Annotated in this window: 48 protein-coding genes (1 of these 48 running past the window's edge); 24 read left to right on the top strand and 24 right to left on the bottom strand. The window is 49.3% G+C overall.

Going from position 1 to position 57,671, the window contains the following annotated elements; all coding sequences use genetic code 11:
- Together holA and ACG2F4_RS13745 are read right to left on the bottom strand one after the other, a co-directional pair.
- Window positions 1–67, bottom strand: partial view of a DNA polymerase III subunit delta gene (gene holA / locus ACG2F4_RS13750; RefSeq protein WP_395261455.1) — the start only. 998 nt of this gene lie to the left of the window's left edge; 67 of the gene's 1,065 nt are visible here — the first part of the coding sequence; its start codon is at window positions 65–67; its stop codon lies off the left edge, out of view.
- Window positions 68–462: 395 nt separating this feature from the next.
- A complete protein-coding gene (locus tag ACG2F4_RS13745; RefSeq protein WP_395261454.1) occupies window positions 463–1,959 on the bottom strand; it encodes an asparagine--tRNA ligase in 1,497 nt (498 codons plus the stop codon).
- 366 nt (window positions 1,960–2,325) lie between these two features.
- Here ACG2F4_RS13745 and ACG2F4_RS13740 point away from each other — a divergent pair, with 366 nt between their 5' ends.
- The 3 genes from ACG2F4_RS13740 (at window position 2,326) to ACG2F4_RS13730 (ending at window position 6,081) form a co-directional block, all read left to right on the top strand.
- Complete coding sequence (locus ACG2F4_RS13740; RefSeq protein WP_395261471.1) at window positions 2,326–3,624, top strand: pyridoxal phosphate-dependent aminotransferase; 1,299 nt, start codon at window positions 2,326–2,328, stop codon at window positions 3,622–3,624.
- 311 nt (window positions 3,625–3,935) lie between these two features.
- Entirely contained in the window at window positions 3,936–5,279 is a 1,344-nt protein-coding gene (locus ACG2F4_RS13735; protein ID WP_395261453.1) for an ammonium transporter, read from the top strand.
- A gap of 115 nt (window positions 5,280–5,394) precedes the next feature.
- Entirely contained in the window at window positions 5,395–6,081 is a 687-nt protein-coding gene (locus tag ACG2F4_RS13730; RefSeq protein WP_395261452.1) for a TorF family putative porin, read from the top strand.
- Between the two features lie 198 nt (window positions 6,082–6,279).
- On the opposite strand, the gene ACG2F4_RS13725 is transcribed toward ACG2F4_RS13730, so the two are convergent.
- From ACG2F4_RS13725 to rimP, 9 genes are all read right to left on the bottom strand, one after another.
- Complete coding sequence (locus ACG2F4_RS13725; RefSeq protein WP_395261451.1) at window positions 6,280–7,545, bottom strand: M16 family metallopeptidase; 1,266 nt, start codon at window positions 7,543–7,545, stop codon at window positions 6,280–6,282.
- A gap of 144 nt (window positions 7,546–7,689) precedes the next feature.
- A complete protein-coding gene (pnp, locus tag ACG2F4_RS13720; protein ID WP_395261450.1) occupies window positions 7,690–9,822 on the bottom strand; it encodes a polyribonucleotide nucleotidyltransferase in 2,133 nt (710 codons plus the stop codon).
- A 145-nt stretch (window positions 9,823–9,967) separates the two neighbouring features.
- On the bottom strand, window positions 9,968–10,237 hold the full coding sequence (gene rpsO, locus ACG2F4_RS13715; RefSeq protein ID WP_395261449.1) for a 30S ribosomal protein S15: 270 nt from the start codon (window positions 10,235–10,237) through the stop codon (window positions 9,968–9,970).
- A 98-nt stretch (window positions 10,238–10,335) separates the two neighbouring features.
- On the bottom strand, window positions 10,336–11,274 hold the full coding sequence (locus ACG2F4_RS13710) for a bifunctional riboflavin kinase/FAD synthetase (protein ID WP_395261448.1): 939 nt from the start codon (window positions 11,272–11,274) through the stop codon (window positions 10,336–10,338).
- Window positions 11,275–11,276: 2 nt separating this feature from the next.
- Window positions 11,277–12,008 carry a tRNA pseudouridine(55) synthase TruB gene (gene truB, locus ACG2F4_RS13705; RefSeq protein WP_395261447.1) on the bottom strand — a complete coding sequence of 244 codons (732 nt, stop codon included), beginning with the start codon at window positions 12,006–12,008 and terminating at the stop codon, window positions 11,277–11,279.
- Between the two features lie 5 nt (window positions 12,009–12,013).
- Window positions 12,014–12,388 carry a 30S ribosome-binding factor RbfA gene (gene rbfA / locus ACG2F4_RS13700; protein WP_395261446.1) on the bottom strand — a complete coding sequence of 125 codons (375 nt, stop codon included), beginning with the start codon at window positions 12,386–12,388 and terminating at the stop codon, window positions 12,014–12,016.
- A 61-nt stretch (window positions 12,389–12,449) separates the two neighbouring features.
- Entirely contained in the window at window positions 12,450–15,389 is a 2,940-nt protein-coding gene (gene infB, locus ACG2F4_RS13695; protein WP_395261445.1) for a translation initiation factor IF-2, read from the bottom strand.
- A gap of 121 nt (window positions 15,390–15,510) precedes the next feature.
- Window positions 15,511–16,767 carry a transcription termination factor NusA gene (nusA, locus tag ACG2F4_RS13690; RefSeq protein ID WP_395261444.1) on the bottom strand — a complete coding sequence of 419 codons (1,257 nt, stop codon included), beginning with the start codon at window positions 16,765–16,767 and terminating at the stop codon, window positions 15,511–15,513.
- A 24-nt stretch (window positions 16,768–16,791) separates the two neighbouring features.
- Window positions 16,792–17,253: a ribosome maturation factor RimP gene (rimP, locus tag ACG2F4_RS13685; RefSeq protein ID WP_395261443.1), complete on the bottom strand. Its 462-nt coding sequence runs from the start codon at window positions 17,251–17,253 to the stop codon at window positions 16,792–16,794.
- Window positions 17,254–18,176: 923 nt separating this feature from the next.
- Here rimP and ACG2F4_RS13680 point away from each other — a divergent pair.
- Together ACG2F4_RS13680 and ACG2F4_RS13675 are read left to right on the top strand one after the other, a co-directional pair.
- Window positions 18,177–18,641, top strand: coding sequence for a DUF192 domain-containing protein (locus ACG2F4_RS13680; RefSeq protein WP_395261442.1), 465 nt, complete (start codon window positions 18,177–18,179; stop codon window positions 18,639–18,641).
- Window positions 18,642–19,047: 406 nt separating this feature from the next.
- Window positions 19,048–19,266: a hypothetical protein gene (locus ACG2F4_RS13675; protein ID WP_395261441.1), complete on the top strand. Its 219-nt coding sequence runs from the start codon at window positions 19,048–19,050 to the stop codon at window positions 19,264–19,266.
- On the opposite strand, the gene ACG2F4_RS13670 is transcribed toward ACG2F4_RS13675, so the two are convergent.
- From ACG2F4_RS13670 to ACG2F4_RS13655, 4 genes are all read right to left on the bottom strand, one after another.
- Window positions 19,263–19,961 (bottom strand): SGNH/GDSL hydrolase family protein, encoded by a 699-nt coding sequence (locus ACG2F4_RS13670; RefSeq protein WP_395261440.1) that lies wholly within the window; start codon window positions 19,959–19,961, stop codon window positions 19,263–19,265. The genes ACG2F4_RS13675 and ACG2F4_RS13670 overlap by 4 nt on opposite strands.
- A gap of 319 nt (window positions 19,962–20,280) precedes the next feature.
- On the bottom strand, window positions 20,281–22,032 hold the full coding sequence (locus tag ACG2F4_RS13665) for a hypothetical protein (protein WP_395261439.1): 1,752 nt from the start codon (window positions 22,030–22,032) through the stop codon (window positions 20,281–20,283).
- Between the two features lie 124 nt (window positions 22,033–22,156).
- Window positions 22,157–22,705, bottom strand: a complete 549-nt coding sequence (locus ACG2F4_RS13660; RefSeq protein WP_395261438.1) for a GNAT family N-acetyltransferase — start codon at window positions 22,703–22,705, stop codon at window positions 22,157–22,159.
- Between the two features lie 21 nt (window positions 22,706–22,726).
- Window positions 22,727–24,220 (bottom strand): sodium-dependent transporter, encoded by a 1,494-nt coding sequence (locus tag ACG2F4_RS13655; RefSeq protein ID WP_395261437.1) that lies wholly within the window; start codon window positions 24,218–24,220, stop codon window positions 22,727–22,729.
- Window positions 24,221–24,538: 318 nt separating this feature from the next.
- Here ACG2F4_RS13655 and ACG2F4_RS13650 point away from each other — a divergent pair, with 318 nt between their 5' ends.
- The 6 genes from ACG2F4_RS13650 to ACG2F4_RS13625 all read left to right on the top strand — a co-directional run bounded on the left by ACG2F4_RS13650 (window position 24,539) and on the right by ACG2F4_RS13625 (window position 31,357).
- On the top strand, window positions 24,539–27,514 hold the full coding sequence (locus ACG2F4_RS13650) for a DUF2723 domain-containing protein (RefSeq protein ID WP_395261436.1): 2,976 nt from the start codon (window positions 24,539–24,541) through the stop codon (window positions 27,512–27,514).
- A gap of 66 nt (window positions 27,515–27,580) precedes the next feature.
- A complete protein-coding gene (locus ACG2F4_RS13645) occupies window positions 27,581–28,048 on the top strand; it encodes a hypothetical protein (RefSeq protein WP_395261435.1) in 468 nt (155 codons plus the stop codon).
- Between the two features lie 21 nt (window positions 28,049–28,069).
- Window positions 28,070–28,507, top strand: coding sequence for an rRNA maturation RNase YbeY (gene ybeY, locus ACG2F4_RS13640; protein WP_395261434.1), 438 nt, complete (start codon window positions 28,070–28,072; stop codon window positions 28,505–28,507).
- A gap of 123 nt (window positions 28,508–28,630) precedes the next feature.
- Window positions 28,631–29,794 (top strand): DUF445 domain-containing protein, encoded by a 1,164-nt coding sequence (locus ACG2F4_RS13635; RefSeq protein ID WP_395261433.1) that lies wholly within the window; start codon window positions 28,631–28,633, stop codon window positions 29,792–29,794.
- Window positions 29,795–29,936: 142 nt separating this feature from the next.
- Complete coding sequence (locus tag ACG2F4_RS13630; RefSeq protein WP_395261432.1) at window positions 29,937–30,608, top strand: hypothetical protein; 672 nt, start codon at window positions 29,937–29,939, stop codon at window positions 30,606–30,608.
- Window positions 30,605–31,357 (top strand): DUF3307 domain-containing protein, encoded by a 753-nt coding sequence (locus tag ACG2F4_RS13625; RefSeq protein ID WP_395261431.1) that lies wholly within the window; start codon window positions 30,605–30,607, stop codon window positions 31,355–31,357. Before ACG2F4_RS13630 ends, ACG2F4_RS13625 begins: the two co-directional genes overlap by 4 nt.
- 7 nt (window positions 31,358–31,364) lie before the next feature.
- On the opposite strand, the gene ACG2F4_RS13620 is transcribed toward ACG2F4_RS13625, so the two are convergent.
- The 3 genes from ACG2F4_RS13620 to ACG2F4_RS13610 are packed head-to-tail and all read right to left on the bottom strand — an operon-like array spanning window position 31,365 to window position 34,134.
- Window positions 31,365–31,934 (bottom strand): 5-formyltetrahydrofolate cyclo-ligase, encoded by a 570-nt coding sequence (locus ACG2F4_RS13620; RefSeq protein ID WP_395261430.1) that lies wholly within the window; start codon window positions 31,932–31,934, stop codon window positions 31,365–31,367.
- 7 nt (window positions 31,935–31,941) lie between these two features.
- Complete coding sequence (bshC, locus tag ACG2F4_RS13615; RefSeq protein WP_395261429.1) at window positions 31,942–33,558, bottom strand: bacillithiol biosynthesis cysteine-adding enzyme BshC; 1,617 nt, start codon at window positions 33,556–33,558, stop codon at window positions 31,942–31,944.
- Between the two features lie 3 nt (window positions 33,559–33,561).
- The gene (locus tag ACG2F4_RS13610; protein ID WP_395261428.1) at window positions 33,562–34,134 is read right to left on the bottom strand and encodes a bifunctional nuclease domain-containing protein; all 573 of its coding nucleotides are present in this window, start codon (window positions 34,132–34,134) and stop codon (window positions 33,562–33,564) included.
- Window positions 34,135–34,290: 156 nt separating this feature from the next.
- Here ACG2F4_RS13610 and ACG2F4_RS13605 point away from each other — a divergent pair, with 156 nt between their 5' ends.
- The 12 genes from ACG2F4_RS13605 (at window position 34,291) to dnaB (ending at window position 47,127) form a co-directional block, all read left to right on the top strand.
- Window positions 34,291–34,665 carry an Mth938-like domain-containing protein gene (locus ACG2F4_RS13605; RefSeq protein WP_395261427.1) on the top strand — a complete coding sequence of 125 codons (375 nt, stop codon included), beginning with the start codon at window positions 34,291–34,293 and terminating at the stop codon, window positions 34,663–34,665.
- Between the two features lie 188 nt (window positions 34,666–34,853).
- On the top strand, window positions 34,854–35,234 hold the full coding sequence (locus ACG2F4_RS13600) for an NADH-quinone oxidoreductase subunit A (RefSeq protein ID WP_395261426.1): 381 nt from the start codon (window positions 34,854–34,856) through the stop codon (window positions 35,232–35,234).
- Window positions 35,235–35,240: 6 nt separating this feature from the next.
- Entirely contained in the window at window positions 35,241–35,723 is a 483-nt protein-coding gene (locus tag ACG2F4_RS13595; RefSeq protein ID WP_395261425.1) for an NADH-quinone oxidoreductase subunit B, read from the top strand.
- A gap of 1 nt (window position 35,724) precedes the next feature.
- Window positions 35,725–36,237: an NADH-quinone oxidoreductase subunit C gene (locus tag ACG2F4_RS13590; RefSeq protein ID WP_395261424.1), complete on the top strand. Its 513-nt coding sequence runs from the start codon at window positions 35,725–35,727 to the stop codon at window positions 36,235–36,237.
- 2 nt (window positions 36,238–36,239) lie between these two features.
- The gene (gene nuoD / locus ACG2F4_RS13585; RefSeq protein WP_395261423.1) at window positions 36,240–37,532 is read left to right on the top strand and encodes an NADH dehydrogenase (quinone) subunit D; all 1,293 of its coding nucleotides are present in this window, start codon (window positions 36,240–36,242) and stop codon (window positions 37,530–37,532) included.
- A gap of 87 nt (window positions 37,533–37,619) precedes the next feature.
- Window positions 37,620–38,168, top strand: a complete 549-nt coding sequence (nuoE, locus tag ACG2F4_RS13580) for an NADH-quinone oxidoreductase subunit NuoE (protein WP_395261422.1) — start codon at window positions 37,620–37,622, stop codon at window positions 38,166–38,168.
- A 2-nt stretch (window positions 38,169–38,170) separates the two neighbouring features.
- Complete coding sequence (nuoF, locus tag ACG2F4_RS13575) at window positions 38,171–39,457, top strand: NADH-quinone oxidoreductase subunit NuoF (RefSeq protein ID WP_395261421.1); 1,287 nt, start codon at window positions 38,171–38,173, stop codon at window positions 39,455–39,457.
- Between the two features lie 151 nt (window positions 39,458–39,608).
- The gene (locus ACG2F4_RS13570) at window positions 39,609–41,345 is read left to right on the top strand and encodes a molybdopterin-dependent oxidoreductase (protein ID WP_395261420.1); all 1,737 of its coding nucleotides are present in this window, start codon (window positions 39,609–39,611) and stop codon (window positions 41,343–41,345) included.
- 55 nt (window positions 41,346–41,400) lie between these two features.
- Window positions 41,401–42,408, top strand: coding sequence for an NADH-quinone oxidoreductase subunit NuoH (gene nuoH / locus ACG2F4_RS13565; RefSeq protein ID WP_395261419.1), 1,008 nt, complete (start codon window positions 41,401–41,403; stop codon window positions 42,406–42,408).
- A 223-nt stretch (window positions 42,409–42,631) separates the two neighbouring features.
- The gene (mtaB, locus tag ACG2F4_RS13560; protein ID WP_395261418.1) at window positions 42,632–43,966 is read left to right on the top strand and encodes a tRNA (N(6)-L-threonylcarbamoyladenosine(37)-C(2))-methylthiotransferase MtaB; all 1,335 of its coding nucleotides are present in this window, start codon (window positions 42,632–42,634) and stop codon (window positions 43,964–43,966) included.
- Between the two features lie 6 nt (window positions 43,967–43,972).
- Entirely contained in the window at window positions 43,973–44,785 is an 813-nt protein-coding gene (locus ACG2F4_RS13555) for a uracil-DNA glycosylase (RefSeq protein ID WP_395261417.1), read from the top strand.
- 797 nt (window positions 44,786–45,582) lie between these two features.
- Window positions 45,583–47,127 carry a replicative DNA helicase gene (gene dnaB, locus ACG2F4_RS13550; protein WP_395261416.1) on the top strand — a complete coding sequence of 515 codons (1,545 nt, stop codon included), beginning with the start codon at window positions 45,583–45,585 and terminating at the stop codon, window positions 47,125–47,127.
- Between the two features lie 391 nt (window positions 47,128–47,518).
- On the opposite strand, the gene ACG2F4_RS13545 is transcribed toward dnaB, so the two are convergent.
- The 6 genes from ACG2F4_RS13545 to ACG2F4_RS13520 form a co-directional block, all read right to left on the bottom strand.
- A complete protein-coding gene (locus ACG2F4_RS13545) occupies window positions 47,519–47,701 on the bottom strand; it encodes a PID-CTERM protein-sorting domain-containing protein (RefSeq protein ID WP_395261415.1) in 183 nt (60 codons plus the stop codon).
- Between the two features lie 667 nt (window positions 47,702–48,368).
- Entirely contained in the window at window positions 48,369–49,454 is a 1,086-nt protein-coding gene (locus tag ACG2F4_RS13540) for an NAD-dependent epimerase (protein ID WP_395261414.1), read from the bottom strand.
- 252 nt (window positions 49,455–49,706) lie between these two features.
- On the bottom strand, window positions 49,707–50,144 hold the full coding sequence (locus ACG2F4_RS13535) for a hypothetical protein (protein WP_395261413.1): 438 nt from the start codon (window positions 50,142–50,144) through the stop codon (window positions 49,707–49,709).
- Between the two features lie 198 nt (window positions 50,145–50,342).
- Window positions 50,343–52,700 (bottom strand): GumC family protein, encoded by a 2,358-nt coding sequence (locus ACG2F4_RS13530; RefSeq protein ID WP_395261412.1) that lies wholly within the window; start codon window positions 52,698–52,700, stop codon window positions 50,343–50,345.
- Window positions 52,701–52,836: 136 nt separating this feature from the next.
- Entirely contained in the window at window positions 52,837–54,510 is a 1,674-nt protein-coding gene (locus ACG2F4_RS13525) for a polysaccharide biosynthesis protein (protein WP_395261411.1), read from the bottom strand.
- Window positions 54,511–55,286: 776 nt separating this feature from the next.
- Window positions 55,287–56,522 (bottom strand): DegT/DnrJ/EryC1/StrS family aminotransferase, encoded by a 1,236-nt coding sequence (locus ACG2F4_RS13520; RefSeq protein ID WP_395261410.1) that lies wholly within the window; start codon window positions 56,520–56,522, stop codon window positions 55,287–55,289.
- A gap of 278 nt (window positions 56,523–56,800) precedes the next feature.
- On the opposite strand from ACG2F4_RS13520, the gene ACG2F4_RS13515 reads away from it, so the two are divergent.
- On the top strand, window positions 56,801–57,526 hold the full coding sequence (locus ACG2F4_RS13515; protein WP_395261409.1) for an outer membrane beta-barrel protein: 726 nt from the start codon (window positions 56,801–56,803) through the stop codon (window positions 57,524–57,526).
- Window positions 57,527–57,671: the final 145 nt, after the last annotated feature.

The following is a 57,671-nucleotide window of genomic DNA, read 5'->3' as shown; positions in this document are numbered from 1 at the left end:
TGCGGTCATCGCTCTTGAGCGCCTGCAGGGCATCCCGAAATTTTTCTATGCTGGTCTTTTTAGCCATGGCTGGGAAAATCTAAATTAGTCAGTCCAAAATCCATTTTTTCGACTAAAAATGATTGAATTTGAGAGTTGTTTTCCTGCGGAAAAACAGAGTTACATGCTAAAATTCGCCACGCTTAGCTATACGACAACAAGCTTATAGCATTTGTTAACCATGTTCCAAAGGCCGAAGATCAACCCTTTTTTCGATCCGGTTTCGTTCAAAATAGAGAGGCCCACCCAGTCAATATGTTCTTTTAACGCCCGTCTTTATCTTTAGGGGCCTTTGCAGAACCTGCCATTTTGTTGGGAGGCGGTTGTTCCACCGACCTTGGCGACCTTTTAACGGGAGCACAACTCCCTCAGAACGAGGAATTGAGGGTTTGGCAAAGCCCTTTTTTAGAAAAGAGGAATGCATTAAGGGCGCAGCCGACCCAGCATCCGGGGAAATGGAATCGTCTCACGCACGTGATCGAGTCCGCAGAGCCATGCCACGGTGCGCTCCAGTCCCAATCCGAAGCCGGAGTGCGGTACGGAACCATAACGGCGTAAATCGAGGTACCAGTTGAAGAGATCTTCCGGCAGTTCGTGCTCCTCAATCCGCTTTTTCAGGGTTTCCAGGTCATCCTCGCGCTCACTGCCGCCGATGATTTCGCCGTAGCCCTCCGGTGCCAGCACGTCACAGGCCAGGGCCAAATCTACATCTTCGGGATCCCGTTTCATGTAGAACGCTTTGATTTCGGCCGGATAGCGATGCACGATAATCGGGGTTTCGTACTGCATCATAAGGATCGTCTCGTCACTGCCGCCGAAATCGGTGCCCCATTCAAAATTCAGCGCCGACTCTTTCCAAGTCGGGATATTGCGCAGATCCTCTTCAATCTGGTCCATCCGCTCGGCAATCTCCCGAATGCGTTCATCGATCTGGGCTTTGCGCCACTTTTTGGCCGAGCCCCGCTCCTTCCGGATCTCCTCTCGCTCCTTCTCCAGCTCGCCGTATTCCTGCTTTCGATCCTCCGTCATCTGTTCCAGCAGGGCAGCCGTTTCATCGCTTTTGAGGGTCTCAACAGCCTCGGAATAGGAGATGCGCGGGAACTCATTATTTACAACCGACTCGAGGGCCGCTGTATCCCGTTCTAGAATATCAAGCTCTCTGGAGCGTCGGTCGAGCACCTGCCCCACAATCGCCTTGATAAAATTCTCTGCCAGATCCATATTCATCTCCAGGTCGTAGTAGGCCATCTCCGGTTCCACCATCCAAAATTCAGTTAGATGGCGGCGCGTTTTACTCTTTTCGGCACGAAATGTGGGGCCAAACGTGTAGATGAGTCCATGTGCCATCGCCATCGCCTCCCCATACAGTTGTCCGGATTGTGTGAGATACGCCTTTTCATCGAAATATTCCGTTTCGAACAGCGTGGTGGTGCCTTCGGCGGCGTTGCCTGTAAAAATCGGGGCGTCCATCTGAACAAAATCGCGCTCCTGGAAAAACCGGTGAATTGCCCAAATAATTTCATTGCGCACCCGCATGGCGGCCCACTGCCGCTGGGAGCGCAGCCACAGGTGGCGGTTCTCCATCAAAAAATCGACCCCGTGCTCTTTGGGAGTGATCGGGTAATCCTCGGCGATCTGGTGAACCCTGATATCAGAAACGTGCATTTCGTATCCCCCGATACTGCGCTCGTCCTTGACAATCCGGCCGGTTACCTCCAGCGAGCTCTCCTGGCGCAGGGAGTCTGCCGCCTGCCAAACGTTTTCAGCCACATCCTCCCTTGAAACAACGCACTGGCAGATGCCGGTGCCGTCCCTCAGCTCCAGGAAATACAAGTTTTTGCTGCTCCTGTAGTTATAAACCCACCCTTTGAGCGTTACATCCTGATCTTCGTGATCGGCTAGATTTTTAATATAGATCATTGGCACCAAATTTAGCTGATTTTTTACAGTCGTTCATGTATGTGAAATGCCGGGTAAATTGAGGCAAAATGTATCCAAGAATAGCAGTTATTACAAATACAATCAAAGGAACAGGTAGCGGGTTTTGATGGAACCGGGGTTAACGGAGTACAACTCCCTCGGAACGAGGAATGGAGAGTTTTGCAAAGCCCTCTTAAAAGGGGCTGGAACATCGGGGTATTTTTCCTTTTAATTGACCGCAATAGTTTTTAATCTTGGAACTTATTTGTATTGTCGATATATGAATTGGAAAACGATTTAAGCAGATATTCAGCTCTAATGGCTTTCAACAAGAATATTGTCCTGGAATCTAAAGAGGACGGAAAATTGCGACGGAGTATTTTACATGACGGATCCGGTCAGCTCACCTACGAGATCCGGGAAATTGTTGCGTTCGCCAATAAAATAAAGGAGCTGGGTGTCTCTATAACGTGGGAAAATATCGGCGACCCCATCAAAAAGGGAGAAAAGCTGCCCCGGTGGATCAAGGATATAATTATTGACCTGGTGGAAGACGACAGCAGCTACAGCTACAGCACCACACAGGGCAATCCCGAAACCCGCCGTTTTCTGGCAGATTTGGTCAACGAGCGTGGAGGCTGCCAGATTACCGAAGATGAAATTATCTTCTTTAACGGACTCGGGGATGCCGTCGGCAAGATATTTGGCTACCTTAAGAGGGAAGCCCGGGTTATCGGCCCCTCTCCTGCCTACTCTACCCACTCCTCGGCTGAAGCGGCCCACTCGGGGTATAAACACCTGACCTACAAACTTGATCCCGATAACAACTGGATGCCGGATATTGAGGATCTCAGAAACAAGGTGAAATACAACGATTCGATTGCCGGTATGCTAATCATCAATCCCGACAATCCCACGGGAGCTGTATATCCCCGGGAGGTGCTGGAGGAGATGGTGGCTATTGCCCGGGAACACCGGTTATTTATGATCTGCGATGAAATATATGCCAACATTATCTACAACGGGTCGGATACCGCTTCCTTGAGCGAGGTAATCGGCGATGTACCCGGCATGGCGCTGCGCGGAATTTCCAAAGAATACCCCTGGCCGGGTGCACGCTGCGGTTGGATCGAGGTCTTCAACCAGGACAAATACCCGGCGTTCCAGACTTATATAAAAACACTGATCAATGCAAAGATGCTGGAGGTCAGCTCCACCAACCTGCCCCAGCTCTCCATTCCCCGGGTGATGGGAGATCCGCGGTACCGAGACCATCTGGAGCAGCGCAAGCAGATGTTCCGCGATCGCGCGCGGCAAGCCTACGAGATCTTTTCAACAGTGGATGGAATCCAGGTTATCAAACCGCAGGGTGCTTTTTACATGACGGTGGTATTTGACGAAGAGATCCTGGACAATACGCAGTACCTTCAGATAGATGATCCCCGTATCCGCGAACTGGTTGAATCCAACGTTCTGGAGGTAAAGCTGGACAAACGATTTGTCTATTACCTGCTCGGGGCCACCGGCATTTGCGTGGTACCTCTCAGCGGATTTGCCAGCAACAGAAACGGGTTTCGCCTTACTCTCCTGGAAAACGACCCCGATACGCGCACAAAAACCTGGAATACGATCGCCGCAAATATCGAATCCTACCTTTCCTCTTAATTTTTATTCGATTTATTTGTTGACTTCCTAATTTTTTTAGGGGATATTTGCATTCGATTTAAACGAAACAAATAAAATACATCGACGAAAAAGCAGATCTGAGCCCCGTTACAGCATTTTAGGACCGCCCTTCTCTTCTCCTAATTAATTTATGTCGTATAAAACCATTTCCTCAGTTAGTACTGACCAAAGTAAAAATTAATTTATTTTTTTAGTTGACAATTAATTTTAAGCTAAATACTTTAGGAACTGTTTTGAGAGATCAAAACAACTTTAGGTTAAAACTCAATCTCAACTAAACTAACTGGACAATGATTAAATACTGCATACTGATCCTGTCATTTTTATTGACCGGGGTAACAAGTGCATTTGCTGCAGAGTCCGCCGCCCTTCAGGACGCTGTCACGCAAACCAATATCAACTACGTTTGGACTATTCTTGCCGCAATTCTGGTCTTCTTTATGCAGGCCGGGTTTGCACTTTTGGAAGCCGGGTTCTCCCGCTCTAAAAATGCAGTCAACATCATTATGAAAAACTTCATGGATGTTGGTGCAGGCGGATTGGTCTTCTTTATTCTTGGTTTTGGCCTGATGTTCGGTACCTCCGCCGGAGGGTGGATCGGTACGGACGGGTTTTTCCTTTCCGGAATTGAAGGTCAAGATCAAACATGGACCTGGGCATTTTTCATTTTTCAGGCCGTATTTGCGGCAACCGCCGCTACAATTGTGTCAGGAGCAGTGGCTGAACGGACGAAATTCACTGGCTATCTTGTCTTTTCGATCCTGATTACAGGTGTAATTTACCCCATTTTCGGGTCTTGGGCCTGGGGTGGTCTGTTTAATGGAAGCGGGTGGTTGGAAAACCTCGGCTTTATCGACTTTGCCGGTTCTACGGTCGTACACTCGGTAGGTGGATGGGCAGCACTCGCTGGTGCCCTGGTCGTGGGACCCCGCGTCGGCAAATATGATGAGAACGGTAATCCCCAGCATATTCCCGGTCACAGTCTGCCTTTTGCCGCTCTTGGAGTGTTTATCCTCTGGTTTGGCTGGTTCGGGTTCAACGCCGGATCTACCACGGCGGGAGATACAAGCATCGCCCTTATCGCCATGAACACGTTCCTTGCAGCCGGTGCCGGTGCCACATTTGCCATGATCGTCACCTGGTTGAAAGATGGAAAGCCGGATGCCCCGATGACGATTAACGGTGTACTTGCCGGACTGGTGGGTATTACCGCTGGTTGTGCAAATCTTAGCCCGGGGTTCGCAATTATTGCCGGGGCCATTGCAGGTATCATCGTTGTGTACGCCTCCGAATGGCTTGAGAAGTTCGTTGACGATCCTGTAGGCGCCATCGCCGTTCACGGAGTTTGTGGTGCATGGGGAACGCTTGCAGCCGGACTTTTTGATACGACGGCCGGACTTTTTGGGACCCAGGGATTCGCTCCCTCTATCATAGGAATCCAGCTGTTGGGTATTGCAGCCGCCTTCTTGTGGACCTTCCCGATTAGCTACGTCCTGTTCAACATTATTAAGTCTACGGTCGGACTTCGCGTCAATGGAAAGCTTGAAGCGAGGGGACTTGACCTCCACGAACACGACAACCGTGCCTACCCTGAATTCGTTGGAAGCGACGAATTTATCGAGGGTGAAATCTAATTCTCACAAAAAAGAAGTCGACGGGAGTTTACTTGGCGGTTACTCCCGCCGGCTTCACATAAATGTTCAACCACTGTACTAACCAATGATTAAACATTCTATCACAGGAAATATTATGACTAAGAATACCAACAACAAGTTTTTTAAATATTTATTGACCGGACTTTTTGTAGTTCTTTTTAGCATACAGTTCAAACCGGTTCAGGCACAGGAACTGGACACGGGAGTGGATCTCTACAGCACCTATGTATGGCGTGGTGTTGCGTACTCGGGTCCCTCCATTCAACCATATGTTGAATTCAGTTCCGGAGGATTTGCTCTTGGTGCCTGGGGTTCCCAGGGGATCGACGGCTCGGTAGCGGACGGGACCGTTGGTTTTCAGGAAATGGACCTCTATACCGGCTACACCTTCGATTTCGGATTAAGCCTCGGGGTCACCGACTACTGGTACCCTGGAGCCACTACGCCCTTCTTTGAGGAGGACAGTCACGCCTTTGAATTAAATGGCGGATACACCGTCGGCGATCTCTCCCTCTCTGCAAATTATATTTTCGCGGGAGGTGGATCTGCCGGTGATGACGTCTATTTTGAACTGGGCTATTCTGCCGGTGGAGCCGATCTTTTTGTCGGTGGAGGTGACGGCTGGCACTCCTCGGATGGAGAATTCGATATCGTTAATGTCGGTATCGGCACTTCAAAAAATATCGAGGTTACCGAGAGCCTGACCGTTCCGCTCAGTGGATCGGTTATCCTGAATCCGGACACCGAACAGCTCTATATCGTTGTTGGAGTGTCTCTATAGACCGTTAAATAACGTTACCTGATGGGAAAATTTTATCATTTTCCCGTTCAACCACACATCCGCTTGCAGTACTTAACCGTCTGTGGGCGGATGTTTTTTATATCTCGATTATTTGCCAACCGACCCGGGATTCACAAAAACAGCATTTTTCAGAGCACCCAATCAATTGCGAATTATCCGGCTAAAAGGTATCCTCCATCAATCTGCACCTTCAGGTATTAGCAACGCTTCAGAATAGAGTTCTGTATTAAAGAAATTTTCTGCAAAAGCTTTGATCTCCCCCGCTTCCACCTGGTCGATCTCCGCGATCAGCTCATCGATTGTGATATAACGGTTATAATACAGTTCGCTTTTCGCCAACCGAGACATCCTGTTGCTCGTACTTTCCAGCGACAGCACCAGCTTTCCCTTCAACTGCGCCTTGGCTTCCTGCATCTCCTGTCCGCCGATGGTCTCCTCCTGTAATTTCCGGAGCTCTTTATCGATTAATTCGCGTACGTGATTCACATATTCCAGATCGGTTCCCACATAGATTCCAAACAACCCGGTATCCTTGTAGGACTGGTTAAACGTGTTGATTGAGTAGCAGTAGCCAAACTTTTCACGAATATTCTGGTGCAGCCGGGAGCTCATCCCCCCTCCCAGCACGGTATTGGCCAGCAGCAGCCGGTATTTGTCGCGGTGATCGAAATCCAGGCCTCTTCGCCCCACAATCAGGTGGGTTTGCTCGATAGGCTTGGTATAGGTCTGCCGCTGTGGTTCATACTCATTCAGGGGTTGCTCCTGCTCCTTTTTCTCGCGTGCCGGTAACTCCCCGAAGTACCGGCTCACCTCATCCACCACCCGTTCATGCTCCACGTTGCCGGCAACTGCCACCAGCAGATTCCACGGCTGGTACCGGTCATCCATATAATCGTACAAGTCGCTGCGGTCAAAACTTGATACGGTGTCTTCATAGCCGATCACCGGCCGCCCGAGCGGGTGATCCTTGAACACGCTTCCACTGAACTCCTCAAAGAGGTAGTCATCCGGGCTGTCGCGGTACATTTTCATCTCCTCGATGACTACTTTTTTTTCTTTTTCAATCTCCTCTTTTGGAAATGTGGGATGAAGTACCATATCGGCAAGAACATCCAGGGCGCGATCAAGCTTCGTATTCAGACATCGGGCATAGTAGCAGGTATATTCTGATGAGGTGAATGCATTCAGATACCCGCCCACCGATTCCATGCTCATCGCTATATCATACGAAGAGCGGCTTTCCGTACCTTTGAACAGCATATGCTCCAAAAAATGGGTAATCCCCGCCTGGGCGGCGGTCTCGTTTCTGCTCCCCGTTTTGACCCAGATGCCGGCAGTAACGCTTTTTACGCTTTCGATATTTTCGGTAACGATCGTCAGGCCGTTATCAAGATCTGTTTTTTCAACAAAATCAATTTCATTCACATTGCGCATTGAGGTCATAATAAATCTCTACTTATTCTCTACTCTGTTTTTTTAATGATTTACCGTCTGTGCAGTGGCATTTAATTTATAAAAAAAGCCGTTCTTTCTGAGATCAGAAAGAACGGCATCCGTTTTAGGTGTGAAATTAACTAAACAAAAAGCTTACTCTTCATCGCCGTTTTCAGGAATCAGTGCTTTCCTGGACAGTCTGAGTTTACCGCCCCGTTCTACTTTGAGCAGCTTTACGTCGAGCTCGTCACCGACAGAAAGCACATCACTTACATTTTTGACATGAGAGTGATTGATCTCAGAGACATGAAGCAGCCCATCTTTTCCAGGTACAATCTCAACAAAAGCGCCGTAATCTTTGATCGCCTTCACCGTACCGTGGTAAATAGCTCCCTCTTCGAGGTCACCGAGGATCTCCTTGATACGTTTCTGGCAGGTCTCGGCCTTCTCAAGGCTGTCGGCGGAGATGGTAATCAGTCCCTTGCCGCGCTCTTCATCTTCCTCCACGTGAATTTCCGTGTCGGTTTCGCGCTGCAGACCCTGAATCACTTTGCCTCCCGGCCCAATAACGGCCCCGATGTCATCGGCATCGATCTCCATTTTGAGCAGTTGCGGTGCAAAGCGCGAAAGCTGCTCGCGGGGTTCGCTGATGGTCTCACTCATTTTATCCAGAATATGGAGGCGTCCAACCCGCGCTTGCTCCAGTGCACGCTCGAGTACTTCAAATGAGATGCCCTGCACCTTCATATCCATTTGAGTGGCAGTAATCCCCTCGCGGGTCCCTGCCGTTTTAAAGTCCATATCGCCCATAAAGTCCTCTTCACCACGAATATCAGAGAGAACAACCGCATTATCATCATCCCCAACGATCATTCCCATGGCGATGCCGGCCACCGGCTTTTTGATAGGTACACCCGCATCCATCAGGGCCATCGAGCCGCCACAAACAGAGGCCATCGACGAGGAACCGTTGGATTCGAGAATGTCAGATATTACGCGGATGACATAGCCAAATTCATCAAACGAGGGCATCATTTTCTTTAATGCGCGCTCTGCAAGGTGACCGTGGCCGATTTCACGCCGTCCCGGTCCCCGCAGAAATGCCGTTTCACCCACGCTGAACGGGGGAAAATTGTAATGCAGGAAGAAATGTTTGGCCTCTTCGTTAAACAGCGTATCTACGGCCTGCTCATCTTTCTTGCTGCCCAGGGTTACCGAAACCAGCGACTGGGTCTCTCCCCGTGTAAAGATCGCCGAACCATGTGTTCGGGCCATATATCCCACTTCCGTCCAAATATCGCGGATATCTTCCGGGCTGCGACCGTCAATTCTGCGTTTTTCATTTAGTATCAGTCCGCGGAGTTCCTCTTTTTCAATATCCTTGCAGATATTGCGGATCGTATCTTCCTCTTCGGCCAGCTCTTCATCTTCTTCCACCAGCTTGTCAACCGTTTCATCTTTAACCGCCTTCAGCCGGTCGCTGTACTCCTCTTTTCCAAGTCCGGTGGTGACGATATCGTGAATTTCCGGCTGAGCCAGTTCGTAAACCCTGTTCTTGAGCTCTTCATCGACCTCTTCCGGCTCAAACGAACGCTTGGGTACGCCAAACTCCTCGCGCAGCTGTTCCTGGAACTCGCACAATTTTTGAATAGCTTCATGCCCGGCTTTGATCGCTTCGAGCATTTCCGCCTCGGAGATCTCCTCCATCTCCCCCTCCATCATAATAACGCTGTCGGCTGTACCGCCAACGATCATGTCGATGTCACTTTCTTCCAGTTCGGAGATCGTGGGATTGATGACAAACTCTCCGTCGATGCGGCCTACTCTCACTTCCGCCATGGGCCCGCCTTCAAACGGGATGTCGGAAATATGCAGTGCTGCCGAAGCTCCTACCGCACCAAGCACGTCACCATCATTTTCGCCATCTGAGGAGATTACCGTACAGATAATCTGGGTTTCATTGTAATACCCATTGGGAAACAGGGGGCGAATAGAGCGATCGATCAGTCGGCTGGACAGGATCTCCTTGTCTGAAGGCCGCCCCTCGCGTTTGATAAATCCACCGGGAAATCGTCCGCCGGCCGAGAAGCTCTCCCGGAGATCAACCGTTAGCGGGAAAAAGTCCTGTCCCGGTTTTGCTTCCTTGGCACTTACAGCGGTACACAAGACCATTGTGTCGCCCATACGTACTACAACTGCACCATCTGCCTGTTTGGCTAAGCGGCCTGTCTCTATTGACAGTGTCTTACCGGGTGCAAACTCAATATTTTTTACTTTTTGTTCCATAATTTTATCTGCGTCAAAAATTCAAACTAACATGTTTAAAGGCCTTTTCTAACCTGCCGCCGGGGCAAAACCATATATAGTTGCTGGCCATACCATACATAGAAAAAAGGCACGTTGAAACAACGTGCCCCGGCTTTAAAGAAAATTATTTTCTGAGTCCAAGTTCGCTGATTAGCTCACGATACTTTTCAATATCCTTCTTTTTCAGGTAGTTAAGCAGGCGACGCCGCTTTCCCACCATCTGAAGCAATCCACGTCTGGAGGCGTGATCCTGCTCATTCTCTTTCAGGTGCTCGGTCAGTTGGCTGATTCGTTCAGTGAATACGGCAATTTGCGCTTCGGTTGAGCCCGTATTCTCCTTGGAACCGCCGAACTTTTCTATAATCTCTTCTTTTCGTTCTTTCGTTATTGACATCTGCTAGTGATTCTTAATTATTCAGTCGTTAAGGATAGATACTTTTACCTCAATATTAGCCAACAAAGATAAACTATATACAGATCGTTTGCAATATTTCAGGCATTCTTTAATATGGCAATCGATTGTTCCTTGTCCTTTCCAAGCTGGGTTATTAATTCCTCCACCCCGTTGAATTTTGTTTCATTCCTGATCCGCTTTACAAACCGTATCTGGATGGTCTTGCCGTAGATCTCCTTGTCAAATTCAAAAATATTGACCTCAAGGGTTCGTTTATCCTCCCCGTTGAATGTGGGACGGGTCCCGATGTTCATCATTCCGCCATACCACGTTCCCTCCACGCGCACTTTTACGGCGTAAACCCCGTCTCTCGGAATGATCTTGTTGGGATGCTCCGGCTTTATATTCGCGGTGGGATAGCCGATCTCTTTCCCGCGCTTGTCTCCGTGGATTACGGTGCCATTCAGCATATAATAGCGTCCCAGAAGGTCCGTCGCCAGCTCTATGTCCCCATCCTCGCTGATAGCGCGCCGTATGGCCGTGCTGCTTACCGTTTTATCGCCGACCTCCTGTTTGGAGACTACATAGGCATCGAAACCGAGCCGGTTACCCAATTTTTCGATGGTCTCAATGGTTCCCTCCCGGTTGCGGCCAAAATGGTGATCATAACCGATGACGAATTCTCCTACTCCGATCTTCTTGTAGACAATATCTTCAACAAATTCTTCGGAACTCAGCAGGGAAAAATCGCGGTCAAATGGAATGACGACCATCTTGTCGATGCCCAGGTCCTCCAGTATCTCGCGGCGTTCCTGAAGCGTCGTCAAAAGCTTGATTCCCTTTTCGCCGGGACTTATGATTTCTCTCGGATGCGGGTCAAAGGTCACGATAACACTGCGGGCGTTTCTTTTTTCGGCCTTCTTCAGGACGGTCTCCATAAGAACCCGGTGGCCTTTATGCACCCCGTCAAAAGTACCCACGGTTACCACCGAATTTAGATCACGTTCCACATTTTCCAGGAATACGAGTTCTGCCATAGTTATGATAATTCCATGTTGCCAAGTTCATCAATTGTAAGTGCATCGCTATTTGAATAGTCGCCGATAGCTGTTCGTTCCAGTGCGGAAAGGTACGCCAGACTCTCCAGGTAGATGCCCAGATCGTGAGCCATTGAGCGGATGTAGGTCCCCTTTCCACACCGAATTCTCAGTTTCAGCACCGGAAGATTGAAGTCGAGGATTTCGGTTTGATGGATCGTGACCTGCCGGGCATGGCGTTTCACCTCTTTTCCCTCCCTGGCCAGCTCGTAGAGCGGCTTTCCCCCGTACTTGAGAGCCGAATACATCGGGGGGACCTGCTCGATGGTGCCTGAAAAATGAGTTTGGAGTATTTTCTCGATGCGCTGCCGGGTAATATGTTCGTACGGTGCCGTTTTTTCGATATCGGTTTCAGCATCGTAACTGGGGGTAGAGCCACCGAAAGTGATCTCAGCGGTATACACTTTTTCCAGGCGCTGCAGCTGCTGAATACTTTTGGTCGCCTTGCCACAGCACACAATCAGCAAACCCGTTGCCATCGGATCGAGGGTACCGGCGTGGCCGACCTTTTTAACATCCAGCGCTTTGCGTAGATATTTAACCACATCGAAACTGGTCCACCCTTTCGGCTTATTGACAAGAAAAGCAGCCCCGGAATTATAATGATAGGACGAGGTGGGAGGATTAGATTTTGAAAAAAAGGTGAGCTTGGAAAGCGGAATACCTCTGCCCATGACCCCTATTCCTGTTGATCATTATTACGTTGCTCGCGCTCACGTCGAATTTTTTCAAACAGATTCTCCATTTTGTTTACATAGTCGGCGGTTTCATCTTTCACAAAATTCAGTTCCGGAATTTTACGAACCTGGTGGCGAATTTTCGATGCCAGTTCCTTCCGTATGGCCGGCAGGTGTTCCTCAAGATGATGGTAGATCGCATCCTCATCCCGCCCGGGCGCATAAATACTGATAAACACTTTGGCTATCATCAGGTCTTCCGTCATACGTACGGCTGTAACCGTGATAAACGTGCCGGGTTTCTGGTACTGCCGTTGAATGATATTCCCGAGATCACGTTGTATTACCGCTCCCAGCCGTTCAGTTCGAATACTCATTGGTGAATTTATTTTTTTTAGAAAAGCTTATCCGTGGGGTAAAACCCGGACCCTGCACCGATCAGCTGCTTTTGCGGGCATCTTCCAAGGTTCGTTTCTCTTCGACAACCGCGTAGTTTTCGATGACGTCTCCGACCTTAAGATCGTTGTAGTTGACGATGCTGATACCGCACTCATAGCCGGTCTGCACCTCTTTTACATCTTCCTTAAATCGCTTAAGCGAGTCGATCTCACCGTCATAGATAACGACACCGTCACGAACAATCCGCACCGGGTTGTTTCTGACAATCTTGCCATCGGTTACGTAACAGCCTGCGATGGTTCCGACGCTGGAGACTTTAAAGATTTCCCGGACCTCAGCATTTCCGACAAGTTTTTCAGAAATTTCAGGCGACAACAGCCCTTCCATCGCATCCTTGACTTCTTCAACGGCATCATAGATAACGCTGAACAGCCTGATGTCGATCTCTTCCTGTTCGGCAACACTGCGTGCATTCGAGGTTGGCCGCACCTGGAATCCAATGATAATAGCATCGGAAGCGGAGGCGAGCAGAACATCAGATTCGGTAATAGCGCCCGCCCCGGTATGGATAATATTGATTCCCACCTCTTCGGTACTCAATTTTTGGAGGGACCCGGAGAGCGCTTCAATAGAACCGTCCACGTCAGCCTTGATAATAATGTTGAGTTCAGAAACCTCGCCAAGCGCCATTCGCCGCGACAAGTCGTCGAGCGTAAGGTGTTTGGTCTTGCGAAGCTCCTGCTCCCGCTTGATCTGCTGGCGCTGATTGGCGATCTCTTTTGCTGTTTTTTCATCCTTCGTAGCCACCAGCTTATCCCCGGCCTGCGGGATGTCATCAAAGCCCATCAACTGGATAGGGGTAGAAGGACCGGCATGCTCCACGCGCGCTCCGTGCTCATCTTCCATGGCGCGTACACGACCGAAGCAGGGCCCGGCAATGAACGGATCCCCCACATTGAGGGTGCCGTTTTGTATCAGGACGTTGGCCACTGTTCCTTTTCCTTTGTCGACCCTGGATTCCAGAACCACGCCATCAGCCCGGCGATCCGGGTTGGCTTTCAGCTCCATCAGCTCAGCTTCGATGAGTACCTTCTCCAGCAGGTCGTCGATGCCTTCGCCGGTTTTGGCTGACACCAGTGCCGCCTGGTTGGTACCGCCGTATTCCTCGACAATCACATCATGTTCTGCCAGCTGCTGCTTGATCTTATCTGGATTGGCCCCCGGTTTATCCATTTTGTTGATAGCGACAATGATGGATACACCAGCCGCTTTCGCATGGTTAATAGCCTCGATCGTCTGCGGCATCACGGCATCGTCGGCCGCAACAACAAGAATAACAATGTCGGTGGCTTGCGCCCCGCGAGATCGCATCGCGGTAAAGGCCTCGTGACCCGGCGTATCCAGGAAGGTGATCTTGCGCCCGTCATCAGTCTGAATTTCGTAGGCACCCACGTGCTGGGTAATACCGCCGGCCTCGCCTTCGGCCACCTTGGCCTTCCGGATATAATCGAGCAGCGAAGTTTTACCGTGATCGACATGCCCCATCACGGTAATAATGGGAGCCCGGGGTTCAAGATCTTCCGGGTCATCCTCTTCAAGTTCAATTTCTTCAATCATCTCATCGGCGTCGACAAACTCCACTTCCTTGTCATACTCTTCGGCGACAAGTTCAATGGTGCTGGCATCCAGGCGCTGGTTGATAGAGACCATCATGCCGAGATTCATGCAGGTGGTGATCACGTCATTTGCTTTTACTCCCAGCAGATCGGCAAGATCACTTACGGTAACAAATTCGGTAACTTCAATTGTGTCTGCTTCCAGCTCTTCAAGTTCGGCCTGCAGCTGTTCTTCCTCCTCACGCTCCTCGCGGCGTTGACGACGTCTCTTCTGCCGTTTACTGCCTACCGTTTCGGAGGATTTCATCTTCTGCATGGTCTCGCGCAGCTTCTTCTCTACATCGTCCTCATCAACGCGATCTCTGCGACGGCTTCTCTTCTTTTTACTCTTCTTATCCTTCTTCTTTTTCTTGTCCTTACGCCCTTTGGATGACTCATCGTCATCATCGTAACGGTCTTTTTTGCGCTTCCTTTTTTTCCTGCGCTTGCCAGAGCTCTTGGAACCCAGATTTACTTTTCCAACGACCCGCGTTCCTTTCAGCCGACCCGCCCGGCCTCGTATTATTCCCTCTTCGTCTTCCTCCTCGTCCTCCTCTTCTTCACTTTCATCTTCATCCTCGTCGTACTCTTCATCATACTCGTCCTCGTCCTGATCGCCGGCCTCAGCTTCCGTATCAGTTTCATCATCTTCATCGCCGGTATCTTCATCTTCGTCTTCGGCTGCTGTTATTTCAGGCTTTTGATCTTCAGCGACCGTTTTTTCAGGCTTCTCTTCTTTTTCTTCCAGTTCTTTGGCCGACACTTCTTCGGCAGGCTCGGCTTCCGTTTTATCCTCTTTCTCCTCTTCTTTTGCAGTCTCCTTGACTTCAGATTCAGCCTTACCCTCTTCCTGCTCTTTTTCATCATCGGGCAGGCCGGATCGGGCCTCGACCTTCTCCTCTTCAATATCTTCGTCTGCTTCTTCCTGAACCGCTTCAACGTCCTCCTGCTCCTCATCGTCGTCTTGAGGCTTGAGACCGGCTATCGGCTCCTCTTCAACTTCTTCATCTTCAGGTTCAAGCGGAAGGTCTTCGTCAATAGGTTCGAGAAAATCCTCGATGGAAACGCTTTCATTCCGGCTGGCCTTGATCTGCTCACGCCGGCTTTCATACGCCTCTCGCGCTTTTTCATGCTCCCTGCTGCGTTCCTTGTCGGCCCCATACACCTCTATCAACACCTCGTACATTTCAGAGGTGATTTTGAAGTTTGGCTTGTTGTCAACTTTAAAGTCCTCTTCCCTGAGCGTATCTACGATAGACTGCGTAGACACATTAAATTCCGAGGCTACTTTAAAAAGCTTTTTTGGCTTGTTGTTTTTGGTCATAAAAATATTTTATCGATATACCTGAGTAGCTCCGTAAGATATTCAGATATAAAGTGTATTTAAAGTAATTTAGAAAAAAGTATTCACCTGTTTTCAAATACCGACGAGGGAGAGTTACAGGCTATTCCTCATCTTCAAACTCATAGGCGATAATATCAATAATACGCTCAGCCTCCTGTTCATTTATTTTTCCCTCCGTGCGCCGGACAATCTCCTCCTCGTCCAGTTCAAGTACGGCACGGGCGGTATCGCATCCGATATCGTGGAGCAATTCGATCACCTGCGGACCAAAGTCGATTTCAAATTCCTGCAGATCGATGTCATCCTCCTCTTCCACTTCACGGTAGACATCAATTTCTGTGTCGGTCAGTTTGGAAGCCAGCCTTATGTTAACGCCCCCCTTGCCGATCGCCTTCGACACCTCGTCGGCCGGCACCAGAACATCAGCGTGCGAGCCGTCGGAGCTTAATTCCACACGCAGAACCTTGGCCGGCTGCAGGGCCCGCTTGATGAATTCGTGCTTGTCGTCAGTATAATTTATCACATCAATATTCTCATTTTGCAACTCGCGGACGATCGCATGGATCCGGATCCCCTTCATGCCCACGCAGGCGCCCACCGGGTCAACCCGTTCGTCGTGCGAGCGCACCGCCACTTTTGAACGGTCTCCGGGCTCGCGGGCGATCTCCACCAGCTCAATTATGCCGTCATATACTTCCGGAATCTCATTTTCAAACAGGCGCTCCAAAAACAGCGGGGATGTTCGGGAAATAATAACCGCCGGGGTTCCTCCCTGCCGACGAACCTCCTTGACCACCGCCCGGATCGTATCTCCCTTGCGGTACCGGTCTTTGTAAATCTGTTCACTTTTGGGAAGTACCAGCTCCACCCCGTTGTGATTGACCAGGATCTCCTTGTTGCGCACCTGGTATACGTCACCGAGCACAATTTCTCCGACCCGATCGCTGTACTCCTCAAAAATATTGTCCTTTTCAATCTCCCGGATCCGCTGGGCCAGCTGCTGGCGGGCCATCATTACCGCCCGGCGGCCGAAGTCCTGGATTGAAATTTCCTGGGCAAACTCATCATAGAGTTCGAGATCTGGATCGTGTTTTTGAGCCTCTTCAAGAGTGATTTCGGTAACTTCGTTGGTGAACTCCTCCCTGGGCACCACCTCGCGGATGTGAAGAATCTGGATATCGCCTCGGTCGGCGTTGATGATCACCTCGAACGCGTCATCATTCTCATTGTATTTTTTCCGAATCATGGTCCGGAATACATCTTCCAGGATGGAGAGCAAAAGATCCTTGTCGATATCTTTATCTTTTGCGATCTCGGCAAATGACTGTACAATCTGTTTTGAAATATCGTTGTCCATGTATTTAGCTCCTCACTCTAATCTCTAATTAATCGATGGAATGATCTTGGTTTCTACCAGTTGATCAAACCCGATGGCCTGGGTTGAGCCATCTTCTTTCTCAACAAAAATAGATGTTTCATCAATTTCCCGGAGAATCCCTTCCACCTTACGGTATTCTCCATCTGATTTGTATTTAATCCGTGCCTTTCTTCCCCTGTTTTTGGGATACTGGCGCCGATCCGTCAACGGGCGGCTCAACCCGGGGGAAGAGACATTCAGGCGATACTTTCCATTTATAATTTCGTGTGCATCCAGTAAAAAACTCAGTTCGTTACTTATTTCTGCGCACTCATCCATATTGACACCGCGATCTTCGGCATCAATATAGACCCAGATTATGGTTTCATTTCCGCCTTTTACCTCGGCATCCACCAAAAAGAAATCGGTTCTTTCAAGAACCGACTGGGCCAACTCTTTCAGTTGTGCAATAACCTCGTTTGTCACCGTTCTTCGAGCTTTAAGTACAAAAAAAAGTGAGAACCTCCCGGCGCTCACTTAAATGGAACGTAAGATACCCTGAAAATGGCTAAATTACAACTACGACCCCACCTGGCCGCTCCGCCTCAATACTGAAGGATCTCAGCAATTCTGCCAAAAGTGATTTCAGGCGAGCTCCGGGCCCGCGGTTTAAACCGCAGAGCCAAAACCGGGGCCGGGGGTGGCAACAAGCTTCCATATATACAAATTGCCGGGATATCTGCGTCGCACAACCATTTAGCTCCACTCTAACCCCGGCTTCAATTTTGACAGAATGCTTTGGAAAATCAGGATTTTGTACAATACCACAGCCTGAGCGCATTCGAAATCGCAGTTTATGCCTCATAAATAAGAATTTCGAATACGCGAAAATACCGGAATTGGGAAACAACGGGTTTACAAAGCGCTCTTGACAGGTGCAAAGCCTGTTTAAATCATCCCTGAATATTTTTTATTGATTTAGGGCCGGGAATAGCTAATTTGTACACCTCGTTAGCTGTAAGACGTACTCTGAATTAGTGAATTGCTGAATTTCAGTTAGTATACTATACGGATGAAAAGGTCAGGATTTTCTCTCATTTTAGATTGCCCCGGTTCGGGAGCTTTGCAAAGTCCGCCTTTACAAGGGGTGCTGAATTCCGGATCATCTCAACCCTTGTTGCCAGGAAATAAAAAATACGGAACACTTTTAAGATGACAGGTATGAGATAGGTGATGTGCAAAAAACCATCTATTTCTCTCCTGTTAAGTAGCAGCACAGGGACCTTCTGATTATCCGGATTAATGCACCCAATATGTTTTAAATGAATTCAAAATACGACTGATACACCGCCATGATTATTAGCTTGATCAGCAGGATGCGGTCTTTCTGCCCGCCCGTCCTCAAAAAAATGCCTCTGCTTCTGTTTCCTTTACTGATTCTGGGATGCCACTCCCAAAAGTCGGACCGTTCAAACGAATCTCAACAACGGGGACGTACCCTCGATTATACCCGTCAGGTTACCTTTCTGAGCTCATCAGGCGAATCCATTGTCACCGTTGATGTGGCCGTGGCCGACAATGACGCTGAACGCAGCGCCGGTTTAATGGATGTAAACCAGTTGCCGAAAAACAAGGGCATGCTGTTCATCTTTGACAACGAAGAGCCGCGCAGCTTTTGGATGGCAAACACCCCGCTTTCTCTGGATATTATTTTTATTAACGAGAAAATGGAGATTGTCCGTATCCATCACAACACCCAGCCGTTTACTGAAAACAATTTTGTGTCAGAAGAACCGGCCAAATATGTGGTAGAGGTCAACGGTGGCTTCTGTGTAGCTCATGATATCCAGGAAGGGATGAGCATTACGTTTTGACAGCGGGCATTCCAAGAGAGCCGTTAAGAGGACCAATGCAAACCCTTAGCCCGGATTTCTCACGAGTATGTTGGATAAACATCATGTAACTTCATGGATGACCATAACTTATCCCATTTCTTACTGCCCAATTATCATTACAGTCTGTGATAGGCGGCGAAAGTGGCCTTTCAGCTGCGTTGAAGGACAAATCACCGGCTCAACGTACCAACGTACGCCTGCACGGCCCTTTGCCTTGCTGAAAAACAAATTTCTCGGTGATAAATCCGGGTTAGTTCCTCGTTCTCAGGGAATTCTACTCCCGCTTAAAGGGTAATAAGGTCGGTGGTAAAACCACCTCCAACAAAATAGCAGTCCTGTGAAGATCCCTTTCATTCACTACCTGCCAAAACTTGTACTTTACTGGATGGAGACAAATCAGATCCCCGGTTTCGATTCATTTCCCCGCCAGTTCCAGAGAGACTTTTTCCTGCTTGCTTCTTTAACGAGGCTTGAGCAGCGAGTTCCTCTGGAGAAGGAGGAAGGAGAATTTACTCACAGGACAATAGTCCGGGTATCATTCTTCGAAATAAAAATGGGAGATTTAACCGGTAAACGCGTTTCAAACCAAATAAGAAGGCCTTAAAGCCTCTTTACCGTCTCCAGCCACGCCTGGGCCATCAATTCAGCGCCCGCCATTGTAGGATGAACGCCGTCGGCAGTCCAGTAGACAGGTTCCACCTGGCTGGATGCGGAGTCGAAGACCTGCTGGTAAGGGATGAATGCCGCCCCAAACTGGTCGGCCACCTGACGTGCCACCTGCTGGTATGCGCTGAAGTCGGGGAACCAGCGGTCATCCACGGCTGTGCCCTCGTCCACAACAAAAGGCTCACCGATAACCAATGTCACATTCGGCAGATCCTGTTTAGTTCGTTCCAGAAGAGCTTTTAAGTCATTTTCATAGATTTCTACTGTTCCGTCGTAGTCGTTCAGGGTATGCCAAAAATCGTTCACGCCGATCAAAATGCTCACCAGGTCCGGCTTTAGGTCCAGGCAGTCTTCCTGCCAGCGGTCAGCCAGCTGAAAAACTTTATTCCCGCTGATGCCCCGGTTGTAACACCGTAATTTTTTTGCCGCCATCGCGTAACGAAGTTCGGCTGCTGCAAGGAATGCATACCCGTGCCCGAGGGCCCCGGGATGGTTGGGAGCATCATTCTCCCTCTCTCGCCCCGCATCGGTAATGGAATCACCCTGGAACAGGATCGTTGCTCCGTCAGGCAGGCCGATATCAGAAGCTTGGACATCCGGGGTGCCACGGGAGCTCCAGAGCAATGATCCCATCCCCATTGCTGCAACTGTTGCGGATGTAATGTTTTCTAAAAAGCTGCGACGTGTGTATTTATTTGTCATAGTATAGATAAAATAACTGTGTTAGCGAGTTTGGATTACCAAATGTATTACATTTTTTGAATCAAAACCCAATACTGCCGCACCTGTATGAAAGTCTGTCGAGCAGGGTTTATCCCGGATTTAGGTATCTTGTGAATGGAAGTGTGCTTATTGTCTCCTCAACATTTGCAGTATAGCAATGTAATGGATCCTGCCCGGGTTCCGGGTTGTAATCCCGGGCAGGTCCTCTTTTAGAATGAAATTTCATTGCTTAGAGTACGGATGAGGCTATGTCAATATCGGCCTGGGCCCAGGCGCGGTCAAATTCCTGTTTGACTTTTTGGGCTTCCTCATCCCTGTTTTGTGCTTTCAGGCTTTGGTAAAGTCCCATGAGAGACCAGCCGTTATTCTTCAGTTTATCAAGATCCTCTCGATACACCTGCTCAGCGTCGGCGGCCCGGCCTGCTTTCAGCAGCACGGCTCCCAGCGTCTGTCGAACGGGGATGTGCCAGGCAGCAGGTTCGCTATACACAAGCATATCTTCGAACTCAACTCCCTCCTCAAGCAACCGAATCGCCTCATCATAATTTCCGGTGGCTGCTTCAATTTCACCAGCTACCACACGCTGGGCCACTTTTACTATGCTCGATGTGGGATTGGTGTAATTTGCCACCAGTGACTCCAGCTCGGGATCCTCCATCAACATGTTAAGAGCCCTCAGCTCCTCTTCTGCTTCTTTTATATTTCCCTTCCGGACAAAAGCGACGCCCCGCGCGTAGTGCCAAACAACCAAGTTGTGCTTGTAGGGGCTGGGATCGGGAATTGTCAGAATATCATTCCACCTTCCGAAACGAAGGTAAGCCAATAGCGGCGTGGAATAGTAATCCTGCAAGAACGCCAGCGTATTGAGCATGCCAACCGGGACCTTCTCAGCTGTTTTCAGGGCTGCTTCAATTGCGGTTTCACTGTTTCCCAGAAAGCTTGCGGCCGACCATAAAAAGTGGATATTATGCGGGAAATAGCCAAGCGGGTACATTCCCTGGGAGTAACACTGCGAAATGTAATCCTCGTCAGCAGCGATGGCTGCAATGTTGGCTTTTGCCGCATCTTCATAGCGGCCCACCCTGATAAAAATGTGTGACGGCATATGCACCAGGTGACCCGCGGCGGGCATCAATCCGCCCAGCACTTCGGCACTGGACACGGCCAATTCCGGCTGCGGAAGTTCAACCATGTGAATGTAAAAATGATGAGCGCCGGGGTGACGCGGATTCAGTTTCATCGCAGTTTCCAGGGCCTCCTTTGCCTCAAGTGTACCGGGGTTGGGGTTTCCCTCGTTATCCCAATAGTTCCAGGGCATGGTATTCATCACCGACTCCGCAAAAAGAGTAAGCAGGTCGGGATCTTCCGGGTAGGATTCGGCGACCTCCCGCATCGCCTGCATGTAGGCCATGTTCAGGGTATGGAGGTCGAACTGCAGCTCGGGACTGGTCCGCTCTGCCAGGGCCAAAATCAGCGCCTGTTCCTTTTCGGTGACCTTGTCGATCAGGTCGATCGCCTGCTGGATGGCGTGGTAGGCGTTGATTTTGCGCTGATCATCCGGGAAGGGATCATTAATATTGGGTCCCAATGCATACGCCTGTCCCCAGTGCGCCATCGCAAGGCCGGGGTCCAGCCGGGCCGCTTCGGTAAAGGAACGATGGGCCTCCGCGTGGTTAAAGGCATAAGCAAGCTTTAACCCCTGGTCAAAATAGGCCTGGGCCAGGTCGTTACTCGTGGAAACCGGGTAATGGTGATCACCCAGATTATCAAACAGCGGAGCCAGCGGCTCGGTGGAGGGTTCAGTGTCATATTGAAACGTGACGGCTGTTCCCTTGTCTACCTTGCTATCCAGCGAAACAAACGCAGCTTTGGCAAGGTCTGCCAGTTCATTGCGACTGGTGCCCTCTTCTGTACAGCTATAAAAAACAACAGAAGAAATCGTTACCATACACAGTATTAGTAAACCAACTTCCTTTTTCATGATATGCGGATATGGTTAGTGGTAAAAGAAGTGCTCTTTTCAGGCTTGTATTATACTGTTTTTACTATACTTAAGCCACTAAATTAAGTTCCTGAAACTTATTTTGTCCATCAAATTCGTACTGCTACTTTCTGGTGTATTCGCTCTTGGTCAGGCGGTATTGAAGGACGGTACAATACCGGTCGCCTTTTTTAATATGGTCTGCAAGCGTGCCCTCTTTAACCATCCCGTTTTTAGTCATTACCCGTCCTGAAGCGGGATTCTTTACCAGGTGGATCGCGTAAATTTTATTAAGGTTTATTTGATTGAATCCAAATTCTAGTATCGCTCCCACGGCCTCAGTCGCGTATCCGTTTCCCCAGAATGGAACACCGATCCAAAATCCCAGCTCTGCACGGTTGAACCGGGGGTTAACTTCCAATCCCGCTGCACCTAGGAAGGCGTCATCGGCCAGTTTGCAGATTGCAAACAGATACTTTGATCGATCTTCAAAGCCCTTGTTGGCCATATGCACCCACGATATTGCATCTTTTTCCCTGTATGGATAGGGAATACTGAGCGTCATCTCTGAAATACGGGGATGATTAGCGTATTTTGTAATGCATGGGATATCCCCAGCGTTGGGCTTTCTCAGGCGAATTCTGTTTGTTTCTATAAGAGGGAAAGAATCCATACCACCGGGCGTAATTTGTCTTTATTTTGACCTCCGGGATAATTTCTTGTTATAAAACCAGAGTAATCCCATGGCGACGCCCCACTGCAGGACAACGGTAGCAACAGAAAATGAGCTAAGTGGATTGTACCAGCTCTCGGGAGCATATGTTGAAGCGCTCAAATAGATCCACCATACCAGCAGGGATACCACCTCTACCGGTACCACATATTTGATAACCACCTCCCACCATGCCCCCAGCGTGTATCTCCTGTTGTCGGTATTGACCAGGGTATTGCGAAATTTTGCAGGATCAAATTTTATGATGGCAAATGACATAAACGCCCCGGAAACCATCAGTCCGACTCCCCAGACAAAATCCTGGTTTGCAAGGAAATCGACCGAGATAGCCGAGGGCAAACCAAACAAAAATCCCGTCGTGCATACCGCAACCGTTGCTTTGGTTCTCTGCAATCCCAGGTCAACCAGAACACGGCTGGCCAGCTCAATCATGGAGATCAGCGAGCTGAAGGCCGCAAAAGTGAGTCCCAGAAAGAACAATATGGCAAAAACAGTTCCCGCCGGCATCTTGAAAAAGAGCTGTGGCATCCAGATAAACGTCAGCCCGGTGGAAGCCGGACCCGAGGTTTTCATCACATTGAGAATCTCCCCGTTGGTCATCTGGGGTGAGAGCGTACCAAAAACCGTTGTAAATATGATAACGGCGGCCACCAGCGAAACGAGGTTGTTCCCGATCCCTGTCTGAAAGGCGCTGACCGTGATATCATCCCGCTTTCGCATGTAGGCGGCATAGGTTAGGATAAGTCCCCAGGCGGCCCCGGTATCCCACGCATTTTGCGTGAGAGCCTCCAGCCACAGTTCTGGTTTGCCCAGAGTAGACCAGTCGGGCGTAAAAAGATATTGCAGACCGGCTTCGCTGCCCGGCAGCATCAGGGATCGTACCAGAGAAACAATGAGTACCAAAAGCAATGAGGGGATTAAAACTTTATTTATTCGCTCGATTGATGCAATCCCCTTTACTACCACATACCCTCCGCCGGTGATCATAAGAGCATGCATCACCAGGGGCAGCAGGGAGTCCTGGAACCCCTCCCACATCATGTCGGCATGGACCATTGTCTCGGGCAGACCCGCGGTGATGGAGGCAATCAGGTAGTACAGGCACCACCCGGCGACAACGCTGTAATAGAACATGATGGCGGTAGCCACAAAGCCGATAAATCCTCCCATCCAGCCAAATCTTTCTCCCACAAGATTCACAAATGAACCTATAACCCCTTTGCGCCCGTGCCGCCCAATTCCGTATTCAGCAATAATAAGCGGAATAGAAAACAGGAACAGAAAACAGACCCACGCAATAAGAAACGCCCCTGCCCCCTCCTGACCCCCATTTTGCGCCGCAATCCGCGGGAATCGCCAGATGTTACCGGTGCCAACGGCAATGCCCAGTACACTCAGGATAAGTCCCAGCTTCGAGGAAAAGAGTTCATTTTTACCCGATGTTGTTGATGGCATGTGATAATTATTATCGATTACATGGTTCCCGCGTAAATTCCTTTTTAACCAATTTTAAGCAGACAGGCAAGCGGGCCGATTTCAACCTTTCAGCGATTTTATGGAGCAGCGGCGGCAAGAATTTTAACCCGATCTATTCTACTTGCCGTTCCAGATAAAATAACTCAAAATCTTGCTCGTTCTGTTTTCTTCGTACATGTAAAGGGGTCCCGACGGGCATCTATTAATTATTTTGATTCCATACAGCCGATGCCTATTATTGCGTTCACGCTAATTATTGACCTTAAATTAGTTAAGTAAACCCGATAAAATCACCGGATGTTTAACGATCACAAATCGACCAATCGCACCCTCGCTCTTTTTGTTTTTCTCGTTTCCCTCGTCCTTTATATGCTTACCATGGCGCCCACAGCAAGTTTTTGGGATGCGGGAGAATTTATTGCCGTTGCACATGGTCTGCAAGTAAACCACCCGCCGGGAGCACCGTTCTATTCCCTGCTGGGACGCATCTTTTCCATGTTTATGCCCACCTCCTATGTGGCCGTAAGCATCAATTTTATTAGTGCGCTGGCGTCCGCCCTGACGGTCATGCTCCTGTACCTGATCATCGTACGGCTGGTGCGGGAATGGCAACCAGATCCCGATGCAATGACGGGATCCGATAAAATCGGGATGTTTGGCGGTGCGATACTCGGTGCCTTCACCTTTATGGTAACCGACACTTTTTGGTTTAACGCCGTGGAGGCGGAAGTGTATGCCCTCTCCATGTTTTTTACCGCGGCCGTGGTCTGGATGGCCCTCAAATGGTCTGAACACCACGAAGAACCATACAGCGAACGCTGGCTGGTTCTCATTGCCTACATGTTCGGACTGGCCCTGGGCGTACACCTGCTGAATCTGCTCGCACTGTTTTTTGTCGCACTCGTTATTTATTTCAAAAAGCAGGATGTGACCCTTCTGTCGATGGCTGCCGTCGGGGTTGTTTCGGTGATCTCGTTCCTGGTGATTTACCCCTTCACCGTCCAGATGCTCCCGAGTATCCTTGATAATATCACCCGGGCCAGCTACGGACTGATCGGTCCCGTCTTTTTTATAATCCTGATTATCGGGGGGCTCTGTTACGGACTCTATTATACCCACACGCGGGGGCACCGTATTGCAAATCTTGTCATGCTCAGCTATACCATGATTCTCATCGGGTATTCGTCCTATTCTGTCATCTTTATCCGCTCCATAGCTGATCCTCCCATCGACGAGAACGACCCTGAAACCGTCGAGGCGTTCATCAGCTACCTTGAACGGGAACAATACGGGCAAACGCCGCTGTTGACCGGCCATACCTATGATAATGCGCAGGGGCGCATCAACCAGCAGCAGGAGGTCTTTTTCCCGCGTCGCTATTCCCCGCAGCATCTTCAACAATACTCGGAATACAGCAGCGACTGGGACTACTTTCTGGACTACCAGCTGAACCACATGTATATCCGGTATTTCAACTGGAACTTCATTGGCCGCGAGGCCGATATCCAGGATACGGGATGGCAGGCCGGATTTTCCGAGAGCCCGTATGAAGACAATCCCGCTCACAACAGCTATTTCTACATCCCGTTCCTGCTTGGGTTATTCGGCATGATTTTCCACTTCCAGAAAGACTGGAAGCGTGCTCTTTCAGTCCTCGCGCTATTCATAATGACCGGCTTTGCCATTATCATTTTCCTGAACCAAACCCCGATGCAGCCGCGCGAGCGTGATTATGCGTATGTGGGTTCCTTTTTCGCTTTTGCCATATGGATCGGCATGGGAGGGGTGGGCATCGTCGAGCTCATTAAGGAATATGCCCGCGGGAACAAGTATCTCTCCTACGGAGTGCTCGGGCTGCTTTTGGCGGCTGCCCCGCTCTGGATGGGATACCAGAATTTTGACGACCACGACCGAAGCGAACGTTATGTCGCTCCCGACTACGCATGGAACCTGCTGCAGTCAACGGCTCCGAATGCCATCCTTTTTACCAACGGGGATAATGACACCTTCCCCCTCTGGTACCTCCAGGAAGTGGAGGGCGTGCGAACGGATGTGCGGATCGTCTGCCTCAGCCTGCTCAACACCGACTGGTATATCAAGCAGCTGCGCGACCAGTGGTCGCATGAGTCGGCCCCGCTGCCGATATCCCTGACGGACCAGGAGATCAGCGAAATCACGCAGAGCCTCACGTTACACGAGCCTGATACGATCAACATCCCCGTAAATAAAGAACTTCTTCGCAACGCTTTTTCCGGGGACAACGCGTTTAAAGAGGCAATCGGGGTCAAGCCGGATACTTCCCTGCAGCTGTACCAGGAAGGCACCGATTTTGGCATGCCGGTAGATTCGCTTGACAATGAGGTGAGCTGGTACTACCAGGGACGGTCTGCGGGACAGGATCAGCAGGGCAACCCGCGTTACTACACGCAGGTGCAGGACAAGGTAATTCTGGACATCCTCGAAACCAACCAGTGGGTACGGCCGGTATATTTTGCCAATACGGTCTCCCCTTCCAGCCAGATGAACCTTCACTCCTACTTCCGTTTCGAGGGGAAAGCCTTTCGTGTTGTCCCCAAAAAACATTCCGGGGCGGGTGGTTATGGCTGGATGAATACGGATATTCATACCGATCGACTTAACAAGTTTCGATTCCGAGAATGGAATAACCCGGATGTCTATTTTGACGAGAATATTCGCCGCATGCTCGGAAATTACCGGTATGGCATTACCCAGCTGGCAGAAACATTCAACAAGATGGGCCAACCCGACAGTGCCGCCAAATGGCTGGCCTGGGGTGAGCAGAAGATTCCCTTTCACCACGTACAGGATAATGTGAACTCCCTGGTGCTGTACGCCTATGCCTACGCCAAAAACGATGCCACCGACAATGCGCTGGAACTTGCTGAAAAAGGTACCGAAAAGATTATCGACGACCTCTCCTATCACATGCAGCGGTACGACCGGCTACAGGACCGCATCATGGAACTGGATGCTGCAGCTAAAAGTGCAAAACAAAGTGCTGATTTGGAGGCACAGGGACGACTGCGTAGCCAAATTCAAAACGTGGTCTCACAGCGGCAAAGTTTGGGTAACGAAATCGGGTACAGTATCAGCCATTTGACCATTCTTCAGCGCATATACTACATGGCCGGGGAAGATGAGCAGGCCGGCGCACTGGCTGAACGCGTGAATGGAATTACGATGGACCGCATCGGACTTCCCACCTCCGAAGAGGAGAACAAGGCCCAGATCGAGCAGTATAATATCGACTAAATTTCTTATTACCGACAGGCACCGTATATTGAGCATGTTGAAATAGTCGAACAGGTTAACAAAACCATGATACACGAATTCACTAAAGAAAATATTGATGCCATCGCCGAGGTCCTGCAGACAAAGGCCAAGCCCCTTGGAAATGACGTATTCCGGTTTGAAGTCTCCGACCAGGCGGAGGGGCGGCGGCTGGCACTGGAAATTCACCTCGGGATGGAGGTCAATGACCAGCGGATGAATATGGTGTCGGTGTATGCCCAAAATACCTTCCTGCAATTGCACAACTGCACCGCCTTCATTGCCAGCGACATGCTCAAACAGGTTACGTTCTTTGGGCGGCAGCAGAACATGACCTCCGGACTTATTGTAGAGCAAGGGGCCGGATGCAGCCTCTATGCCAATGTGGAAGAGGCCATTCTGAACAGCGACTTCACCCAGCTTCCGGAAGACCTTATGATGTGCGCCATTGCCCTCTCCCTTACGGAATCGATCGACCTGGATGACTTCTCTTTTGACGATGAGGAAGAAGATTAAAGGGATAAAGGATTTTACCGTATGCCGCTTAAAGAGACGGATGTAGACCTGTTTAACGAGTCGGGCCGCCCGGTGCCTGTCAATGAGCGAATAGCCCGCAAATGTATTTCCGAGGTCGCCCGGCAGGAAGCCTGTTCGTTTAGCATGCTTGAGCTGGTGTACGTGGATGAGGAAACGATCAAAGAGGTCAACATCAAACATCTTGACCACGACTATGTGACTGATATCATTACCTTTCGCTACGATGAGGACCCATCTTCCATTGATATCGAAGGAACCCTGTTCTGTTGCGCCCAGCGAATTGCCGAACAGGCAGAGGAGCTTGGTCAGGATGAAGTCACGGAATTCAAGCGCGTGCTGATTCACGGCCTTTTACACCTGGCTGGATATGATGACCGCACCGAAGAAGATCGACTGGAGATGCGGCAGCGGGAAGATTTTTACCTTGATTTTGTTTAGTCATGGATCATGGGTCATGGATTGTGGGTTGTGGTTTTTTTTGAAAACGCAATCGGAACATCGTGGTTTGCATCTCGCAGTGATCTTGCAACTTCACGGATCTGGATTTAACAGTGGATACCCATGAGTGAACAGCCTCCAGTAACGGAACCCGGCAACCAAAGTGCTTTTGAGGTCGCTAAAAGCAAGACCAAAACGTACGCCCGCAATCTGTGGGATATTGTATCGCGCTATGCTGTTGTGGAACTGCCGAAGGAAACCGCCGCTAAACCGGAGGTTCCACCCGCCCGGTTTGAATATCGGCACAAAGGCTGGCTGGCACTGCTCGGCTTTTTCCCCTATCTGCTGGCATCAATGTTTGTAACCTCCTTTTTCTGGGACTTTCAGAATCTGCAGCTTTCACCAATGGGTTTACAGCTTCAGCTTGAAGGCTTGCTCAGGATATTGAGTATCAGTGGACTGATCGGCTTCTTTACCAACTGGCTTGCCATCACCATGCTCTTCAAGCCTTCCCAAAAGCGGCCTATACTGGGGTATGGTCTCATCCCTGCTCAAAAAGAGCGGATTGCCTGGCGACTCTCACGGGCGGTCTCCGACGACCTGATCAACCCGGAAATCATCAAGCAAAAGATCCATGAATCACAGCTTATAAGCCGCTACCGCGAAGAAGCCACCGCATACCTGAAAAGCATTATCGATGATCCCTCCTTCCGGGAGGAATTAAAAACCTGGGTCGTCGAATACGTCGATGAGATGATCGCCGACCAGGAGATCCGTTCTGCTATTGCAGAAAAAATTCTGCTTCAAATAGAAGAAGCCGTAGAGAATAAGTCGATTGAAAAAGTGGCCCTGAAAGCATATTCATTTATCCGGGGACAAGAGATGCAAAAAATTATTGAAGAGGCTCTTATCCGCCTGCCCGGTTCGGTGGAGAGAGGGCTCGACAAGGTGGATGACCTGCTCGATCGCCTCCCCTCCTCCCTTGAAAAGCACAGCGATGCCATCGAAAATATTGTCACCTCCCTGCTGTATCACCTTGTAAATCAGCTTGATGTGCAGGCGCTTGTCGAGGAAAAATTAAACGAATATGACGAACAGAAACTCACCAATATTATTCGCGGCGCTACCAATGAGCAGTTGAAATATATCCAGTACCTTGGTGCAGTTCTGGGCACAATTGGCGGATTTGTAATCTGGGAGCCGCTCCTGAGCATTACGGTGCTGGGTATAGTCGGCGGGTTGATCCTGATGGCGGACCACCTGATATTTCAATTTCGCAATAGTTAAGCTTCGAGACTTAAAATAAATTATTTTAAGTCTTATTACTTAAATAATTGATTTTTAAGCGTAAAGGCTTATATTGCTAACCGGGTTAACTTGGATATGTGGAGAATCGCTTTTCAACCTGAAACAGGCGAAAATTAGCTGAATGAAGAACAAAGAATCAATATACGCGGTAATCACCGGAGATGTCGTAGATTCCTCGAAGGTAGATCGCGCATACCGCGATCTGTTGATCGACACTCTGAAAGAAGCGTTTAGCCTGGCAGGAACCCTGACCCGTAAAAAAAACTGCTCTGTATCCTTTGATATTTACCGGGGAGACAGCTTTCAGGGAGTAATCACCGATCCCTCATTTGCGCTGCTGACCAGTCTCGTTATACGTGCCAGCCTTCGCAAAGCACAGCCCGAGAGCAGCACCATCAGCTGGGATGCCCGGACCGCGATCGGGGTAGGTCCCATCGACTATCTCCCGGATGAAGTTTCAGAAGGAGATGGCGAGGCTTACCGGCGTTCGGGCCCCCTGCTCGACAAGATGAAAACCGAACAGCGGCTCATTGTCAACACCCCGTGGGACGAGGTCAACAAAGAGTTAAGCGTACAATCTGCCCTGCTGGATGCGATCATCGCCAAATGGTCACCCAACCAGGCGGAAATTGTGCTTGAGCTGATTGAGGGTAAATCCAGAAAAACGATTGGCAGGGAATTCGGCATTTCGCAGGCAGCGGTCCATTACCGCGTAAAGGGCGCCGGCTGGCATGCCGTTAAAAAGTTTTTAGATCGCTATCAATTTATCATCCGGAAGCAACTCAAGACATGATTAGTCAACCCGAAATACTGATCCTGCTGCGCATAGTAACGGCCCACCTGCTGGCCGATTTCCTGCTGCAGCCCGAGCACTGGATCCACAAAAAGAATATTCGTGGCGTTCGGGCACCGCAGCTGTACTATCATGTTGGTATTGTGGGAGTGTTGACCTACCTCTTTCTCGCAGACTGGTCCAATATTCTATTGCCACTTTTTATCACTGGTACTCATTTTGCCATCGATTGGTGGAAATCGGGTCGCCCGCAGCGCGCCCGGTATTTCATCCTTGACCAGATGGCCCACCTGTTGATGATTCTGACAGGTTGGATTTTTTATATCGGCATTACTACAGAAGCGATCCAGTTTATAGAATCGGTGTTCACTTCACCCCCATTCTGGATTATCTTGATCAGTTATCTTGCTGCAACCTGGCCGTTTGGCTACCTGATCGCCATCATCACCAGGCGCTGGCAGCGGGAACTGGCCTCCGGCGACTCTCAACAGCTTGCGGGTCTCCAAAATGCGGGCATGTGGATCGGCTGGACAGAACGGTTTATTATACTCACTTTTATCCTGCTGGAACAGTACGGGGCCATCGGATTCCTCATTGCGGCCAAATCGATCTTTCGATTTAGTGGCAAGCTGGATGGGAACAGGGAGCGTAAAGAAGCGGAATATATTTTGATCGGCACGCTGTTGAGCTTTGCCCTGTCAATCGCCCTGGGCATCGGAGTGGCCTACCTGCTTGAACAATGGGGATAACCGGCCATCACCTGATAACTCGCCGTTCCGTCACTACCGCCGCAACTTTCACATCATACGGCTCGGTGGGTATCGATTCAACGATGCACTCTTCAAAGCATAACCCTGCCGACGGGGCCTCCGTGTTCGCCAGAAAACGGTCGTAAAATCCCTTCCCATAGCCAATTCGATTGCGTTCCAGGTCCGCACCCACCATCGGTACGATTACAAAATCGAGCTCATCCGGCTGTACCTCTCTTCCATTGGCGGGCTCCAGCACGCCCCACTCATTTCGCTGAAGCGACTCAAAAGAATGCAGTTCAACATGTCGGAGCTCTGTGGTTTCGATATCCGTGACCGGCACAACAACCCGCTTGTTAGATGCAAGCATCCAGCGCAGCAGGGCGTGGGTGTCCACTTCACGGCGGCTGTTCATCGAAACGTAGCAGTGGACCGTACGGCTGCTCTTGAACTCCGGAAGTGTCTGAAGGCGGGCCGTTATATTTTCGGAAGCTTTCTGGTAATCCGGCTCAGGGAGGCCGGCACGGAGATTCAACAGCCGGCTGCGAAGCTCCTCCTTTTTTTCTTTAATACTCATCTGAACGCTACAAATAGATTAATTTATGCTGATCCAGCCGTTCTTTCTCTTCCAGCGTGTCAAGGAGCTGATCCCAGATATCCATCCCGTACTTATTCATAAAGTAGATGAATGAAACCGTACGTTCCTGCAGGGCTCCCTCCGGGTAGAGGTTTGCCTTGATCCTGCGGATGCGCTTCAGCTGCGTCTCTTCCTGCTGTTTTACGGATCGGTATACCTTGCCTTTCAGCTTGTCGAGTTCCCCAAAGTAGACCGCCGTAGCCTTCCCGGCCGCCCCTTCCAGGGTCGGATCGATCTCCCTGATCTCCGAGGTATGTCCCTCCGCTATTTGTTTTACTTTTTCTTTCCAGTCGCCAAATATAGCTTCGATATCATGCCGCTCCGTCTGGTCGACATACGCCGATTCAAGATCCTCGATACGCTGCTCGTACTCTCCCACCTCAAACGGCAGTTCATCCAGGATTCGACTTATCGCGGGCTCAATGATTGTGGCACTCATCCGGGGAAAAATGGCGGGCATGCTGCGTTCAAACAGTTCATACATCTTTTTCATCTGGCCGTAGTATGCCAGTTCTCCGGGTCCGGCTACATAGCCGAGGGTGGGTACCATCAGGTCCTGCAGGATCGGCCGGAGAAATACATTCGGAGAAAATTTTTCCGGATCCTCGTCAATAAGATCCAGCAACTGCGCCGTAGACCATTCACGACCACTGTCGGTCTTCCAGCTCTGCCCGTTCCGCAAAATTTTGGTCCTTCCGGCTTCCTCATCCAGGTAGAACAGGTTGGAATCGTAGACAGTGGCCTGCCGGTGGTAGTTAGTTTCCAGTTCTGATGATTGCTGCTCCAGGGCTTCCCGAATTTGGTCAGCCTCTTCAATAGCGTATTTCATGCAATGGCGCGCCCTCTGCTTGATCGAGTTGCAGTTACTCCCGGCCAGAATAAGCCCGTGTTTTGAGAACAACTCCGCGATTAGCTGGCCAAAGGCGGTATCCAGCCGTGTGCCATTGGTGTAGCAGGAATTCAGCAGCGCCCACAGGTCGGCGGTGAAATCGGTCTCAAAAAGATCGTTTTCAATCTCATTTTTAAATAAATAGAATGAGTCATCCAGGGTGAGTTCGGCAACGGGCGGGTAGCTGTTTCGGTTGTATTCAAGGGCATGCGTCTTCAGGTCATCATGGTTGAGCAGGCGCACATGCTTTACCTCATCATAGTCGTGATCTTCATCCGCCAGCCAAAACACTGGAATGACGGGCCGATCGAGTGTTTGCTCCAGGGTATCTGCCAGGTGAATGGTCGTGACCGTTTTGAGGATGGTAAACAGCGGGCCCCCGAAAATCCCCACCTGCTGGCCGGTAACCAGTGCCAGCGAGCGATCTTCACGCAACCGGTCAATATTCTTCAAGGCGTTTGCATGCAGATTGAACCGCTCGTTAAACTGTTTGAGCAGCTCAGCGGTTTCCGCCCGGTCCTGGGGAGCTGTAATGCGTTCAGCATGCTGTTGAAGGGCGTCCATGTCAAATGGATTAGCCGAATAGAAATCGGACAGCTGAGCGTACTCACTCACATATGTTCTGAAAAGTTTGGTAAACGGTAACTTGTTGAATGGATAATTTTTTAACTGCAACTGCTATCCTTTAAGCTTTTTAATCTCATCACGGAGGCGCGCGGCTTTTTCATAATTTTCCGTGTCGATGGCGGTCTGGAGTTCATTCTCAAGCTTTTCCAGCTTGGTCATTTCACTGGCGGGCTTTTCCTCGCGAAGGGTCGAAATGTCTCCCTGGCTCTCCTCCGACTCCGAGATGATGCCGGCCTCTTCCAGGATGGTATCGGCTACATATATCGAGGCATCAAACCGGATAGCCAGGGCAATAGCGTCGCTGGGCCTGGCATCGAGCTCCATATGTTCACCATTTTTATTGTAAATGATCTGGGCATAGAAGGTGCCCTCGCTCAGATCATTTATAAAAACCTGTTCCATCTCAGCCCCAAAACTTTGGATAATATTTTTAAGCAGGTCATGTGTCATAGGGCGTGGTGGCTTGATATGCTCGAGCTCCAGCGCTATCGCCTGCGCCTCAAACGTCCCGATAATAATGGGCAGGCGCCGGTTACCATGAACCTCGTTCAGTATTAAAGCATATGCCCCGCCGCTGCTTGGACTTGTGGAAAGCCCGAGTATTTCCATCTTTATTTTATCCAATGGTACCTAAAACTTTGGGTTGATAACTGCGGTTACTATGGCGTCTAAGTTACAGATTTTTAGCTTACACTTAAACCATTTACCCCACTTATTTAAACGATTAGTCTGACAGCTGTGTTCATTTTATTAAAACCTGAACAAAGGGACTGAATAATCATGCGAAAGGAACAGATATCACCCGAGATATCCAAATTGCGGTGGGGAACGGTTGAACTTTCCGGTGGACAGCGCTACAAGGATGTAAAATTGTACCCGGGGGGTTCCCGCGAGTGGGACTGGAATGAGACCGGAACCAGTCATGTGCCCGGCATTCAGCCCGCAGATGTTGGAGAACTTCTCGAGCACAATGCGGAAGTGGTAATTCTTTCAAAAGGGATCAATCAACGGCTGCAGGTAAAATCGGAAACCGAGCGTATGCTCCAAAATAACGGGGTTGAATATCACATTCTGCAGTCAGAAAAAGCGGTAGATAAATACAACGAATTGCGGAAAGACCGGCCGGTGGGAGCCCTGATTCACTCAACCTGCTAACACCACTACCAGGCGGCATGGAGAACCGGAGAAAACAACCTTATTTATATGAATTCTAAATAAAAAGTTTCTACCTAAATTATTCTCAAATTAACTCCCAGAGTCCTATATTCGCTGCCTGCAATTGCGTTGACATTGCATCGTAATGACCCTAATTTCTCGTTCCGTTATTGAACCAGAACAATGTTATGCTAGAAAATTATATACCCATTGTAATTACTGCTTCTGTTGCCATCGGGCTGGCGGTACTGCTGAACGTTCTTGCCCGTGTTGTGGGGCCCTACCGGCCTAATTTAACGAAGCTGGAACCGTATGAAAGTGGCATGGATCCGGTTGGTGAGGCCCGCGACCGCTATTCGATCAGCTTTTACATGGTGGCTATGGAATTTCTGGTATTTGACCTCGAGGTCGTTTTTATCTACCCGTGGGCAGTACGATATTTGGATCATGGTCCGGGAACTTTAATGGTCATGATATTTTTTATTTTTGTACTTTTTGTCGGCTTGATTTACACCCTCAAGAAAGGCACGCTGGACTGGGATATTAAACGCAAAATTTTAGAAAATTGAGTTTATATGGGTCTTGAAAACACATTAAGTGAAGGTTATCTCACCACCAAACTGGACACCCTGGTAAACTGGGCGCGCTCCAACGCCGCCTGGCCAATGCCGATGGGGCTGGCCTGTTGCGCTATCGAAATGATGGCGTTTGCCGGTCCCCGCTATGACGTTTCCCGGTTTGGCTCCGAGGTGATGCGCTTTTCTCCCCGCCAGGCGGATGTCATGATTGTAGCCGGATGGGTTAACTACAAAATGGCCCATGCCATCCGGCGCGTGTGGGACCAGATGCCGGATCCCAAATGGTGTATCGCCATGGGAGCTTGCGCTTCAACAGGGGGCATGCACCGCTGTTACGGGGTTGTTCAAGGCTGTGATAACTTCCTTCCTGTCGATGCCTACATTTCCGGTTGTCCTCCCCGCCCCGATGCGCTCATCCACGCCCTTATGAAAATTCAAGACAAAGTACGTACCGAACACTCCATAACGCTTGATACCTAACATGAGTCTGGAACTGAACGAACAATTTCAACGTGTTATCGATGGCCTCAGCGAAGAGTTCTCGGAAAAGCTTGTAGAGGTGTACCAGTCTACCGGAGACACCTTCGTTCGCGTAGATCCTGATGCCATCGTGGATGTCTGCCAATACCTGAAAGAGAAGCATCATTTTATCTATCTGGTCGATATTTTCGGGACCGATCGCTTTACTTCTGAAGATCGGTTTGAGGTAATTTACAACCTGCTCTCGCTGCGTGACCGGCTCCGCCTTTTTATCAAGGTATGGCTGCCTGAAGAGGATCCTGAAATTGAGAGCGTGACCGGTCTTTGGAAGGCCGCCAACTGGTTTGAACGGCAAACGTATGATATGTTTGGAATTCGCTTTACAGGTCACCCTGATTTCCGTCGAATATATATGCCGGAAGATTTTGAATACTTCCCCATGCGAAAAGAATTTCCTCTGCTGGGCATTCCTGGCTCAATTGAACTTCCAAGCTCAACTCCCGATACTGAATAGCTATGGCCATTCAAGATCTTACAAACAAGGTAAAACCGAAGTTTTTCAAGGAACACCAGGAATCGCTCTACAAAAGCCTTGAAGACAAGCATACCACTATTGAGATGCTTGAGGACGAGGATCCCCTGAATACCAAGATGGTTCTCAACATGGGACCACAGCACCCTGCCACACATGGTGTGTTGCGCCTGGTCATTCAGCTGAACGGAGAGATTATTGAAAAAACCAAAGTGGATATCGGGTTTCTTCACCGCGGTGTTGAGAAGATTGCTGAAAACAAGACCTACCAGGAGTTCATGCCCTACACCGATCGCATGGACTACCTCTCTCCCTATAATAACAATGTAGCACTCTGTACAGCCGTCGAAAAAATTGCTGACGTGGAAGTTCCCGAACGGGCCCACTACATTCGCATGATTGGCTGCGAGCTGGCCCGGATTTCCTCGCACCTGCTGTGGCTGGGGACGATGGTTATGGATGCCGGGGCCGTCTCCTTTTTTATCTGGACATTCCGCGAACGAGAAAAACTCTACGATATTTTTGACCAGCTGACCGGTCACCGTTTCACCGTGTCACATGCCCGTATTGGCGGGGTAGCCAACGATATTACTGACGATGCGATGGCGATGATCAAGGATTTCGCCAACAGTTTTCCACAGGAACTGAAAGACTGGCACAAGCTGTTGGATCGCAACCGCATTTTCTTTGATCGTAATGAGGATATCGGCATCCTGGAAACGGAAGACGCCCTTCAACTGGGGGCTACCGGCCCCACCCTGCGCGCGTCCGGTTACGCCTACGACATCCGGAAATTTGCTCCCTATGCCCGGTATGACGAGGTAGATTTTGAAGTACCCACCCGGCTGGAAGGCGACAACCTGGCCCGTTATTACGTGCGCATGGAGGAGATGCAGGAAAGTATCCGCATCATCCAGCAGTGCCTCGACAAGCTGCCGAAAGGTCCCGTCCGAACGGACAACGCCAAGCAGGCCTATCCTTCCAAGGATGAAGTCTACTATTCCATGGAGGGGATGATTCACGACTTCATGATGACCGACACCGGCATCTGTCCGCCCGAAGGAGCCGAATCCTACCATGCGGTTGAAGCCCCCAAGGGTGAACTTGGGTATTTCATACAGAGCGATGGAACGGGGCACCCGTGGCGGTTAAAGATAAAATCTCCTTCGTTTGCCAATCTCCAGGTACTCGAAGAGATTCTCGATGGCGAAATGGTGGCTGACACCGTCGTTATTATCGGGGGCGTAGATCCTGTAATGGGAGAAGCGGACAAATAGAAATTCTTGAATTTTTGAATTTATGATTTGTTGAATGAATTATATTCAATCATTCAACAAATCAATAACTCTATAATTTTCATATAGATGGCTGAGCTGTCATTTTCAGAAGAAGAACTGAAACAGATTGAAAAAATAAAAGCCAAGTTTCCGGAAGTGAAACCGGCTACGCTGCCTGTCCTTTGGGTGGCTCAAAAAAAGTTTGGGCACGTGAAGCCCGAGGTACAAAAGCTGGTGGCCGAAACCCTGGATTTGCCTGAATCTCATGTACACGGAGTAGCAACTTTTTATACCCAATATTACAAGGAAGAGATGGGCGAGCACGTGCTGGATGTCTGTACCTGCCTGAGCTGCCAGCTCTGTGGCGGATACGACATCTTGCAATATCTGGAGGAAAAACTTGGCATCCAGGCGGGAGAAACCACTGATGACGGCATGTTCAGCCTGCAGGAAGTGGAGTGCCTTGGCGCCTGTGGTTACGCCCCGATGCTCCAGGTTACCAACGGGCAATATGTCAACAACCTGACCAAGGAGAAAGTCGATAAATTGATTGAGGATCTGAAATCGGGCAAAAAGCCTGAGTTTGAATCGATGAAGATGCCTCAACTGGAAAAACGAAATCAAGCTGCATCGTAATTATGGCTTCAGACTGGAAATCTTACGAACCGTTATTAATTCCCGACATCCCCGGACTCGAACAAATCGATGTCTACGAGGAAAACGGTGGCTACGAAGCACTCAAAAAAGTTCTTCAGAAGGAAAAATGGTCGCCCGATGACGTCACCAACGAGGTGAAGGCTGCCAACATTCGCGGTCGGGGCGGTGCCGGTTTTAACGCCGGACTAAAATGGAGCTTCATGCCTGATCCCGACGGCGGCCCCCGTTACCTGGCATGTAATGGAGACGAGTCGGAACCCGGCACATTTAAAGATCGCAAGATTTTTGAGTACAATCCCCACCTTTTCATTGAAGGCGCTGCCATCGCCGCCTACGCCATGTCGATCACCACAATTTATGTCTATATTCGCGGCGAATACATCTCCTGGGTAGATATGTTCCAGAAAGCCGTGGATGATGCCTATGACAAAGGATATCTCGGCGAAAATATTTTAGGAACCGATTACAGCGTTGATCTTGAAATTACCTATGGGGCCGGAGCTTATATCTGCGGCGAAGAAACTGCGATGCTCGAATCACTGGAGGGCAAGCGGGGATATCCGCGCGTGAAGCCCCCCTTCCCTGCTCAGAAAGGACTTTGGGGACGGCCAACGACTATCAACAATATTGAGACATTATCCAACGTGCCGCTCGTAATCAACCGAGGTGCCGACTGGTATACCAGTGTGGGAGCCGAAGATCACCCGGGTCCAATTTTGTACGGAATTTCCGGTCATGTGAATCAACCCGGCGTTTATGAATATCCCAGCGGCGTACCGGTTATGGAACTGATCAACGACGTTGCGGGAGGCATCCGGGGTGGCAAGGAATTGAAGGCGCTGATTCCGGGCGGCTCCTCGACCCCGGTGCTGCGGGCCGATCAGCTCGAAGAGGTAACGATGAATGCCGAGTCACTTCGCGAGGCGGGTTCCATGATGGGAACAGCCGGCATGGTGGTAATGGATGAAGATACCGACATGGTCGATGTGCTCTGGCGGATTGCCCATTTCTACCATCACGAGTCATGCGGACAGTGCACCCCCTGCCGCGAAGGAACCGGCTGGCTCGAAAAAGTGCTGATCAAAATTAAAAACGGCGAAGGGGAGATCAAGGATCTGGACCTGCTGCTGGACCTAACCACCCAGATGGAAGGGCGAACGATTTGTGCTCTTGCCGACGCCGCCGCATGGCCCGTGCGCCATACCATCAACCGGTTCCGCGATGAATTTGAGGCCAGGTGCAAGAAATCGGTACACGCCGTGGCGTGATTTAGTTATTAGTTATTGGTTATTGGTTATTTGTTGGTCCGGATCTTCCCAGTAACAAGTAACTAATAACTTTAGTCTAAAGGAGAATAATTAAGATGCTGACGAGCAATTAAAACAAGGTTCAAAGCATCATAAACAGATTAACTACACAATGCCTGAAGTATTTATAGATGGAAAACGGTTCGAGTTTGAAGGGAGCCCTTCCCTGCTTCAATTTATCATGGATCAGGGCATGGAAGTTCCCTACTTCTGTTATCACCCCTCGATGTCTGCACCGGCCAACTGCCGGCAGTGCCTGGTAAAAGTGGGACAGCCCGTGAAAGATCGTGAAACGGGTGAATTTGAACTGGATGAAAACGGAGAACGAAAAATTCGCTGGTTTCCCAAACTTCAGCCCTCCTGCAAGATGGATGTCAGCGACGGCATGGTCGTCAAAACCCAGGAAGTGGATGAAGAGGTAGAACGGGCGCAGAAAGACAATCTCGAATTTATCCTCATTAACCACCCGCTGGACTGCCCGATCTGCGACCAGGCCGGCGAATGTCCGCTGCAGATCCAGACCTACAAATACGGGCCGGAAGGCAGCCGGTTTGAAGTCCAAAAAGCGCACAAGCCCAAACGGGTTCAACTCGGGCCACGCGTTACGCTCGATGCCGAACGCTGCATCAACTGCACGCGCTGTGTGCGTTTTACTGAGGAAATCAGTGGTACCGAACAGCTTACGATTGTATCCAGGGGCGACAAGAATTACCCCGCTACTGCTCCGGGCGAAGAATTTGATGATCCCTATTCACTGAACACTGTTGACATCTGTCCGGTAGGAGCGTTGACTTCGAGCGATTTCCGTTTCAAGGCGCGGGTGTGGGAAATGAATCAAACTCCCAGTATCGATATTACCAGTGGCAAGGGTACCAATATTGACCTGTGGACGCGTGACAATCTTATTTTGCGGATTACTCCACGCTTCAATAAAGAAGTCAATGAATGGTGGATGCCCGACGAAGCACGCGATGCCTACCAGAAATTTAATGAGAACCGGGTTTCCCGGCCCTCACTCAAGATTGACGGGCAACAGCAAGCCGGTACCTCATGGAATAACGCCATCGAAACATTTGCTGAAATTCTGGAAGCCCATGACAGCGACGACATTCTTGTTATCGGGAGTCCACACGCCTCGGTTGAAGAGAACTACTCGTTCAATAAATTTTTCAATCTACTCGGCGTTGAAACCGCCAAATTTGTTCCCCATATCGTCGAGGGATACGGTGACGATTTCCTCCTGACCGATGACCAGGCCCCCAACACCAACGGCTGCCGGTTGATTGACCTGGATGAAATAGATTCAAAATCCCTCAAATCAGCGATCGGGTCCGCCAAGGTGGTAATTATGCTTTCGGATGAACTCGTAGATCGCGAGGTCCTCACCTCCGCCGACCTGCAGGCTCCCTATGTTATAAGCCTGGCGACCAACAAAACCGAGACCGTTCAGGAGTCTGACCTGGTGATTCCGATCACTTGTGTCGCCGAACACGCGGCCAGTTACGTCAATATTGACGGACGCATCCAGCGGTCCATGCCGGCTAAAGAGACCAAGTACACCAACCGAAGCCTCAACCTTGAGATGTCGGAAGGCCGCCTTGATCGCTACGGTACTAATTTTGACAACTGGAGAACCGAAGAAAACAAAGTGGATTGCCTGCCGGTTTGGGATTTTCTGAATAAATTGGGAGATCGCCTGGGACTCAATTTTCAATATGAACATTCCCGCGCGGTAATGGCTGATATTGCCTCCTCCATCCCCGCCTTTGAAGATGTTACCTACGAACGAATGGACGAGGAACAGGGCATTCAGCTTCCGCTCGAACACAAAGAACTGAGACAAGATTAATCACGCCTGTCGTAACAGTATTTTATTACAGGTAAAACGAATCAAGAATTACTGAATGGAGCCGGTAACAACAACTTCGTATATCGTTTTAGGAACTGCATTATTTATGCTGCTCAACTCGGCAGCACTCGCTGTTTACGCTGAGCGACGCATCGCTGCCCAAATCCAAAATCGAATCGGGCCAAACCGGGTAGGTCCGTTTGGTCTGCTTCAACCGATTGCCGATGTTCTTAAACTCATCCTGAAGGAGGATGTTACTCCCGCCCACGGTTTCAAAGTCATTCACACTATCGCTCCCATTATCCCTGTGGTTACGGCTTTGATGACTGTCGTGGTCATTCCGTTTGGAGACGGTTTATATGTTACCGATCTAAACGCAGGCGTTCTCTTTCTTTTGGCAATGACATCGATCGGAGTCTATGGCGTAACGCTGGCCGGATGGTCCTCCAACAGCAAATATTCACTCCTTGGCGGACTTCGGGCCGCTGCCCAGATGATCAGCTACGAGCTGCCGATGGGCATGGCCATTGCCTCCTGTATCCTGTTTTCCAACTCCCTCAGCATGCTTGACCTGGTTGACTCCCAGGAATATTGGTGGAATATTTTCCGCAATCCGGTGGGCGGAGTCATCTTCATCGTTGCAGCTTTTGCTGAAGCAAACCGCACGCCGTTCGACCTTGTCGAGGCCGAGCAGGAGCTCGTCGGCGGCTTCCATACGGAATACAGCGGCATGAAATTTGGAATGTTCTTTCTGGCCGAATATATGCATGTTGTTATCGGCAGTATGCTGATTACCACATTCTTTTTTGGAGGATATCACCTCCCATTCGCCGGTTACTGGCTTCCCGAACTGAGCGGTACCATGAAGGCTGCTCTTGATGTGGGTATTTTCACGTTAAAAACACTGTTTTTTGCCTTTGTTTACATCTGGGTGCGCTGGACCATTCCACGATTCAAATACAATCAGGTGATGAAGCTTGGCTGGAGCCGCATGCTGCCGATCAGTATCATTAACTTCATGGTATTGGCTGTGCTTATTTACGCGTATTATCACTTCATTTAATCCGGTGTGCAGATAGTATTCTCGATTAAACCTCCAAGGTTGTAGAAACCTTGGAGGTTTCTTATTTGAGACTTCAATATAGGCTCAGTGGCGCTCCGCTGAACACTTGCGCCAGAATCAGGGGTTTTCTTTTTTATCAAATCATGAGTCTATTTTTTATCTTTAAGATTTAGAAATCGAAAACGAAATATCCTCCACGCAAACTGTTAGTCACGCAAATCCAATGAAAAAAGTAGCGTTCAAAACGTTAGGCTGTAAGCTCAATTACTCGGAGACGCTGACCATCCAGCGCGACTTCGAGAAAGAGGGCTACCGGATTACCGACTTCGACGGGCAGGCCGACATCTATGTGATCAACACCTGCTCGGTCACCCAGAGTGCCAACAGCACCTGCCGCAAAACGGTGCGCCGGGCCCTGCGCCGCAATCCGGATGCCTTTGTGGCTGTAGTGGGGTGTTACGCTCAGCTAGAACCGGAGGAAATCGCCGAAATTGATGGCGTGGATACCGTGCTGGGTGCCAAAAACAAATTCAACCTTCTGGATCTGTTTGATGATTTTAAGAAGCAGTCTGAACCGGTCATATACCATTCCGATGTTAATGAGGCGGTCGATTTCCACAACGCTTTTTCTGCCGACGACCGTACCCGGGCCTTCCTGAAAGTACAGGATGGCTGCAGCTACAGCTGCTCGTTTTGTACCATTCCCCTGGCCCGGGGTGAAAGCCGGAGCCCAGATATTGCGACCGTTATTCGAAATGCCCAACACCTGGTGGAGGATGGCTTTAAGGAGATCGTGGTCACCGGTGTAAATGCCGGTGATTTCGGGCGCGGCAGCGAAGAAAACTTTTTTATGCTACTCCGGGAGCTCGACAACGTAGATGGGCTGGAACGCATCCGGTTTTCTTCCGTCGAGCCCAACCTGATGCATGAGGAGATTATCTATTTTACAGCCGAGTCCGACAAAATACAACCCCATTTCCACATACCGCTGCAAAGCGGTTCCGATCAAATGCTGGGACTGATGCGCCGGCGATACCAGTCCGGCCTGTACCGGCAGCGCGTGGAACTGATCCGAGAGCTGATGCCGGATGCCGCCATAGGAGTGGATGTGATCACCGGTCACCCGGGTGAAACTGACGAGCTTTTTCATGAGTCATTTGATTTTATCGACAGCCTGCCGGTCTCCTACCTTCATGTGTTCACCTATTCTGAGCGACCGAATACCCATGCCCTGAACATTGAACCCAAGGTTCAGAACAGCGTACGCAAGCAGCGCACCCACACGCTGCGGCGCCTCTCCAAAAAGAAACGATACGAGTTTGATACCCGCTTCCAGGGGGAAATGCGCCCCGTACTCTTTGAGGGATCCAACAAAAACGGAGCCATGCTGGGCTGGACGGATAACTATGTGCGCGTCGGAATTCCGTATGATCCAAAGCTGGAAAATAAAATTCTGCCAGTAGAGCTCGGCGCCCGAACCCGGGAGGGTTACCTGATCGGTACACTAACCGACAGCGTTCGTGAAGAGGAACAAGTCATTGCTGAACTAACGGTATAAAATCTTATGTGCCCGGATTCCACCACTCCTGATAAACTTATCCAGGATATCAAACGTTTTCTGAAGCGAGAACGTGAGATGTATGGTGATTTTTCTATCAAATTGCCTGTTGATGAACTGGATTTGGAAGAGGTAGCAAAGGTTGACGAAACTACTTCAAATTCGGAAGAATCCTCCGATCACAAACCAACAGAAACAGAAGAGCAAGAAACGAGTGCAGAGACCAAATCACTGCCGGAGCGGTTGGAAGCGTGCACCTCTCTCGAAGAACTGCGCGAGCTTTGCGCGAAGGCCGATGTTTTAAGAACGGATTTAGAAGGCACGAACCTGGTCTTCGGAGTCGGTAATCCCAATGCAGACTTGATGCTGATCGGGGAAGCACCGGGCGCAGAAGAGGACAAACAGGGTGAGCCTTTTGTGGGGAAAGCGGGACAACTGCTCAATAAAATTCTGGCTGCTATCGACTTTGATCGCGAGGATGTCTATATCGCCAACATCCTGAAACACCGTCCGCCGAACAACCGGAATCCCAAACCGGAGGAGCGCGAACGCAACCTGCCCTTTCTTCTAAAACAGATTGAGCTGGTCGATCCCAAGCTCATTCTTTGCCTGGGTAAAGTGTCTGCACAAACGCTGCTAGAATCAGATAATTCCTTGAAAAGCATGCGGGGAAAATTTCACAATTTCATGGACAGATATGAATTACTGACCACCTATCACCCGGCGGCCCTGCTTCGCCATGCCAAGTGGAAACGGCCCACCTGGGAGGATGTACAGATGCTGCGCAAGCGGTATGATGAGCTGGGAGGCAAGCCGTGATATTTTTCTAATGCTATTTAAAACCTTCCGGGTTTGGTAACGAGCAACTGGTCGAAACCTCCGAGGTTTGGTTATTCAACAGCGCCTGCCCTCTTCGAACTACAGCTGTTCGTCATCAGGTGAAAAAACTCGCAGGTTTGGTATAGGCCACTGCCCTGCCCGAAACCTGCCAGTTTTTTTGAACTACTGCCCGCTGCTATTTCTCAAATCCGCAGGGTTAAATGACACATAATGACAGCCAAATATTACACGTACTATCCTTGACCAAGGGAAAACCCTGCGGGTTTAGGAAGAGGCACTTCAACCTGTAGTCCAATACCACTGGCGCGAGCGTCCCGCTCGTGCGCCTCCCATTCCATTTACCACAGCAAAAACTCACTACCGTGCTCTATAGTTTTTTGATTCCGTTCCCTAATCTGTCGTTCCCGTATTCTCTTGTTTGGGCAGCTGCCTGTTCTCGTTCGCCTCATAGCCCGGTTTAAACGTAAGCGTGTCCGGCTGCCATCCATTGGAGGTATTTGTACCCAAAACCTGTGCTCCTGATAATTGCAGAAACGTTGATCAGGAATAATTTCCCATTATGTATCGAAAATACAATGCCGAATATGGGAGTTAATGATCCCTGAATTTTTACAAATTTCCCGGCATCAATGCTTTACTTAAGAGAGTCACTTTTGTTATTATAGATGATGCCGCACGAGACCCCAGCAGGCAGCGAAGCACACTTGCAGAGTGCTCATTGCTCTCGTACCAGTTTAAAAAAGATGCTTTAAAATTAAGCGCTGAATCAGCACGACATGGCTCCCAAACAAAACGGCTCAAATTACCAGAAAAAAAATCGATCAAATACCGATCTGCTTGAACAGGAAGGTCGCGTCCCCCCGCAGGCGGTTGAGGTGGAAGAGGCGGTCCTCGGCGCGATGCTCATTGAGCATGAAGCCGCCACGGTGGCGCTACAGATGCTGCGACCGGAGGATTTCTACAAGCCGGCCCACCAGCATATTTTTGAAGTCCTCCATGACCTGTATGAAAGGGACAATCCGCTGGATCTGCTGACCGTGGAAAATGAATTGCGGGACAAGGAAATGCTGGACAACATAGGCGGGGCTGGATATCTTTCCGAATTGACCCGCTCGGTGAGCTCGGCCGCCAATATCGATTACCACGCCCAGATTATTTCGGAGAAAGCCACCAAGCGAAATCTTATCCTCGGGTGCACCGATATCATTAAAGAGGCTTATGACAGCACATCGGACCCGTATGACGTACTTGACCGGGCGGAGCAGCGCATTTTTGATATTGCCAACCAAAAGCAGCGGGCACAGGCCACCCCGATCGGGGACGTGTTGAAAGACACCCTCTCCTACCTCGAAGATATCCGCGGCAAGCCGTCCGGGATTACGGGCGTTCCCAGTGGATTGGATATCGATGATTATACCGCCGGCTGGCAAAATGGTGATCTTGTCATTATTGCCGCCCGTCCCTCTATGGGAAAAACAGCGTTTGTGTTGACCGCGGCACGGAACGCCGCGCTCCACCAGGATGAAAACCTACAAACAAATGTCGCTTTCTTTAGTCTTGAAATGTCCGCACAGTCGCTCGTTCAACGATTCCTGACCATGGAGGCACGGATCAACGCGCAAACCGCCCGTTCCGGCCGACTGGAGGATGAGGAGTTCAAGCGGCTGATTGATGCGGCCGGCCGGCTGTTTACAGCCAATATTTTTGTAGACGACACGCCCGGGCTGAGTATTATGGAATTACGCACAAAGGCACGTCGCCTGAAAAGTGAGCACGATATAGGCATTGTCGTCGTCGACTACCTGCAGCTGATGACCACCAACAAAAAAGATCTGGGTACCCGGGAGCAGGAGATCGCTACAATCTCGCGAGGTTTGAAAGCCCTGGCGAAAGAACTGAATGTGCCCGTAATTGCCCTCTCCCAGCTAAGCCGGGCTGTAGAGCAGCGCGGGGGCGACAAGCGGCCGCAGCTCAGCGACCTCCGCGAATCGGGATCGATCGAGCAGGATGCCGACGTGGTTTGCTTCCTGTATCGTCCGGAGTACTATGGAATCAAAACCACTCCCGACGGGCAGTCTACTACCGGCCTTGCGGAAATCATCGTCGGCAAGCAGCGAAATGGTCCCACCGGCAGCGTAAGCTTGTACTTTGTTAAGGAATACGCCCGTTTCGAAAACCTGACTACCGCCTCTCCCGCACCGTTTGACGAAGAACACCAGGAGAATAGTTCCGGCAAAAACACAAACTCCAATTCCCCTTCTGGGGGAACCCCACCGATCGGCCACGACCCCGGACCGGATGAAGACGAAGCCCCTTTCTGATATCTGCGAAAAGGGAAGATTGCAAGACGATAAGTAATTTTACACGCTCATAATTTTCATTCGTCTCGTGACCTGCGTTTTACCTTCGATTAGCACCTTCGCCTTGCTGACAAACCAATTTTCTGGTGGCTTTAGGCTTCCTTTTAACAGGATAACTGTTTTGGGGCTTACACTTCATGCTTTTGTAAACCACTTGGGTCGTTGTAAAACATGGGATCTTTGCAGAAGCTACTGTTTTGTTGGGAGAGGGTTGTACCACCGACCTTATTGCCTTATAAACGGGAGTACAACTCCCTCAGAACGAGAAATTGAGGGTTTTGAAAAGCTCTCAAACATATAACTTTTAATGCTGTCCACCCAGAGAGCCTGTCGCAGGTGCCGGACCTCGGTACTACTTTTTGTCTTTTCCCGAAAGTTTTTTCAGTGCATATGCTCCCCCACCTGCGGCCAACGCCAGGAGTCCTCCGTCAATGGGAGCCTGGCTGGGCGGGCCTGGCAGGCCGGGTTGAGAATAGGTTATTTCAGGATAAACAAATAGAAGAGCCAATAGAATAAATGTACAGAGGTATTTCATGTTGTCTATTATTTTATAGGATTGTGTGCACCAAAAATTATCGCCGATAGCTCTGGATGGGGACTACCAACATTTAGGTGCTTGTAGATGATATTAGATTGTTAATTTTGTCAGACTAAGCGGTTATTTCCACGTAATTGCATTTATTAATTCCAATAACATTAGAATTTCTTAATATTTTAATGGATATAATAACGGGCTTTGAAAATTTTATAAAGCGCCTGTTACCCCTTAGAAAGGCATTAAAATACTATCAGAGCGTATACTTAATCTTGTAGATGACCTTTTATTTAATGAACAAACCATTATTTAGAAAGGAGTTACCCTTTTTTGCGACTCAAATATAAACAAAAATTAGAAAATTCCAATATTTTATATACGCTATTCAGCTTTGCTGATACTGGTTACCAGTTTTTGGAAGTGATTGTTATTTGGTATCCAATAACTAAACCGTTTCTTTGCTGCGTTCCCCGAAACGGTTCATAAATCCACAGGTTGGAAGGGAATTAATCTAATTTTATTTGGCAGCCCCAAAATCCGGAAAAATCCTTCATCTGCTTTAAAGGGAAAATCACCCACTCAACGTGCAACGGTACTTCTACGCAGCCATTTCCCCTTTGCCTTGCTAAAGAACTAATTTCTTGGTGAGATCCAGGCTGAATACCTCTTATTTTTGAGATATCGCCTTCATTTCGCCGGGTGAGATATAATAGGCTTTGTACCAGTCGATAAAGTTTTCAATCCCTTCCCGGATACCTACTTGGGGTTTAAAATCGATATATTCAAAAAGATCATCGACATCAGCCCATGTTTTTGGAACATCGCCCGGCTGCATGGGCAGCATATTCTTTTCAGCCTGCACTCCCAGCTGGCTTTCGATCTCATGAATAAAATCCATGAGTCTAACAGGACTGCTATTCCCTATATTAAATACCCGATATGGGGCAAAACTGGTAGAGGGATCCGGATTATCTCCACTCCAATCGGGATTAGGTGACGGGGGTTTGGGAATCAAACGGGTAATACTTTCTACAATATCATCAATATAGGTAAAGTCGCGTTCCATATTCCCGTAGTTGAATACCTTGATCGGCTCGTCGTTCAGCATCGCTTCAGCAAACAGGAACAGTGCCATGTCCGGTCGTCCCCACGGACCGTACACCGTAAAAAATCTCAGCCCGGTAGTGGGAATATTAAAGAGATTGGAATAGGTATGAGCCATCAGCTCATCGGCTTTTTTACTGGCGGCGTACAGACTCATCGGGTGGTCGACGTTGTCTTTTGTTGAAAACGGCATATTTGTATTGGCACCATAAACGGAGCTCGAAGACGCGTATATCAGGTGCTGCAGCGAGTGGTGCCGGGCCCCTTCCAATAAATTCAGGAAGCCGGTTATATTACTGCTGACATATCGATATGGATCTTTCAGGCTATAACGCACACCCGCCTGGGCCGCCAGGTTTATTACGATATCAAAACCCTCGTCGGCAAACAGGCTATCGATAACCCGCTTATTTTCCAGGTCCGTTTTAATAAAGCTCAGGTTTTCATTGGTACTGCTTGGAACGATAGCCTCCTCCGTAATGGATTCCCGGGGAATTCCCAATTGCTCCAGCCGGTCATACTTCAGGTCGGTTGAGTAATAGTCGTTGATGTTGTCAAGTCCCACTACCGTATATTCCTCTTTGATGAGTCGGCTTGTCAAATGATATCCAATAAATCCTGCGGCACCTGTCACTAATACTTTGTTCATTTTCTTTGGGCTTTAATTATTTATACTTGCCAATTAATACACTGACTACCGGGCCGGACAATTGCATCATGAGCCTTTGGCTGCCAGTGGTTTATCTCTCTTTAAAAATTCTATTTATCTCATCTGTCTCTGTCTCTCTGCCTGACCGGTTCGGAAACTGATCCGACCCCGCCCCTTCACAAACTTTTCCATTTCCAACACATACTCCCTTTCTTTTATGGCATCCCTCAGGCGAATGCGGCTGAAAAACTGTTACCGGTTGCCTCTCAGATTTTCAATCAGCAGTATTGAGGTGGCGACAACACTAATGGCCGGTGCAATTACATTCACATAATCGGTAAAAGATGGTTTTCTGGTGATCTGCAACGAAACGATATCATTATTCTGCAGGTCAAACTCATACATCTCAATCGGCTCCGGCTCTCGGTACTTGTATCGGAAAAATGCGACCCCAACCAATTTCTGCTCCTTGTTGTATCGAGATACCTTGACTTCAATTTGTGTTTTTGACCAGTCCAGGTTTGATTCTCGGCCTCTTATTTCAGTGTATCCGTAAGCAAAAGAGATCAGTTTGGGCAGGTTGGTCCCTTCCGGAACCAGGTAACGGCCCGCAGAACCGACATCGCCCCAAACATTAATAGAGTCAGCCAGTTGTCCCGGTTCTGCCACCCGGATGTACCTGTCGCTCATAAAATCCTGAATAGGCTGAGCGTGTAACAATACAGGCAAGAACATGCCAATAGCGGCAATTAGGATGTTACGAAGTAGATTGCTATACATAATGTTGTTGGGTTATAATAGGTTATTGCAAATGTTTATTTTTACCGTAACGGTCTGGGTGTAGATGATTGTAATTTCTTACAATAGAACCGGAACCGGGTCATCGTATTACTTTAGATAGCTTTCGTAATTGCTGTACAGGGCCTGGTAATATCCCTCGCCGTAGTAATGGCTGACCTCTTTCCGGTGGTTAAAATCATTCAGGACGATACCGCTTACGTTGGCCTGTATCCGGCCGAGCTCCTCGATTGTTCTCAGCAGCATTCCCTTGTTGGTTTTCCTGTGTTTGGCCACCACAATGGTGTTCTCGGCATCTTTCAACAGGGCGGTGGAATCACTGATAATCCCGAAGGGAGGCGTATCAATGATGATGACATCAAACGTATTCTCCATTTTTTTCAAAAATTGTTTGAAAGTCAGGCTGCTCCCGATGATCTCCGGCCGTTCCGCCTCTCTTCCGGCGGTTATCACTTTCAGTGATTCCAAATCGGTATCCTGAATCAGCTGAACCACGGGAATTTTTCCATTCAGGTAATCCGACAATCCCGCCTCGTCATTCAATCCGAAATATTTTCCAAGTCTAGGCCGGCGGAAATCAGCCCCGATGATCAGCGTTTTGTATCCCTCTTCGGCAAAGGCCACCCCCAAATTGGCGGCCACCGTTGATTTTCCATCTCCCTTCTCCGGGCTGGTTATGGCGATTGTTTTGGGCGGCGTATTCCCGTTCTGATAGGTAATATTGTTTTTCAGCCTCCTGATTGATTCTGCAATCAGGCTCGAACGATCTCTCAACATCACCATCTCTTTAGGGATGAGCCCCTCCCCGTTGGTAAATGACTTGCTGCTTTTTGAAGATAGTTTATCAAGCGATGGAATCACCGTCAGCGAGAGTGTGGGCAGGTAGGTTGTTCTAAGCTGTTCCACATCCTTGACCGTGTTATCCTTGAATTCCCTTACCGCGATGAATCCACCGGCGACAATTCCCCCGATCATCAGACCAAAAATTAAAAAGAGTTTTTTATTCGGACTAACCGGGAAGTATGGGTCCTGAGCCGGATCAATAATGCGGGCATACCCAAATTGGGACTGCTCCCAGATCGACATGTCCGCATACTGGCGGGAAACGTTGAGATATAGCTCTTCATTGATCCGGACGTCACGTTGAAGTTTTTCCAGCTCCATCATCCCCTCGGGAAGGGCCTTGAAATCGGAATCCATCTCTTCCTTGTTTTGCTGCAGGGCGGCACGCTGAGATTCCAGCTGATTTTTCTCTATCCTCAGGTCAATCAACCGCTCCTGTATTCCCGAAACCATTTCTGCCCTCACCTGGCTGTCCATTCCCATGAAGATGTCATTCTCGGTAAAAAGCTGCTCCGACATATCCTTTATTTCTGACTTCAGGCGTGCAATCTGTTTGTCCAGAAACTGAATACGAGACGGAAGCGGATCCCGCTCCAACACGTCCGGGTTATTGGCGACGATCAAGGTTCGCTCCCGCTCGTACTGGGCCAACTCTTCCTGCATGTTTCGTATTTTCGGTCCGATGGCCTCCGAAAACTGATCTGATAATCCCGGTTTTACATTCTCAAGCTGGTCTTCGTTGATCGTGATCGCCTGCTCAACATTTTTCAGCTCCAGGTTAACCCGCTGCAGTTCTGCTTCGGTTTCCGCCCGGCGGGCAACAATATTGGAAGCCTGCTGGTCCATCTTTACCATGCCGGTAGAATCCATATACCGCTCCAGCTTCTGTTCTGATGCCTCGAGTTGCGCCTTTAATTTTTCTCTCTCCTGTTTCAAAAATTCGGCCGTCTTTTCAGCAGCTATGCGGCTTTGGCGGGTTGAATTCTCGACATATCGCTCCATCACGAGGTTAATCACCTTGGCCGCCTCTCGGGGAGAGGTACTGGTAAAGGTGATTTGTACCACATCTGCATCGGTATCAACCTGCTGAAAGCTGATACCACTCATAATTCTGCTCGTAACATTGCCCAGGGAGGCTCTCGATATTTCGCCGGTTTCCTCATCTTCGGTCCACAACAGCGGGAACTCGTTGATATCCCCGGGATCTTCCTCTATTAACATTTTGGCGACCTGTTCCGTAAACTGCCTTGACTGCAGAACCTGCAACTCATTGATCAGTGTTGTTCTGGCTCCGAACCCGGTGGTACGGGAGATAATCTGCGAGAGCTCCTCGTTGGAGGCGTTGTCGGAGCGGATCAGCATGGTACCGGTACTTTCGTAGGTTGGGGTCAGTGTACCCGCATAGAACCACGCTCCTGCTCCCCCGGCTATCATGAAAAAGAGGATAAGCCACTTATATCGTAACAGCAGTGTTACTATTTTTTGGGGATCCAGGTTATCACTTCCCTGGTGTTCCGTCTCAAACGTGTAGTCAGGAATAAATTGATACCGGCCGTGCCCGTTGGTAATGCTGTTGTTATTCGGTTTTTGAAGTTCGTCGGACATTGTTTATACCTTTTGATAAAATTTTTCAGCTTGATGTGTGTAGACCACAATTTTATAATACCCGTATATTCTTATATAACAATTATATAGCCTTAATTATTATTTGTAGATGTTTCTATTTTTTTCTTCCTCGGAATCAGCCAATCATTACTGACCCGTCCGTATCCTCCACCTCCTCTTCCACCAAGGTGCTTTCGAATGAATAGGTGGGTACGATGCTCTTCAGCAGGTATCGGACCGCCTCCGGGTTTTCACTTCCAAGCAGGTTGAACAACTGGGAAATTTTTGATTCAAGCTCTTCCCTGGTCAGCTTTCTGCTGCAGATCGCTTTGAAAATCTCTTCGTGATCCGTTTCGATGACACCTTCTTCGGCATTCAGAAGTTCCTCAAACAATTTTTCGCCCGGACGGATACCGGTAAACTCGATTGAGATATCTTCATTGGGTTTGAGATTATGCAGCCGAATCAGGTCTTTGGCCATATCCAGGATTTTGACCGGCTCCCCCATATCGAGCACAAACACCTCGCCGCCTCTTCCCATGGAGCCCGCCTGCATCACCAAAAGCACGGCCTCCGGTATCGTCATAAAGTAGCGTTTCATTTTGGGATCGGTTACCGTCACGGGGCCTCCATTTTTAATCTGATCCATAAAAATCGGGATTACCGATCCCCTTGAACCCAGAACATTTCCAAACCGTACAGAAATAAATTTTGTGACACAGGTTCCGTTATAAGCCATGCAGATCTCTTCGGCCACGCGCTTTGTAGCTCCCATCACGTTGGTGGGATTGACCGCCTTGTCGGTCGATACCATCACAAACTTATCCACTTCATATTTACAAGCCAGGGAAGCAACAGTCCTTGTTCCACCCACGTTTACTTTTATTGCCTCTTCCGGGAAACTCTCCATCATGGGTACATGCTTGTATGCCGCCGCATGAAACACCACATCGGGCTGAAAGCGATCCAGTATCATGTCCATTTTTTGCTCGTCCGTAACGCTTGCCACGCAGGGTGTTACCTGAATTGCACTTCCCTTGAACTCATTTTGCAGATGGAACAATTCGGTTTCATCGACATCGAGAGCGATCAGTTTTCCCGGATTCAGATTCGCGCACTGGCGTACCAGCTCGCTACCGATTGAACCGCCGGCTCCTGTCACCAGCACCGATTTGCCCTGGATGCTGGCTTTGATCGATCCCATATCAATTTTTACCGGCTCTCTTCCCAGTATATCTTCAATACTGACATCACGTATATGTCGTACTCCTACCGGGTCATCCGTAAGGGAATGGAAAGAGGGAAGCACCTTGATATCCATGGACGGTCGTACAGCTTTAACCTCATCGATAATCTTCTTGAGTTCCCGTTTCGGGATTTCGGGCAGGGCCACGATGAGCAGATCAACCTGGTATGAGCGTATGTAGTCGATCATCTCCTCTTTGCCGCCCAGGATACGGACGCCGTGCAGCAACAACCCGGACATGACCCTATCGTCAAACATCGCCCGAACCGAGACGTCCCATTGGTCATTTTTGAGAATATCACGGAGAATCTGTTCTCCTTCGCACTCGGCGCCAAAAATAATGGCATGCTTGTTTTTCTGCTTATTGGTCGTGTGCAGCAGCTCGTAATACATCCGCTTGCTGATTCGAAATGCCCCTATAGTCAATATCGCGTTTATCAAAAACAGGGTGGTAAAGGCATATTCATAATTGGCCATCTCCCAGAAACTATTGGTAATGCCAAAAGCAGCCCCCCCGCCCAGTACAACTCCTACAATAATTCTGGACAAATCCCGCACACTCATATGACGCCAGTTTACCATATACATCCGGAAGAAAAACAACCCGGCCAAGATTGAACCTGTCAAAACAGCGGTAAGTGCAACAGGAAAGGGACGCGCCACATCAGTCAACGGGGAAAGCGTGATATAAGCCACCGTCGCAGAAAGTAGTAACGAAAATGTATCTCCTACTAAGAAAAATACACCTCTGGTAAATCTATTTAAGAACTTGTACTTTTTTTTATAAGATTCAATTTCCATCCAAACCTCTCTCTTCTCTTTTTCCAGGTAATAGGATTTATTTACTTGTTTGTTAGAAATAATAGCGTCTCTCTCAGAATCATAGATGAATTGTATGTTTTTGGGGTGATCCCAAGTGGAAATCACATATATCCATGTATGTTAGTACAAGAGTTGTGCCAACTCGATACCACTTTTGATAATTAAACTGCAGGGATTGGCGTAAAGGGACGTTTCGGAACAGATATGCCGTTTTTCCTTATCAAATACATAGCGAAAAAAAACAAGCATGTGAAATAGCGGGGCAAGTGTTACTGCAATCGAGTAATTTTTACTCACTTAGTCGCGTAAAAATTACCCGATCAAACAGGGTCTGCCCGAAGCGGGATTCAGGGCTGTTTCGGGCTCCCCATTTAGTCGCACGCTAGATGAATGTGAGGGGATCCTGTTGGGTTTTGTATTGAGGGGTGCTTTTTTAATACAACCGAAACAAACTGTGAATCTTTTTCAACCTGGCAGGAGGCTTTATGGTACAAACAATAGCATCCCCCTTCCAAGGTCTACTGTTCTGTTACCGCCGAGGATTGCAGTACACTGTTGATTACGGAAACAATCCTGCTGCGGTCTTCGTCACTGAGGTTGCTGCCCGAGGGCAGGCAGAGCCCATACTCAAATAGCTTGTCTGACACGCCCCTCCCGTAGTAGGGTGCTCCCCGGTACAGGGGCTGGCGGTGCATCGGTTTCCAGAGCGGGCGGCTTTCGATGTTTTGCTGCTCCAGTGCACGCCGGAGGTCGTCCCGGGTCTTGCCCCCCGTTTCTTCAGGATTTACAAGTATAGTTGTCAGCCATCGATTGCTTTTAACACGGGCCGGCTCCCTGAGAAAATAGATTCCGCTTTTAGAGGAGTTTTGCAGGTTGAAGAACAAATCATGGTTTTTACTGTTGAGCCACGAACCGTTAAGAGCATCGAAATAAAAATCGTGATTGGCCCGTCTTGCCGCAACGCGATCATCAAGGACAGACATTTGTCCCCGGCCAATACCGGCTACAATATTGCTCATCCGGTAGTTATAGCCCAACTGAGAGTGCTGGTAGTGTGGAGCCTCATCCCGCGCCTGGGTGGCCAGGAAACGCGCTTTTTCGATCTGCGCCTTGTCGTCTGACAGTAACGCGCCTCCGCCGGAAGTGGTTATAATCTTGTTCCCGTTAAAAGAGAGCACGGAAAAATGTCCAAAACTGCCACATTTTTGTCCGTTAACAGACGATCCAAGCGCTTCTGCCGCATCTTCAATTACGGGGATATCATACTTTTCGCCAATCTTCACGATCTGTTCGGTCTTTGCCGGCATGCCGTACAGGTGGACCAGCACAATGGCTTTCGGTTTGCCGCCCTGTTTTTTCCCTTGTCCATCTTTCGACAAGCGATCCAGGATGGCCTGTTCCAACAGTTCCGGGTCCATATTCCATGTCTCGGGCTCCGAATCTATAAACACCGGGGTGGCTCCCTGGTATCGAATCGGATTGGCAGAAGCTGCAAAGGTAAACGACTGGCAAATTACCTCGTCTCCCGGCGTTACTCCACACAGGATCAGCGCAAGATGGATTGCCGCAGTGCCGGAGGTCACAACTGCAGCGTGGTTCCGACCCGTGTATGACTGAAGGTCCTCCTCAAATCCGTTCACATTTTCCCCCAGCGGAGCAATCCAGTTTTTTTCAAATGCATCGTGAACGTAGTCAAGCTCTTCGCCGCCCATGTGGGGTGAAGAAAGGTAGATTCGGGGAGCAGAATAGTCCATAGTATCCGGTTTTACAATCTGATTTTAGTCTCTTCTGTTGATGAATTACAGCGCCCTGTAGCCAAGGCAGCACAATAATCCAATATTGGTATTTTCTACAACTAATACTGATTATATGTTTCTAATAATTATATAATTATCATACTTTTATTGCTAACTTTATTTAGATTAATCAGCACATTTACAGAAGTACCCTCTTGATTGAGGGGGTGACCCAGGGAAATTTTTAACACCCTCCCTGATAAATACAGAATAGTTCAATACAGTCAGGAGATTATATGAATAGTGTACGGTTATTATTTTCATCTGCAGCATTTTTTTTCGGCCTTTTTATATATTCTGGAACGACTACGGCTCAGTCGATACAGTTTGGGCTCAACGGGGGACTTAGCATGACCTCTCACATCGGCCAGTTTCATTTTCAGCAAGAGGATATCAATATGGAACTGGACCCTGTGATCCAGCTGGGATACCAGGCCGGGATTATTCTCAGGAAAAATTTTTCAGATTCATTCCGCCTGCAGGCTGAGCCTTCGCTTGTCATGCTGGGCGCCCGGTATGAAGAACCGTTTACATTACGGGGATTTGAATTCGAAACGGACAGTCGAACCGAGCTTCTGTACCTTCAACTGCCGCTCCTGCTGCAATTTTCGACTTCTCCCCCCTCGCAGGTAGTTTACGGGAATCCCTACCCCTACACCACTTTCCATTTTACCGGCGGAGTATTTGGCGGATACCTGCTGGACGCCAAGTTTACCGGTACCAATACCGGCGCAACAGTGGGAGTGCCTTTTGAAGGGGATTTTTCAAACAACATCACCTCCCAGTATTCCGAGTATGACGGGGGGGCGATCCTCGGAGTTGGCGTGGAACGGGGAAGCAGTAGCAAAATCGGGTTTGAAAGCCGTCTTATCTATTCCCTTGTCGATTCCGGAAATGCGCCCGACCTTTCCTTTGAACCCCGTAATTTCGCTGTCACTTTTTCCATCTACTACCTGTTTTAGCCCTTATTACCTCACGATAATTTTTGATGAAATTATGTACCCTAATGGCCGGCAGTATCTTACATCATATTTTACAGGCCATTGTATGTAACAGGGTGTAACGTGCCGCGCGATTTGCCCTCCAGCTGCGTTAAAGGGAAAATCG

The organism is Halalkalibaculum sp. DA3122 (assembly GCF_043951865.1).
Lineage (GTDB): Bacteria > Bacteroidota > Rhodothermia > Balneolales > Balneolaceae > JAMQKA01.
The sequence above is the reverse complement of the archived record's forward strand: the minus strand, read 5'-3'. Positions and strand labels throughout refer to the sequence as shown.

Excerpts from the sequence above, each read along its gene's own strand:
- ACG2F4_RS13745 (WP_395261454.1), bottom strand. The coding sequence starts at position 1,959 with ATGATCTATATTAAAAATCTAGCCGATCACGAAGATCAGGATGTAACG.
- ACG2F4_RS13735 (WP_395261453.1), top strand. The coding sequence starts at position 3,936 with ATGATTAAATACTGCATACTGATCCTGTCATTTTTATTGACCGGGGTA.
- ACG2F4_RS13730 (WP_395261452.1), top strand. The coding sequence starts at position 5,395 with ATGACTAAGAATACCAACAACAAGTTTTTTAAATATTTATTGACCGGA.
- ACG2F4_RS13725 (WP_395261451.1), bottom strand. The coding sequence starts at position 7,545 with ATGACCTCAATGCGCAATGTGAATGAAATTGATTTTGTTGAAAAAACA.
- pnp (WP_395261450.1), bottom strand. The coding sequence starts at position 9,822 with ATGGAACAAAAAGTAAAAAATATTGAGTTTGCACCCGGTAAGACACTG.
- rpsO (WP_395261449.1), bottom strand. The coding sequence starts at position 10,237 with ATGTCAATAACGAAAGAACGAAAAGAAGAGATTATAGAAAAGTTCGGC.
- ACG2F4_RS13710 (WP_395261448.1), bottom strand. The coding sequence starts at position 11,274 with ATGGCAGAACTCGTATTCCTGGAAAATGTGGAACGTGATCTAAATTCG.
- truB (WP_395261447.1), bottom strand. The coding sequence starts at position 12,008 with ATGGGCAGAGGTATTCCGCTTTCCAAGCTCACCTTTTTTTCAAAATCT.
- rbfA (WP_395261446.1), bottom strand. The coding sequence starts at position 12,388 with ATGAGTATTCGAACTGAACGGCTGGGAGCGGTAATACAACGTGATCTC.
- infB (WP_395261445.1), bottom strand. The coding sequence starts at position 15,389 with ATGACCAAAAACAACAAGCCAAAAAAGCTTTTTAAAGTAGCCTCGGAA.
- nusA (WP_395261444.1), bottom strand. The coding sequence starts at position 16,767 with ATGGACAACGATATTTCAAAACAGATTGTACAGTCATTTGCCGAGATC.
- ACG2F4_RS13680 (WP_395261442.1), top strand. The coding sequence starts at position 18,177 with ATGCCTCTGCTTCTGTTTCCTTTACTGATTCTGGGATGCCACTCCCAA.
- ACG2F4_RS13675 (WP_395261441.1), top strand. The coding sequence starts at position 19,048 with ATGGAGACAAATCAGATCCCCGGTTTCGATTCATTTCCCCGCCAGTTC.
- ACG2F4_RS13670 (WP_395261440.1), bottom strand. The coding sequence starts at position 19,961 with ATGGGATCATTGCTCTGGAGCTCCCGTGGCACCCCGGATGTCCAAGCT.
- ACG2F4_RS13665 (WP_395261439.1), bottom strand. The coding sequence starts at position 22,032 with ATGAAAAAGGAAGTTGGTTTACTAATACTGTGTATGGTAACGATTTCT.
- ACG2F4_RS13660 (WP_395261438.1), bottom strand. The coding sequence starts at position 22,705 with ATGGATTCTTTCCCTCTTATAGAAACAAACAGAATTCGCCTGAGAAAG.
- ACG2F4_RS13655 (WP_395261437.1), bottom strand. The coding sequence starts at position 24,220 with ATGCCATCAACAACATCGGGTAAAAATGAACTCTTTTCCTCGAAGCTG.
- ACG2F4_RS13650 (WP_395261436.1), top strand. The coding sequence starts at position 24,539 with ATGTTTAACGATCACAAATCGACCAATCGCACCCTCGCTCTTTTTGTT.
- ACG2F4_RS13645 (WP_395261435.1), top strand. The coding sequence starts at position 27,581 with ATGATACACGAATTCACTAAAGAAAATATTGATGCCATCGCCGAGGTC.
- ybeY (WP_395261434.1), top strand. The coding sequence starts at position 28,070 with ATGCCGCTTAAAGAGACGGATGTAGACCTGTTTAACGAGTCGGGCCGC.
- ACG2F4_RS13635 (WP_395261433.1), top strand. The coding sequence starts at position 28,631 with ATGAGTGAACAGCCTCCAGTAACGGAACCCGGCAACCAAAGTGCTTTT.
- ACG2F4_RS13630 (WP_395261432.1), top strand. The coding sequence starts at position 29,937 with ATGAAGAACAAAGAATCAATATACGCGGTAATCACCGGAGATGTCGTA.
- ACG2F4_RS13625 (WP_395261431.1), top strand. The coding sequence starts at position 30,605 with ATGATTAGTCAACCCGAAATACTGATCCTGCTGCGCATAGTAACGGCC.
- ACG2F4_RS13620 (WP_395261430.1), bottom strand. The coding sequence starts at position 31,934 with ATGAGTATTAAAGAAAAAAAGGAGGAGCTTCGCAGCCGGCTGTTGAAT.
- ACG2F4_RS13605 (WP_395261427.1), top strand. The coding sequence starts at position 34,291 with ATGCGAAAGGAACAGATATCACCCGAGATATCCAAATTGCGGTGGGGA.
- ACG2F4_RS13600 (WP_395261426.1), top strand. The coding sequence starts at position 34,854 with ATGCTAGAAAATTATATACCCATTGTAATTACTGCTTCTGTTGCCATC.
- ACG2F4_RS13595 (WP_395261425.1), top strand. The coding sequence starts at position 35,241 with ATGGGTCTTGAAAACACATTAAGTGAAGGTTATCTCACCACCAAACTG.
- ACG2F4_RS13590 (WP_395261424.1), top strand. The coding sequence starts at position 35,725 with ATGAGTCTGGAACTGAACGAACAATTTCAACGTGTTATCGATGGCCTC.
- nuoD (WP_395261423.1), top strand. The coding sequence starts at position 36,240 with ATGGCCATTCAAGATCTTACAAACAAGGTAAAACCGAAGTTTTTCAAG.
- nuoE (WP_395261422.1), top strand. The coding sequence starts at position 37,620 with ATGGCTGAGCTGTCATTTTCAGAAGAAGAACTGAAACAGATTGAAAAA.
- nuoF (WP_395261421.1), top strand. The coding sequence starts at position 38,171 with ATGGCTTCAGACTGGAAATCTTACGAACCGTTATTAATTCCCGACATC.
- ACG2F4_RS13570 (WP_395261420.1), top strand. The coding sequence starts at position 39,609 with ATGCCTGAAGTATTTATAGATGGAAAACGGTTCGAGTTTGAAGGGAGC.
- nuoH (WP_395261419.1), top strand. The coding sequence starts at position 41,401 with ATGGAGCCGGTAACAACAACTTCGTATATCGTTTTAGGAACTGCATTA.
- mtaB (WP_395261418.1), top strand. The coding sequence starts at position 42,632 with ATGAAAAAAGTAGCGTTCAAAACGTTAGGCTGTAAGCTCAATTACTCG.
- ACG2F4_RS13555 (WP_395261417.1), top strand. The coding sequence starts at position 43,973 with ATGTGCCCGGATTCCACCACTCCTGATAAACTTATCCAGGATATCAAA.
- dnaB (WP_395261416.1), top strand. The coding sequence starts at position 45,583 with ATGGCTCCCAAACAAAACGGCTCAAATTACCAGAAAAAAAATCGATCA.
- ACG2F4_RS13545 (WP_395261415.1), bottom strand. The coding sequence starts at position 47,701 with ATGAAATACCTCTGTACATTTATTCTATTGGCTCTTCTATTTGTTTAT.
- ACG2F4_RS13540 (WP_395261414.1), bottom strand. The coding sequence starts at position 49,454 with ATGAACAAAGTATTAGTGACAGGTGCCGCAGGATTTATTGGATATCAT.
- ACG2F4_RS13535 (WP_395261413.1), bottom strand. The coding sequence starts at position 50,144 with ATGAGCGACAGGTACATCCGGGTGGCAGAACCGGGACAACTGGCTGAC.
- ACG2F4_RS13530 (WP_395261412.1), bottom strand. The coding sequence starts at position 52,700 with ATGTCCGACGAACTTCAAAAACCGAATAACAACAGCATTACCAACGGG.
- ACG2F4_RS13525 (WP_395261411.1), bottom strand. The coding sequence starts at position 54,510 with ATGAGTGTGCGGGATTTGTCCAGAATTATTGTAGGAGTTGTACTGGGC.
- ACG2F4_RS13520 (WP_395261410.1), bottom strand. The coding sequence starts at position 56,522 with ATGGACTATTCTGCTCCCCGAATCTACCTTTCTTCACCCCACATGGGC.
- ACG2F4_RS13515 (WP_395261409.1), top strand. The coding sequence starts at position 56,801 with ATGAATAGTGTACGGTTATTATTTTCATCTGCAGCATTTTTTTTCGGC.